At 37.4% G+C, this 55595-nt stretch carries 68 protein-coding genes, 1 tRNA gene, 3 pseudogenes and 1 other annotated feature (2 of these 73 only partly in view); of the genes and pseudogenes, 60 read left to right on the top strand and 12 right to left on the bottom strand.

Annotated elements, in window-relative coordinates:
• From proC to ACESOD_RS01795, 11 genes are all read left to right on the top strand, one after another.
• On the top strand, positions 1-635 hold the 3' portion of the coding sequence (gene proC, locus ACESOD_RS01845) for a pyrroline-5-carboxylate reductase (RefSeq protein WP_373093648.1). Its footprint begins 163 nt before the window's first position; 635 of the gene's 798 nt are visible here — the last part of the coding sequence; its start codon lies beyond the left edge, outside the window; it ends in the stop codon at positions 633-635.
• A gap of 119 nt (positions 636-754) precedes the next feature.
• On the top strand, positions 755-1393 hold the full coding sequence (tmk, locus tag ACESOD_RS01840; RefSeq protein ID WP_373093647.1) for a dTMP kinase: 639 nt from the start codon (positions 755-757) through the stop codon (positions 1391-1393).
• Positions 1390-2286, top strand: a complete 897-nt coding sequence (locus ACESOD_RS01835; protein WP_373093646.1) for a DNA polymerase III subunit delta' — start codon at positions 1390-1392, stop codon at positions 2284-2286. Before tmk ends, ACESOD_RS01835 begins: the two co-directional genes overlap by 4 nt.
• Before the next feature lie 24 nt (positions 2287-2310).
• Positions 2311-2628, top strand: a complete 318-nt coding sequence (gene yabA / locus ACESOD_RS01830; RefSeq protein ID WP_248034887.1) for a DNA replication initiation control protein YabA — start codon at positions 2311-2313, stop codon at positions 2626-2628.
• Between the two features lie 2 nt (positions 2629-2630).
• A complete protein-coding gene (gene rsmI / locus ACESOD_RS01825) occupies positions 2631-3509 on the top strand; it encodes a 16S rRNA (cytidine(1402)-2'-O)-methyltransferase (protein ID WP_373093645.1) in 879 nt (292 codons plus the stop codon).
• A gap of 237 nt (positions 3510-3746) precedes the next feature.
• On the top strand, positions 3747-5081 hold the full coding sequence (gene trmFO / locus ACESOD_RS01820) for a methylenetetrahydrofolate--tRNA-(uracil(54)-C(5))-methyltransferase (FADH(2)-oxidizing) TrmFO (RefSeq protein WP_373093643.1): 1335 nt from the start codon (positions 3747-3749) through the stop codon (positions 5079-5081).
• Positions 5082-5167: 86 nt separating this feature from the next.
• Positions 5168-5902, top strand: a complete 735-nt coding sequence (gene pyrH, locus ACESOD_RS01815) for a UMP kinase (protein ID WP_000433488.1) — start codon at positions 5168-5170, stop codon at positions 5900-5902.
• Between the two features lie 9 nt (positions 5903-5911).
• On the top strand, positions 5912-6469 hold the full coding sequence (gene frr, locus ACESOD_RS01810; protein ID WP_001262232.1) for a ribosome recycling factor: 558 nt from the start codon (positions 5912-5914) through the stop codon (positions 6467-6469).
• Positions 6470-6529: 60 nt separating this feature from the next.
• Positions 6530-7384, top strand: a complete 855-nt coding sequence (gene cvfB / locus ACESOD_RS01805; RefSeq protein ID WP_373093641.1) for an RNA-binding virulence regulatory protein CvfB — start codon at positions 6530-6532, stop codon at positions 7382-7384.
• Between the two features lie 7 nt (positions 7385-7391).
• Positions 7392-7607, top strand: coding sequence for a YozE family protein (locus ACESOD_RS01800; RefSeq protein ID WP_001232087.1), 216 nt, complete (start codon positions 7392-7394; stop codon positions 7605-7607).
• 210 nt (positions 7608-7817) lie between these two features.
• On the top strand, positions 7818-8804 hold the full coding sequence (locus ACESOD_RS01795; protein WP_045763471.1) for a PhoH family protein: 987 nt from the start codon (positions 7818-7820) through the stop codon (positions 8802-8804).
• 58 nt (positions 8805-8862) lie between these two features.
• Here the strand turns inward: ACESOD_RS01795 and ald are convergent, their stop codons facing one another.
• Entirely contained in the window at positions 8863-9975 is a 1113-nt protein-coding gene (ald, locus tag ACESOD_RS01790) for an alanine dehydrogenase (RefSeq protein WP_373093639.1), read from the bottom strand.
• A 168-nt stretch (positions 9976-10143) separates the two neighbouring features.
• On the opposite strand from ald, the gene ACESOD_RS01785 reads away from it, so the two are divergent.
• The 13 genes from ACESOD_RS01785 (at position 10144) to ACESOD_RS01725 (ending at position 21920) form a co-directional block, all read left to right on the top strand.
• Positions 10144-10713, top strand: a complete 570-nt coding sequence (locus tag ACESOD_RS01785; RefSeq protein ID WP_049503606.1) for a GNAT family N-acetyltransferase — start codon at positions 10144-10146, stop codon at positions 10711-10713.
• 65 nt (positions 10714-10778) lie between these two features.
• Entirely contained in the window at positions 10779-11420 is a 642-nt protein-coding gene (locus ACESOD_RS01780) for a helix-hairpin-helix domain-containing protein (RefSeq protein ID WP_049503607.1), read from the top strand.
• Positions 11404-13623: a ComEC/Rec2 family competence protein gene (locus ACESOD_RS01775; protein ID WP_373093636.1), complete on the top strand. Its 2220-nt coding sequence runs from the start codon at positions 11404-11406 to the stop codon at positions 13621-13623. The genes ACESOD_RS01780 and ACESOD_RS01775 overlap by 17 nt, the downstream gene beginning before the upstream one ends.
• A 125-nt stretch (positions 13624-13748) precedes the next feature.
• Entirely contained in the window at positions 13749-15035 is a 1287-nt protein-coding gene (locus tag ACESOD_RS01770; protein ID WP_000169115.1) for a peptidase U32 family protein, read from the top strand.
• 13 nt (positions 15036-15048) lie between these two features.
• Complete coding sequence (locus tag ACESOD_RS01765; RefSeq protein ID WP_000249454.1) at positions 15049-15360, top strand: CHY zinc finger protein; 312 nt, start codon at positions 15049-15051, stop codon at positions 15358-15360.
• Positions 15361-15589: 229 nt separating this feature from the next.
• Positions 15590-15790, top strand: coding sequence for a F0F1 ATP synthase subunit C (locus tag ACESOD_RS01760; RefSeq protein WP_001054551.1), 201 nt, complete (start codon positions 15590-15592; stop codon positions 15788-15790).
• Between the two features lie 32 nt (positions 15791-15822).
• Complete coding sequence (gene atpB, locus ACESOD_RS01755) at positions 15823-16539, top strand: F0F1 ATP synthase subunit A (protein WP_000392935.1); 717 nt, start codon at positions 15823-15825, stop codon at positions 16537-16539.
• Between the two features lie 18 nt (positions 16540-16557).
• Positions 16558-17052 carry a F0F1 ATP synthase subunit B gene (gene atpF / locus ACESOD_RS01750; RefSeq protein ID WP_000366310.1) on the top strand — a complete coding sequence of 165 codons (495 nt, stop codon included), beginning with the start codon at positions 16558-16560 and terminating at the stop codon, positions 17050-17052.
• The gene (locus ACESOD_RS01745) at positions 17052-17588 is read left to right on the top strand and encodes a F0F1 ATP synthase subunit delta (protein WP_000359024.1); all 537 of its coding nucleotides are present in this window, start codon (positions 17052-17054) and stop codon (positions 17586-17588) included. Before atpF ends, ACESOD_RS01745 begins: the two co-directional genes overlap by 1 nt.
• Before the next feature lie 14 nt (positions 17589-17602).
• A complete protein-coding gene (gene atpA, locus ACESOD_RS01740; protein WP_016465716.1) occupies positions 17603-19108 on the top strand; it encodes a F0F1 ATP synthase subunit alpha in 1506 nt (501 codons plus the stop codon).
• A 15-nt stretch (positions 19109-19123) separates the two neighbouring features.
• Positions 19124-20002 carry a F0F1 ATP synthase subunit gamma gene (locus tag ACESOD_RS01735; protein WP_045763457.1) on the top strand — a complete coding sequence of 293 codons (879 nt, stop codon included), beginning with the start codon at positions 19124-19126 and terminating at the stop codon, positions 20000-20002.
• A gap of 81 nt (positions 20003-20083) precedes the next feature.
• Positions 20084-21490 carry a F0F1 ATP synthase subunit beta gene (gene atpD / locus ACESOD_RS01730; protein ID WP_000094353.1) on the top strand — a complete coding sequence of 469 codons (1407 nt, stop codon included), beginning with the start codon at positions 20084-20086 and terminating at the stop codon, positions 21488-21490.
• Positions 21491-21500: 10 nt separating this feature from the next.
• Positions 21501-21920, top strand: a complete 420-nt coding sequence (locus tag ACESOD_RS01725) for a F0F1 ATP synthase subunit epsilon (RefSeq protein WP_049503620.1) — start codon at positions 21501-21503, stop codon at positions 21918-21920.
• Positions 21921-21962: 42 nt separating this feature from the next.
• On the opposite strand, the gene ACESOD_RS01720 is transcribed toward ACESOD_RS01725, so the two are convergent.
• Positions 21963-22970 (bottom strand): lactonase family protein, encoded by a 1008-nt coding sequence (locus ACESOD_RS01720; RefSeq protein ID WP_373093631.1) that lies wholly within the window; start codon positions 22968-22970, stop codon positions 21963-21965.
• A 209-nt stretch (positions 22971-23179) separates the two neighbouring features.
• Between ACESOD_RS01720 and ACESOD_RS01715 the strand changes: the two genes are divergently transcribed.
• The 5 genes from ACESOD_RS01715 to ACESOD_RS01695 all read left to right on the top strand — a co-directional run bounded on the left by ACESOD_RS01715 (position 23180) and on the right by ACESOD_RS01695 (position 27625).
• Positions 23180-24343, top strand: coding sequence for an AI-2E family transporter (locus ACESOD_RS01715; RefSeq protein ID WP_049503623.1), 1164 nt, complete (start codon positions 23180-23182; stop codon positions 24341-24343).
• The gene (locus ACESOD_RS01710; protein ID WP_373093629.1) at positions 24333-25562 is read left to right on the top strand and encodes a tetratricopeptide repeat protein; all 1230 of its coding nucleotides are present in this window, start codon (positions 24333-24335) and stop codon (positions 25560-25562) included. The genes ACESOD_RS01715 and ACESOD_RS01710 overlap by 11 nt, the downstream gene beginning before the upstream one ends.
• A gap of 181 nt (positions 25563-25743) precedes the next feature.
• Positions 25744-26580, top strand: a complete 837-nt coding sequence (locus ACESOD_RS01705) for a DegV family protein (RefSeq protein WP_049528190.1) — start codon at positions 25744-25746, stop codon at positions 26578-26580.
• Between the two features lie 106 nt (positions 26581-26686).
• On the top strand, positions 26687-26962 hold the full coding sequence (locus ACESOD_RS01700) for an HU family DNA-binding protein (RefSeq protein ID WP_001284633.1): 276 nt from the start codon (positions 26687-26689) through the stop codon (positions 26960-26962).
• A gap of 342 nt (positions 26963-27304) precedes the next feature.
• The gene (locus tag ACESOD_RS01695) at positions 27305-27625 is read left to right on the top strand and encodes a heavy metal-binding domain-containing protein (protein ID WP_373093627.1); all 321 of its coding nucleotides are present in this window, start codon (positions 27305-27307) and stop codon (positions 27623-27625) included.
• Positions 27626-27668: 43 nt separating this feature from the next.
• On the opposite strand, the gene ACESOD_RS01690 is transcribed toward ACESOD_RS01695, so the two are convergent.
• On the bottom strand, positions 27669-27911 hold the full coding sequence (locus ACESOD_RS01690) for a type B 50S ribosomal protein L31 (protein ID WP_000710764.1): 243 nt from the start codon (positions 27909-27911) through the stop codon (positions 27669-27671).
• A 96-nt stretch (positions 27912-28007) separates the two neighbouring features.
• Entirely contained in the window at positions 28008-28943 is a 936-nt protein-coding gene (locus tag ACESOD_RS01685; RefSeq protein WP_070461034.1) for a DHH family phosphoesterase, read from the bottom strand.
• A gap of 103 nt (positions 28944-29046) precedes the next feature.
• On the opposite strand from ACESOD_RS01685, the gene ACESOD_RS01680 reads away from it, so the two are divergent.
• The 14 genes from ACESOD_RS01680 to ACESOD_RS01615 all read left to right on the top strand — a co-directional run bounded on the left by ACESOD_RS01680 (position 29047) and on the right by ACESOD_RS01615 (position 37054).
• Positions 29047-29490 carry a flavodoxin gene (locus tag ACESOD_RS01680; protein WP_001162134.1) on the top strand — a complete coding sequence of 148 codons (444 nt, stop codon included), beginning with the start codon at positions 29047-29049 and terminating at the stop codon, positions 29488-29490.
• A gap of 115 nt (positions 29491-29605) precedes the next feature.
• Positions 29606-29872: a chorismate mutase gene (locus tag ACESOD_RS01675; protein WP_373093622.1), complete on the top strand. Its 267-nt coding sequence runs from the start codon at positions 29606-29608 to the stop codon at positions 29870-29872.
• A complete protein-coding gene (gene crcB / locus ACESOD_RS01670; RefSeq protein WP_373093620.1) occupies positions 29869-30243 on the top strand; it encodes a fluoride efflux transporter CrcB in 375 nt (124 codons plus the stop codon). Before ACESOD_RS01675 ends, crcB (ACESOD_RS01670) begins: the two co-directional genes overlap by 4 nt.
• On the top strand, positions 30237-30566 hold the full coding sequence (gene crcB, locus ACESOD_RS01665; RefSeq protein ID WP_045763448.1) for a fluoride efflux transporter CrcB: 330 nt from the start codon (positions 30237-30239) through the stop codon (positions 30564-30566). Before crcB (ACESOD_RS01670) ends, crcB (ACESOD_RS01665) begins: the two co-directional genes overlap by 7 nt.
• A gap of 118 nt (positions 30567-30684) precedes the next feature.
• Positions 30685-31032, top strand: a complete 348-nt coding sequence (rplS, locus tag ACESOD_RS01660) for a 50S ribosomal protein L19 (protein ID WP_001068670.1) — start codon at positions 30685-30687, stop codon at positions 31030-31032.
• A 42-nt stretch (positions 31033-31074) separates the two neighbouring features.
• Positions 31075-31146 (top strand) — tRNA-Arg (locus ACESOD_RS01655).
• 397 nt (positions 31147-31543) lie between these two features.
• On the top strand, positions 31544-31657 hold the full coding sequence (locus ACESOD_RS01650) for a DNA adenine methylase (RefSeq protein WP_223299874.1): 114 nt from the start codon (positions 31544-31546) through the stop codon (positions 31655-31657).
• 148 nt (positions 31658-31805) lie between these two features.
• Entirely contained in the window at positions 31806-32510 is a 705-nt protein-coding gene (locus ACESOD_RS01645) for a lantibiotic protection ABC transporter ATP-binding subunit (protein ID WP_060955840.1), read from the top strand.
• A complete protein-coding gene (locus ACESOD_RS01640; RefSeq protein ID WP_070800577.1) occupies positions 32503-33255 on the top strand; it encodes an ABC transporter permease in 753 nt (250 codons plus the stop codon). The genes ACESOD_RS01645 and ACESOD_RS01640 overlap by 8 nt, the downstream gene beginning before the upstream one ends.
• Position 33256: 1 nt before the next feature.
• A complete protein-coding gene (locus ACESOD_RS01635) occupies positions 33257-33985 on the top strand; it encodes a hypothetical protein (RefSeq protein ID WP_373093617.1) in 729 nt (242 codons plus the stop codon).
• A 1-nt stretch (position 33986) separates the two neighbouring features.
• A complete protein-coding gene (locus ACESOD_RS01630; RefSeq protein ID WP_060955837.1) occupies positions 33987-34655 on the top strand; it encodes a response regulator transcription factor in 669 nt (222 codons plus the stop codon).
• Positions 34634-35971, top strand: a complete 1338-nt coding sequence (locus tag ACESOD_RS01625; RefSeq protein ID WP_373093615.1) for a sensor histidine kinase — start codon at positions 34634-34636, stop codon at positions 35969-35971. Before ACESOD_RS01630 ends, ACESOD_RS01625 begins: the two co-directional genes overlap by 22 nt.
• Positions 35972-36483: 512 nt before the next feature.
• Positions 36484-36762 (top strand): type II toxin-antitoxin system RelB/DinJ family antitoxin, encoded by a 279-nt coding sequence (locus ACESOD_RS01620; protein WP_060955835.1) that lies wholly within the window; start codon positions 36484-36486, stop codon positions 36760-36762.
• Between the two features lie 10 nt (positions 36763-36772).
• A complete protein-coding gene (locus tag ACESOD_RS01615) occupies positions 36773-37054 on the top strand; it encodes a hypothetical protein (RefSeq protein WP_060955834.1) in 282 nt (93 codons plus the stop codon).
• A gap of 20 nt (positions 37055-37074) precedes the next feature.
• Here ACESOD_RS01615 and ACESOD_RS01610 read toward each other — a convergent pair.
• Positions 37075-37251, bottom strand: a pseudogene (locus ACESOD_RS01610) (ImmA/IrrE family metallo-endopeptidase); the annotation flags it as partial.
• 596 nt (positions 37252-37847) lie between these two features.
• The gene (locus ACESOD_RS01605) at positions 37848-38156 is read right to left on the bottom strand and encodes a YciI family protein (RefSeq protein WP_373093613.1); all 309 of its coding nucleotides are present in this window, start codon (positions 38154-38156) and stop codon (positions 37848-37850) included.
• A gap of 87 nt (positions 38157-38243) precedes the next feature.
• On the opposite strand from ACESOD_RS01605, the gene ACESOD_RS01600 reads away from it, so the two are divergent.
• Positions 38244-38561: a winged helix-turn-helix transcriptional regulator gene (locus ACESOD_RS01600; RefSeq protein ID WP_373093611.1), complete on the top strand. Its 318-nt coding sequence runs from the start codon at positions 38244-38246 to the stop codon at positions 38559-38561.
• 122 nt (positions 38562-38683) lie between these two features.
• Positions 38684-38815, top strand: a pseudogene (locus tag ACESOD_RS01595) (ABC transporter ATP-binding protein); the annotation flags it as partial.
• A gap of 274 nt (positions 38816-39089) precedes the next feature.
• Here the strand turns inward: ACESOD_RS01595 and ACESOD_RS01590 are convergent.
• Together ACESOD_RS01590 and ACESOD_RS01585 are read right to left on the bottom strand one after the other, a co-directional pair.
• Complete coding sequence (locus tag ACESOD_RS01590; protein WP_373093609.1) at positions 39090-40454, bottom strand: sensor histidine kinase; 1365 nt, start codon at positions 40452-40454, stop codon at positions 39090-39092.
• Between the two features lie 2 nt (positions 40455-40456).
• Positions 40457-41155: a response regulator transcription factor gene (locus ACESOD_RS01585; RefSeq protein ID WP_006149379.1), complete on the bottom strand. Its 699-nt coding sequence runs from the start codon at positions 41153-41155 to the stop codon at positions 40457-40459.
• Between the two features lie 180 nt (positions 41156-41335).
• Here ACESOD_RS01585 and ACESOD_RS01580 point away from each other — a divergent pair, with 180 nt between their 5' ends.
• The 5 genes and pseudogenes from ACESOD_RS01580 to ACESOD_RS01560 form a co-directional block, all read left to right on the top strand.
• Complete coding sequence (locus tag ACESOD_RS01580; RefSeq protein ID WP_006149380.1) at positions 41336-41476, top strand: type A2 lanthipeptide; 141 nt, start codon at positions 41336-41338, stop codon at positions 41474-41476.
• A gap of 153 nt (positions 41477-41629) precedes the next feature.
• Complete coding sequence (locus ACESOD_RS01575; RefSeq protein ID WP_006149382.1) at positions 41630-42541, top strand: ABC transporter ATP-binding protein; 912 nt, start codon at positions 41630-41632, stop codon at positions 42539-42541.
• 5 nt (positions 42542-42546) lie between these two features.
• Positions 42547-43296: an ABC transporter permease gene (locus ACESOD_RS01570; protein ID WP_029689695.1), complete on the top strand. Its 750-nt coding sequence runs from the start codon at positions 42547-42549 to the stop codon at positions 43294-43296.
• Positions 43293-44021, top strand: a complete 729-nt coding sequence (locus ACESOD_RS01565; RefSeq protein ID WP_006149384.1) for an ABC transporter permease — start codon at positions 43293-43295, stop codon at positions 44019-44021. The genes ACESOD_RS01570 and ACESOD_RS01565 overlap by 4 nt, the downstream gene beginning before the upstream one ends.
• Before the next feature lie 92 nt (positions 44022-44113).
• A pseudogene (locus ACESOD_RS01560) lies at positions 44114-44212 on the top strand (peptidylprolyl isomerase); the annotation flags it as partial.
• Positions 44213-44250: 38 nt separating this feature from the next.
• Here ACESOD_RS01560 and yidA read toward each other — a convergent pair.
• Both yidA and ACESOD_RS01550 read right to left on the bottom strand, forming a co-directional pair.
• Complete coding sequence (gene yidA / locus ACESOD_RS01555; protein ID WP_373093605.1) at positions 44251-45057, bottom strand: sugar-phosphatase; 807 nt, start codon at positions 45055-45057, stop codon at positions 44251-44253.
• 12 nt (positions 45058-45069) lie between these two features.
• Entirely contained in the window at positions 45070-46374 is a 1305-nt protein-coding gene (locus ACESOD_RS01550; protein ID WP_373093603.1) for an HD domain-containing protein, read from the bottom strand.
• 71 nt (positions 46375-46445) lie between these two features.
• On the opposite strand from ACESOD_RS01550, the gene ACESOD_RS01545 reads away from it, so the two are divergent.
• Positions 46446-46823 (top strand): DUF1934 domain-containing protein, encoded by a 378-nt coding sequence (locus tag ACESOD_RS01545; protein WP_373093602.1) that lies wholly within the window; start codon positions 46446-46448, stop codon positions 46821-46823.
• A 115-nt stretch (positions 46824-46938) separates the two neighbouring features.
• On the opposite strand, the gene ACESOD_RS01540 is transcribed toward ACESOD_RS01545, so the two are convergent.
• Positions 46939-48021: a DEAD/DEAH box helicase gene (locus tag ACESOD_RS01540; RefSeq protein ID WP_373093600.1), complete on the bottom strand. Its 1083-nt coding sequence runs from the start codon at positions 48019-48021 to the stop codon at positions 46939-46941.
• Complete coding sequence (locus ACESOD_RS01535) at positions 48018-48995, bottom strand: Gfo/Idh/MocA family protein (protein WP_373093599.1); 978 nt, start codon at positions 48993-48995, stop codon at positions 48018-48020. Before ACESOD_RS01535 ends, ACESOD_RS01540 begins: the two co-directional genes overlap by 4 nt.
• Before the next feature lie 145 nt (positions 48996-49140).
• On the opposite strand from ACESOD_RS01535, the gene ACESOD_RS01530 reads away from it, so the two are divergent.
• The 9 genes from ACESOD_RS01530 to ccdA2 all read left to right on the top strand — a co-directional run.
• Positions 49141-49827 (top strand): YoaK family protein, encoded by a 687-nt coding sequence (locus ACESOD_RS01530; protein ID WP_373093597.1) that lies wholly within the window; start codon positions 49141-49143, stop codon positions 49825-49827.
• 64 nt (positions 49828-49891) lie between these two features.
• Positions 49892-49978: a sequence feature (ribosomal protein L21 leader region), on the top strand.
• A gap of 37 nt (positions 49979-50015) precedes the next feature.
• Positions 50016-50330 (top strand): 50S ribosomal protein L21, encoded by a 315-nt coding sequence (gene rplU, locus ACESOD_RS01525; protein WP_000109141.1) that lies wholly within the window; start codon positions 50016-50018, stop codon positions 50328-50330.
• Between the two features lie 15 nt (positions 50331-50345).
• On the top strand, positions 50346-50690 hold the full coding sequence (locus ACESOD_RS01520; RefSeq protein WP_373093595.1) for a ribosomal-processing cysteine protease Prp: 345 nt from the start codon (positions 50346-50348) through the stop codon (positions 50688-50690).
• Between the two features lie 16 nt (positions 50691-50706).
• The gene (gene rpmA, locus ACESOD_RS01515) at positions 50707-51000 is read left to right on the top strand and encodes a 50S ribosomal protein L27 (protein WP_000916509.1); all 294 of its coding nucleotides are present in this window, start codon (positions 50707-50709) and stop codon (positions 50998-51000) included.
• A gap of 420 nt (positions 51001-51420) precedes the next feature.
• Positions 51421-52680 carry a UDP-N-acetylglucosamine 1-carboxyvinyltransferase gene (locus tag ACESOD_RS01510; RefSeq protein WP_045763439.1) on the top strand — a complete coding sequence of 420 codons (1260 nt, stop codon included), beginning with the start codon at positions 51421-51423 and terminating at the stop codon, positions 52678-52680.
• A 16-nt stretch (positions 52681-52696) separates the two neighbouring features.
• On the top strand, positions 52697-53248 hold the full coding sequence (locus ACESOD_RS01505; RefSeq protein ID WP_049525843.1) for a GNAT family N-acetyltransferase: 552 nt from the start codon (positions 52697-52699) through the stop codon (positions 53246-53248).
• Entirely contained in the window at positions 53241-54518 is a 1278-nt protein-coding gene (spxR, locus tag ACESOD_RS01500) for a CBS-HotDog domain-containing transcription factor SpxR (protein ID WP_000033785.1), read from the top strand. Before ACESOD_RS01505 ends, spxR begins: the two co-directional genes overlap by 8 nt.
• A 14-nt stretch (positions 54519-54532) precedes the next feature.
• On the top strand, positions 54533-55393 hold the full coding sequence (locus ACESOD_RS01495) for a methionyl aminopeptidase (protein ID WP_045763436.1): 861 nt from the start codon (positions 54533-54535) through the stop codon (positions 55391-55393).
• Between the two features lie 126 nt (positions 55394-55519).
• A protein-coding gene (ccdA2, locus tag ACESOD_RS01490) for a thiol-disulfide oxidoreductase-associated membrane protein CcdA2 (protein ID WP_373093592.1) crosses the window boundary here: on the top strand, positions 55520-55595 show its beginning. 632 nt of this gene lie beyond the right edge of the window; the window shows 76 of its 708 coding nt (coding positions 1-76); it begins with the start codon at positions 55520-55522; its stop codon lies beyond the right edge, outside the window.

The following is a 55595-nucleotide window of genomic DNA, read 5'->3' as shown; positions in this document are numbered from 1 at the left end:
TCTTTGCAGAAGCAGATGTGATTTTTCTAGGAGTAAAGCCAGCTCAATTCTCAGAACTGCTTACTCAATATCAGTCAATCCTTGAGAAACGAGAAAGTCTTCTTTTGATTTCCATGGCAGCTGGTTTGACCTTGGAAAAACTTGCTAGTCTTCTTCCAAGTCACCATAGGATTATTCGCATTATGCCTAATACCCCTGTTGCTATTGGGCAAGGAGTGATTAGTTATGCCTTGTCTGCAAATTGTCATCCAGAAGACAGTGAACTTTTCTGTCAACTTTTAGCCAGTGCAGGGCAGTTGGTTGAAATAAGTGATAGTTTAATAGATGCGGCAACAGGGCTTGCCGGTTGTGGTCCTGCCTTTGTCTATCTTTTCATCGAAGCCTTGGCGGATGCAGGTGTTCAGACAGGATTGCCACGAGAAATGGCTCTGAAAATGGCGGCTCAAACAGTAGTTGGTGCAGGTCAAATGGTCCTAGAAAGTCAGCAACATCCTGGAGTCTTGAAAGACCAAGTTTGCAGTCCAGGTGGTTCAACCATTGCTGGTGTAGCAAGTCTAGAAGAACATGCTTTTAGAGGAACCGTTATGGATGCTGTCAACCAAGCCTATAAAAAAACTCAAGAATTAGGCAAATAAGAGGTGAGCGTTAAAACTCACACTCTTTTTTTCTTACAAAGAAGGAAATGAAAAAAGCTTTTCACAAATCCCCATTTTTTTGATAGAATAGAAGAGAGAAAAATAGAAATGAGTCAGACATGTCAAAAGGATTTTTAGTCTCTCTTGAGGGACCAGAGGGAGCAGGAAAAACAAGCGTTCTTGAAGCCCTAATCCCTGTATTAGAGGATAGGGGAGTAGAAGTTTTAACAACGCGCGAACCAGGTGGGGTCTTAATTGGAGAAAAAATTCGCGAAGTTATACTAGATCCTAGTCATACTGAAATGGATCCTAAGACTGAGCTTCTCCTCTATATTGCTAGTCGTCGACAACACTTGGTGGAAAAGGTCTTACCAGCACTTGCAGCTGGAAAACTGGTTATCATGGATCGCTTTATCGATAGTTCTGTTGCTTATCAGGGCTTTGGGCGTGGTTTAGATATCGATGCCATTGATTGGCTTAATCAGTTTGCAACAGATGGACTGAAACCTGATTTGACTCTTTATTTTGATATTGAGGTCGAAGAGGGACTGGCACGTATTGCTGCCAACAGTAATCGGGAAGTCAATCGTTTGGACATGGAAGGTCTGGATCTACACCGAAAAGTTCGTCAAGGTTACCTTTCTCTTCTTGAAAGAGAAGGAAATCGCATCGAAAAAATCGATGCTAGCCTACCACTTGATCAAGTGATTGAAAATACGCAACAGCTACTTTTTGATAGGATGGGATTAAGGAGATGAAGCAAGAGCAATTAAGAGCTTGTCAACCTCTACAATTTGAACGTTTTGTCCATATCTTGGAGCAAGGGCAGCTCAATCACGCCTATCTCTTTTCAGGTAATTTTGGAAGTTTAGAGATGGCCCTTTTTTTGTCTAAAAGTCTCTTTTGTAGTGAGAAAACTGGTATTTTTCCTTGTGAAAAATGTCGGAATTGTAAATTGATTGAGCAGGAAGAGTTTCCTGATGTGACCATAATTAAACCTCTGAATCAAGTCATTAAGACGGAGCGTATTAGAGAATTAGTTGGTCAATTTTCCCAGTCTGGTATTGAAAATCAACGTCAGATCTTTATTATCGAGCAAGCGGAAAAAATGCATGTGAATGCTGCAAATTCACTCTTGAAGGTTATTGAAGAGCCACAAAGTGAGATTTATATTTTCTTTTTGACCGATGATGAGGAACAGATGTTACCAACGATTCGAAGTCGGACACAGATTTTCCAATTTAAGAAACAAGTCTCTACTTTAATGTCACAGCTTGAAGAGGCTGGTTTAGTAAAAAATAAAGCTAAATTATTGGCTCAGTTTAGTCAATCGCAGGCAGAGGCTGATAAGCTTGTCCATCAAGCAGGATTTTGGACACTAGTAGATGAAAGTGAACGTTTCTTTTCGTGGCTTTTAGCCCATAAAAAAGAATCCTATTTGCAAGTTGCAAAATTAACGAGTTTGGCTGATGATAAAGAAAAGCAAGATCAAGTGCTCAGGATTTTAGAGGTACTAGCTGGTCAAGAGATTCTCAATGTTTCAGCTCGAAATATTTTGCAAAATCTCGTCCAAACTCGTAAAATGTGGCGGGCCAATGTTAGCTTTCAAAACGCTTTGGAATACCTGGTTTTACAAAAAAATTTAAAGTAATGATGGATTAAAGAAAGGGCTGTAATGAATAAAAAAGAATTATTTGATGCTTTAGATGACTTTTCACAGCAATTGTTGGTAACCTTGGCAGACGTTGAAGCCATCAAAAAAAATCTCAAGAGTCTGGTAGAGGAAAATACAGCTCTTCGTTTAGAAAATGATAAACTGAGAGAACGATTGGGAGAAGTTGAGGAGACAGCTCCATCCAAAACTAAACATGTGAGGGAAAATGTTCGTCGCATTTATGAGGACGGTTTTCATGTTTGCCGTGACTTTTATGGCCAACGTCGAGAGCAGGATGCAGAATGTATGTTCTGTGATGAACTGTTGTTTAGGGAGTAAGTATGCAGATTCAAAAGAGTTTTAAGGGACAATCTCCCTATGGCAAGCTTTATCTAGTCGCAACGCCGATTGGTAATCTAGATGATATGACTTTTCGCGCCATTCAGACCTTGAAAGAGGTCGACTGGATTGCGGCAGAAGATACTCGTAATACGGGACTTTTGCTCAAGCATTTTGAAATCTCAACCAAGCAAATCAGTTTTCACGAGCATAATGCCAAGGAAAAAATTCCTGATTTGATTGAGTTGTTGAAGCAAGGTCAAAATCTTGCCCAAGTATCTGATGCGGGGCTGCCTAGTATTTCTGACCCAGGGCATGATTTGGTCAAGGCTGCCATAGAAGAAGACATCGCTGTTGTCACAGTTCCAGGAGCTAGTGCTGGGATTTCTGCCTTAATTGCCAGTGGTTTGGCACCCCAACCTCACATTTTTTATGGTTTCTTACCACGAAAATCAGGCCAGCAAAAGCAGTTTTTCGAAGCGAAAAAAGCTTATCCTGAGACCCAGATTTTCTATGAATCACCTCACCGTGTGGCGGATACGCTAGAAAATATGCTAGCAGTTTATGGTGATCGTTCAGTGGTTCTGGTTCGAGAATTGACTAAAATATTTGAAGAATACCAACGTGGAAGTATTACTGAATTATTAGAAAATATTTTTCAAACGCCACTCAAGGGTGAATGCCTTCTCATCGTTGAAGGTGCCAGTCAGGATGTGGAGGAAAAGGACGAGGAGGACTTGTTTTCAGAAATCCAAGAACGTATCCAACGAGGAATCAAGAAAAATCAGGCCATTAAGGAAGTTGCGAAGATTTATCAGTGGAATAAAAGCCAGCTATACGCCGCCTACCACGAATGGGAAGAACATCAGGAAAACAAATAAACGGGGAAGTTTGCCTTCTTCCCTTTTTTTGTTATACTAGAAGAAGAAAAAAATAGAAAGATTTGTGGGAGTGAAAAAGTTTGGGGGACTTTTTCAGCCTGAGCCTGAAAACTCGAAAGCGAAGTAAGTCCTTTGGACTTTTTCAGCCTGAACCTGAAAACTCGAAAGCGAAGTAAGTTCGTTGAACTTTTTTTACCCGATTCAGGAAATTCACACTCCCAAAGAGGTATTAGTGTCGTGTCTCAATCTTATATCAATGTTATCGGTGCGGGCTTGGCGGGTTCTGAAGCAGCCTACCAAATCGCAGAGCGTGGTATTCCAGTTAAACTTTATGAAATGCGTGGTGTCAAGTCAACACCGCAACACAAAACTGACAAGTTTGCAGAATTAGTGTGTTCTAATTCCTTGCGTGGAGATGCTCTTACAAATGCTGTCGGTCTCCTCAAAGAAGAAATGCGTCGCTTGGGTTCTCTTATCTTGGAATCTGCTGAAGCAACTCGTGTTCCTGCTGGTGGTGCCCTTGCGGTGGACCGCGATGGTTTCTCTCAAATGGTTACTGAAAAGATTGCCAACCATCCCTTGATTGAGGTCGTTCGTGACGAAATTACAGAATTGCCAACGGATGCTATTACAGTTGTAGCGACTGGACCTTTGACTAGTGATACCCTTGCTGAGAAAATTCACGCTCTTAATGGGGGTGACGGTTTTTATTTCTACGATGCTGCAGCGCCTATTGTGGATGTTAATACGATTGATATGAACAAGGTTTATCTCAAATCTCGTTATGATAAGGGAGAAGCAGCCTATCTCAATGCTCCTATGACCAAACAAGAGTTTATGGATTTCCATGAAGCCTTGGTTAATGCAGAAGAAGCTCCACTGAATTCATTTGAAAAAGAAAAATATTTTGAAGGATGTATGCCAATCGAAGTCATGGCTAAACGGGGTATCAAAACCATGCTCTATGGTCCTATGAAACCAGTTGGTTTGGAGTATCCAGACGATTACACAGGTCCTCGTGATGGAGACTTTAAAACTCCTTATGCGGTCGTTCAGCTTCGTCAGGACAATGCTGCAGGTAGTCTTTATAACATCGTTGGTTTCCAAACTCATCTTAAATGGGGAGAGCAGAAGCGTGTCTTCCAAATGATTCCAGGTCTTGAAAATGCTGAATTTGTTCGCTATGGTGTTATGCACCGTAATTCTTATATGGATTCACCAAATCTTCTTGAGCAGACCTATCGTTCTAAGAAACAGCCAAATCTATTCTTTGCTGGTCAGATGACGGGTGTGGAAGGCTATGTTGAGTCAGCGGCATCAGGTCTAGTAGCTGGTATTAACGCAGCTCGTCTTTTCAAGGGCGAAAGCGAGGCTATTTTCCCAGAGACAACAGCAATTGGCAGTCTAGCTCATTACATCACCCATGCGGACAGCAAACACTTCCAACCAATGAACGTCAATTTCGGAATTATCAAGGAATTGGAAGGCGACCGCATTCGTGATAAGAAGGCTCGTTATGAAAAAATTGCAGAGCGTGCTTTGGCTGATTTGGAAAACTTTTTATCCGTTTAAAATTTTCAAAAGAATAACTCATGAGACTATAAAATTCTCAAAAAATGTGATAAAATAGTTTGAATAAAATAAAGGAGCGAAGTCAGGTGGAACCCAAATATAAACGTATTTTGATTAAGTTATCAGGTGAGGCACTTGCTGGCGAACGTGGTGTCGGAATTGATATCAAAACAGTTCAAGCAATGGCTCAAGAAATTCAAGAAGTACATAACTTAGGTATTGAGATTGCCCTCGTTATTGGTGGAGGAAATCTCTGGCGTGGAGAACCTGCTGCAGAAGCTGGAATGGATCGTGTACAAGCAGACTATACAGGAATGCTTGGAACCGTTATGAATGCTCTTGTGATGGCAGATTCATTGCAACAAGTTGGTGTGGATACACGTGTTCAAACAGCCATTGCCATGCAACAAGTAGCAGAACCTTACGTTCGTGGTCGTGCCCTTCGTCATCTTGAAAAAGGACGCATAGTTATCTTTGGTGCGGGAATTGGTTCACCATACTTCTCAACAGATACAACAGCAGCCCTTCGTGCAGCTGAGATTGAAGCGGACGCTATCTTGATGGCTAAGAATGGGGTTGATGGTGTCTACAATGCTGATCCTAAAAAGGATAAGACAGCTGTTAAATTTGAAGAGTTGACTCACCGTGACGTGATCAATAAAGGTCTCCGTATCATGGACTCAACAGCTTCAACACTTTCAATGGACAATGATATTGACTTGGTTGTTTTCAACATGAACCAACCAGGAAATATTAAACGTGTTGTATTTGGTGAAAATATCGGAACTACAGTTTCAAATAATATCGAAGAAAAGGAATAAGAAATCATTATGGCAAACGCAATCGTAGAAAAAGCAAAAGAGAGAATGACCCAATCTCACCACTCACTTGCTCGTGAGTTTGGAAGTATTCGTGCTGGCCGTGCTAATGCTAGCTTGCTTGACCGCATCCACGTTGAGTACTATGGTGTTGAAACACCACTTAACCAAATTGCTTCTATCACAATCCCAGAAGCGCGTGTCTTGTTGGTAACACCATTTGACAAATCATCTTTGAAAGATATCGAACGTGCTTTGAATGCTTCAGACCTAGGTATTACACCAGCTAACGATGGTTCTGTTATTCGCTTGGTAATCCCAGCTCTTACAGAAGAAACTCGTCGCGACCTTGCTAAAGAAGTGAAAAAAGTCGGTGAAAATGCTAAAGTTGCTATCCGTAATATCCGTCGTGATGCTATGGACGAGGCTAAGAAACAAGAAAAAGCAAAAGAAATCACTGAAGACGAATTGAAGACTCTTGAAAAAGATATTCAAAAAGCAACAGACGATGCTGTTAAACACATCGACGAAATGACTGCCAACAAAGAAAAAGAAATCTTGGAAGTCTAAGAAATAAACAGAAAAACTCAGTTGGCATTGCTGGCTGAGTTTTATTCGAAAGAAGGAAATATGAATACAAATCTTGCAAGTTTTATCGTTGGACTCATCATCGATGAAAATGACCGTTTTTACTTTGTTCAAAAGGATGGTCAAACATATGCCCTAGCTAAAGAAGAAGGTCAGCATACAGTTGGTGATACGGTCAAAGGTTTTGCTTACACAGATATGAAGCAAAAATTGCGCCTCACTACTACAGAAGTGACTGCAACTCAGGAACAATTTGGTTGGGGAACTGTAACAGAGGTTCGTAAGGACCTTGGGGTTTTTGTTGATACAGGATTACCAGACAAGGAAATCGTTGTGTCACTAGATATTCTCCCTGAACTTAAAGAACTCTGGCCAAAGAAAGGTGATCGACTTTATATTCGTCTAGAAGTGGATAAGAAGGACCGTATCTGGGGAATCTTAGCTTATCAGGAAGATTTCCAACGATTGGCACGTCCTGCCTACAATAACATGCAGAATCAAAATTGGCCTGCCATTGTTTACCGTCTCAAATTATCAGGAACTTTTGTCTATCTACCAGAGAACAACATGCTTGGATTTATCCATCCAAGTGAGCGCTATGCAGAACCACGTTTGGGGCAAGTGCTAGATGCGCGTGTCATTGGTTTCCGTGAGGTTGACCAAACGCTTAATCTCTCTTTAAAACCACGCTCTTTTGAGATGTTGAAAAATGATGCGCAGATGATCTTGACTTATTTGGAAAGCAATGGTGGCTTCATGACTTTGAATGATAAGTCATCACCAGAAGATATCAAGGCTACTTTCGGTATTTCAAAAGGTCAATTTAAAAAGGCACTCGGTGGTTTGATGAAGGCTGGCAAAATCAAGCAAGATCAGTTCGGCACAGAGTTGATTTAGGAGGCTTATGAGAAAATCATTTTATACTTGGCTGATGACCGAGCGCAACCCTAAAAGCAATAGTCCCAAAGCAATTTTAGCGGATCTGGCTTTTGAGGAGTCCGCCTTTCCGAAACATACAGATGATTTCGATCAAGTGAGTCGTTTTTTAGAGGAACATGCTAGCTTTTCCTTTAATATGGGAGACTTCGATCGTATCTGGCAGGAATATTTAGAACATTAAGGCTACTAGATGAGGTTTGGGATAGTAATTTCTCAGCCTCTTTGCTATAATATAGTCATTCAGTTTATCTTTTATGAGGATTTTCCTTATTTTGACAAGTTTCGTTTACCATTACGAATTGTCAGAGTGATAGGATTTTTGAAAGTTATTTCATACTTAAAAGAAAACAAAATGATAAAACGAAATAAGAGAATTAGAGAGGTTCTTTGTTTGAAGGAACATTCAATAGATATTCAACTGAGTCATCCAGATGACCTATTTCATCTTTTTGGGTCCAATGAGCGCCACCTTCGATTGATGGAGGATGAATTAGATGTCATCATCCATGCCCGTACAGAAATTGTACAAGTCTTGGGAGAGGAGTCAGCTTGTGAGGAAGCCCGCCAAGTTATCCAAGCCTTAATGGTCTTGGTCAATCGTGGAATGACTGTTGGAACTCCGGATGTGGTGACAGCCATTACCATGGTTAAGAATAATGAAATCGATAAGTTTGTCGCCCTCTATGAAGAAGAGATTATTAAGGATAATACTGGGAAACCTATCCGCGTCAAAACCTTAGGTCAAAAGCTTTATGTGGATAGTGTCAAGCAACACGATGTGACCTTTGGGATTGGGCCGGCAGGAACAGGTAAGACCTTCTTAGCAGTGACTTTGGCCGTAACAGCCCTCAAGCGTGGACAAGTCAAGCGAATCATATTGACACGTCCAGCAGTGGAAGCAGGAGAGAGCCTTGGATTTCTTCCAGGTGATCTCAAGGAAAAGGTCGATCCTTATTTACGACCAGTTTATGACGCCTTGTACCAGATTCTTGGGAAAGATCAAACAACCCGTCTTATGGAACGTGAAATTATTGAAATTGCACCTTTGGCCTATATGCGTGGACGTACCTTGGATGATGCCTTTGTCATTTTGGATGAAGCGCAAAATACAACTATCATGCAGATGAAAATGTTCTTGACTCGTCTTGGATTTAACTCGAAAATGATTGTCAATGGGGATATTAGTCAGATTGACCTACCTCGGAATGTCAAGTCAGGTTTGATTGATGCTCAAGAAAAACTCAAGAATATTCATCAGATTGACTTTGTTCATTTCTCAGCCAAGGATGTGGTTCGCCACCCAGTTGTAGCTCAAATTATCAGAGCCTATGAACCTCTACCTGTCAAAGCTGAAGAAAACCAAGAAGAAACAGAATAGTAAAAAAGAGCAGTTGAAAAGCTGCTCTTATTTTTGTAGTTTTAAATTATAAATCATTTTAGACAAGTTCACTGATTGAAGTGAAGTCACGTTCCAAACCTTCGGCAACTGGCTGGCTGGTGAGGTATCCTTGATAGGTTGTCACACCTTCAAGCAAGCCTGCGTCTTCTAGGATAGCTTTCTTAAATCCTTTTCCTGCCAAGGCTTCGATATATGGAAGAGTCACATTAGTAAGGGCAATCGTAGATGTGCGAGCAACTGCTCCAGGAATGTTAGCAACGGCATAGTGAAGAACACCGTGTTTTTCATAGACTGGTTCATCGTGAGTTGTCACACGGTCAGCTGTCGCTATAACACCACCTTGGTCAACAGCAACGTCAACAATGACAGAACCAGGACGCATTTGTTGTACCATTTCATCTGTCACCAATTTAGGAGCTTTGGCACCAGGAATCAAGACAGCACCGATAACAACGTCTGCTTCACGCACACTTGCTTCGATATTAAATGGATTAGACATGAGTGTTTGGATTTGGTGACCAAAGACATCTTCTAGGATAGAGAGGCGTTTAGCGCTGATATCAAGAATGGTTACTTGAGCTCCCAAACCTAGCGCAATGCGAGCTGCGTGTGTACCAACGACACCACCACCGATAATGGTTACTTTTCCTTTAGGAACACCAGGAACACCACCGAGTAGAACTCCTGAACCGCCAGCTTGTTTCGTCAAGAAGTGGGCTCCGATTTGGACTGCCATACGACCAGCAACCTCACTCATTGGAACGAGAAGAGGAAGTTGTCCTTGAATATCACGGACTGTCTCATAAGCAACCCCAGTTGTTTTAGCTGCAAGCATAGCATCTGCCAATTCTGGAGCAGCTGCCATGTGTAAGTAGGTGAAAAGAAGTAAATCCTCACGCAAGAACTGGTACTCACTAGCAAGGGGTTCCTTCACTTTAACAACTAATTCTGCAGCCCAGGCTTCAGCAGCAGTTGCGACAATTTCAGCTCCTTGCTTTTCATAGTCAGCATCAGCAAAACCAGAACCAAGTCCAGCATTTGTTTCGATGAGGACACGGTGGCCACGACCAATGAGACTTTGTACACCAGCAGGTGTCAAAGCAACACGATTTTCATTATTTTTAATTTCCTTTGGAATTCCAATTAACATAGGATAACTCACTTTCTATTAAGCTGTTTCAATTTATGTATCACATCATTCGTCAGAGTTTTTGTGATGACTTTATTGTATATGAAACCGTTTTAAATTGCAAGAAAAACTTGTAAACCTATTTCTTTTATGTTATTCTTTTAGCAACCTATTTTGGGAGGTGAAATCATGGAATCACTATTTATCAAACTAGCCAAGCATCAAATTATCGAAACAGAACGCTTAGTGCTTAGACCTGTGACACTTGATGATGCAGAAGCCATGTTTGAATATGCTTCAAACCAGGAAAATACGCGCTATACTTTTCCAACCAATCAAAGTTTAGAGGAAACTAAGAATAATATTGCCCAGTTTTATCTAGCCAATCCCTTGGGTCGATGGGGCATTGAACTAAAAAGTACTGGAGAGTTTATCGGAACTATTGACTTGCACAAGATCGATACTGTTCTTAAGAAGGCAGCCATTGGTTACATTATCCATCAAAAATATTGGAATCAAGGTTTGACAACTGAAGCCAATCGTACCGTGATTGAACTAGCTTTTGAAAAGATTGGAATGAATAAGTTGACCGCTCTTCACGATAAGGATAATCCTGCTTCAGGAAAGGTCATGGAGAAATCAGGCATGCGCTTTTCTCACGAAGAACCTTATGCTAGGATGGATAAAAAAGAACCAGGTCGAATCGTAACAAGAGTGCATTATGTCTTGACCAAGGAAGATTATTTTGCAAATAAGTAAGCAGTTGAAAAGATTTTTCAGCTCTTTTTTCTTTCTCTTACGAATAAGCTAAGAGAGGAGAAAATATGGAAGAACTTATTGAGAAAATCAAAGAATATAAAATCATTATTATCTGTGCTGGTTTGGGCTTGGTCTTAGGCGGATTTTTCCTCCTAAAGCCAGTCGCTCAAGCACCTGCTAAGGAAACAAAGGTGCAGACTGAAGTTGCAGCTGTTCCAAAGGATTCGACGGATGAAAAGGAAGATGGAAATCAGAAGGAAGAAGCGGTGGAGCAAGATCTAATTACTGTCGATGTCAAAGGTGCTGTCAAATCACCTGGAATCTATGACTTGCCAGTTGGAAGTCGTATCAATGATGCTGTCCAGAAAGCTGGTGGCTTAACAGATAATGCTGATAGCAAGTCTATCAATCTTGCCCAGAGAATTAGTGACGAAGCACTAGTCTATGTTCCGACTAAGGAAGAAGCTACTAGTCAAGAAATGACATCAAGTACTTCCAACAGCAAGGAAAATAAGAAAGTCAATCTCAATAAAGCTAGTTTAGAGGAACTGAAACAAGTTAAAGGCTTAGGTGCTAAACGTGCTCAAGACATTATTGACCATCGTGAATCCAATGGTAAATTTAAGTCAGTAGATGAGCTCAAAAAGGTTTCTGGTATTGGTGCAAAAACGATAGAAAAGCTAAAAGAATATGTCACAGTGGATTAGTCGCTTTCCAATTCCAAAAATCTATCTCAGTTTTCTTTTCCTATGGCTTTACTATGCAATCTTTTCAGCAAGTGTATTAGCACTTTTGGGCTTTGTCTTTTTACTGGTCTGCCTCTTTTTCCAATTTCCATGGAAAACTGTGACCAAGGTCCTCTTGATTTGTGGACTTTTCGGGAGTTGGTTTATATTTCAAAAATGGCAGCAAGAAGAAGCCAGTCGGAATCTTGTAGACACGGTTGATACAGTGCGAATATTACCGGATACCATCAAGGTAAATGGAGATAGCTTATCTTTTCGTGGCAAGGCTGAGGGCAGACTCTTTCAGGTCTATTATAAACTCCAGTCAGAAGCTGAAAAAGAAAAATTTCAGCAGTTGTCTGATCTGTATGAAATGGTTGTGAAAGGCAAGTTAGCTAGTCCTCAAGGAGCCAGTAATTTTGCGGGTTTTGATTATCGAAACTATCTCAAAACGCAAGGAATTTATCAGACCTTAACCATATCCGAAATTGTGGAATTAAAGCAAATTTCCAGTTGGGATATTGGAGAAAATCTATCAAGTTTGCGGAGAAAAGCAGTTGTCTGGATAAAAAGGAATTTTCCCGATCCCATGCGCAATTATATGACAGGTCTTTTATTGGGGCATTTGGACACAGATTTTGAGGAAATGAATGAACTTTATTCCAGCCTAGGGATTATTCATCTTTTTGCTTTGTCTGGAATGCAGGTCGGATTTTTCATGAATGCTTTTAAAAAGTCACTCTTGCGATTGGGCTTGACACAAGAGAAGTTCAAATGGCTAGCTTATCCCTTTTCTTTGTTTTATGCAGGCTTGACAGGATTTTCAGCTTCAGTTATTCGTAGTCTTCTACAAAAGTTATTGGCTCAGCATGGCTTTAAGTCACTGGATAATTTTGCTTTGACGATTCTTATTCTATTTTTAATCATGCCGAACTTTTTCTTAACTGCTGGAGGGGTTCTTTCCTGTGCTTATGCCTTTATCCTGACAATGACTGCTGAGGAAGTAGCAGGGATAAAAGGTCTGGTTAGGGAGAGTTGTATTATTTCCTTGGGAATTCTTCCGATTTTATCATTTTATTTTTCAGAATTTCAACCGTGGTCCATTCTCTTGACATTTGTCTTTTCATTCTTGTTTGACATGATCCTATTGCCACTTTTATCGATTCTCTTCTGTCTGTCATTTATATATCCCATCACCCAGTTCAACTTTCTCTTTGAATGGCTAGAAAATATCATACGCTATATTTCTCAGCTATCTACGAGGACTCTTGTTTTTGGTCAGCCGAGTCTTTGGATTTTAATCCTTCTTTTGATTACTTTAGCTCTCATCTACGACTATCGAAATAATGTGAAAAAACTATCTATGCTTGTCATAGTTGCCATCTCATTCTTTTTAGTAACCAAGCATCCACTAGAAAATGAAATCACAGTCCTAGATATGGAACAGGGGCGAAGCATTTTCCTAAGAGACATGTCAGGGAAGACCATACTACTGGATGTTGGTGAAAAGCTAGCAGTTGAAAAGAAAGAAGTCTGGCAGGAGAAAGCTATTACCAGCAATGCCAAACGTAGTTTAATTCCTTATCTGAAAAGTCGAGGAGTGGCTAAGATTGATCAGCTTGTTTTAACGAAAAGTGAACTTAAGCAACTAGATCATGTGTTAGAAATTAGTAAAGCCTTCAATATTGGAGAGATTCTAGTAACTGAAGAAACTTTATCTAAGAGAGAATTTATGGATAAGCTGAAGGAGAGCAAAGTCAACCTACGTTCAATTAAAAAAGGAGACAGCTTATTTGTTTTTGGGAGTAGTTTGGAAGTAATCGAAACTCAAAATAAGGATAAAAACGATTCAATTACAATGTATGGAAAGTTACTAAACCAAACCTTTCTAGTTACTGGAAAAATAGAGGAGAAGTTTTTAACGAGTCATTATCCAAAAATCCAAGCAGATGTAGTGATAAGTCATCTGCAAGCATCGAAGAAAAAGACAGATATCGAAATCTTCAAAAATGTACACCCTAAAATCACCGTTATTTCGGTAGACAAGAAAAAATCATTTAAAGATAAAAATGCTGAGAATAACCAAGAAGATAAAGAACTTGAGAATTTGGTATTAAAAACTGACCAAAAGGGTGCCATTCGTTTCAAGGGTTGGACTACTTGGAATGTTGAAACTGTTCAATAAGGTTTTCAGAGAAAACTAAACATTAAAATTGTCTAAACAATCATTCAAGGCTTGATTTTGAACCCTGTTTACTATAAAATAGTTAAGATTGGTGTCAAACTTTTATATTGCAAATAGGAGAAAAAATGACAAAAACTTTGAAACGTCCTGAGGTTCTGTCACCTGCAGGAACTCTTGAAAAACTAAAAGTAGCTGTTCAATACGGAGCAGATGCTGTCTTTATCGGTGGTCAGGCCTATGGTCTACGTAGCCGTGCTGGTAACTTCACTTTCGAACAAATGGAAGAAGGAGTTCAGTTCGCGGCTAAGTATGGAGCTAAGGTATATGTGGCTGCTAATATGGTTATGCACGAAGGAAATGAAGAAGGTGCCGGAGAATGGTTTCGTAAGTTGCGTGATATTGGTATTGCAGCGGTTATTGTTTCTGACCCTGCCTTAATCATGATTGCAGCAACAGAAGCACCAGGACTTGAAATCCACCTTTCAACACAAGCTAGTGCGACCAACTATGAAACTCTTGAATTCTGGAAAGAACTTGGATTGACGCGTGTCGTTTTGGCGCGTGAGGTTTCTATGGAAGAGTTAGCAGAAATTCGCAAACGTACAGATGTAGAAATTGAAGCCTTCGTACATGGAGCTATGTGTATTTCCTACTCTGGTCGTTGTACCCTTTCTAACCATATGAGTATGCGTGACGCCAACCGTGGTGGATGTTCACAATCTTGCCGTTGGAAATATGACCTTTACGATATGCCATTTGGTAAAGAACGTAAGAGTCTCAAGGGAGAAATTCCTGAAGAATTTTCAATGTCAGCTGTTGATATGTCTATGATTGACCATATCCCAGATATGATTGAAAATGGTGTGGATAGTTTGAAGATTGAAGGTCGTATGAAGTCTATTCACTATGTTTCAACAGTGACAAACTGCTACAAGGCTGCCGTTGATGCCTACCTTGAAAGTCCTGAAAAGTTTGAAGCTATTAAACAAGACTTGATTGATGAAATGTGGAAGGTTGCCCAACGTGAATTGGCTACAGGTTTCTACTACGGAACACCATCCGAAAACGAACAACTATTCGGAGCACGCCGTAAGATTCCAGAATACAAGTTTGTTGCTGAAGTAGTAGCTTATGATGATGCGACACAAACAGCAACTATTCGCCAACGTAACGTTATCAACGAAGGTGACCAAGTTGAGTTTTACGGTCCAGGTTTCCGTCATTTTGAAACTTATATCGAAGACCTTCATGATGCTAAAGGAAATAAAATTGACCGTGCACCAAACCCAATGGAACTTTTAACCATCAAGGTTCCACAACCAGTACAAGCAGGTGATATGGTCCGTGCTTTGAAAGAAGGCTTGATCAATCTTTACAAAGAAGATGGAACCAGCGTCACAGTTCGTGCATAGATAAGGAAAGTCAATGGTTCAAGCTCATGGATTACTAGTAGATAATGAAAGCAGATGTGTTCATTACCATAGTGATAAAGATATCGTAGCGCTCCAGTGTTATGAGTGTCAGAAATACTATGCCTGTTATCAGTGTCACAATGAACTAGAGTCGCACACATTTTCTCCTTATCCTTTAAATCTAAAAGAGGATAAACCTATCTTATGTGGTTCCTGTAAGAAGAACCTAACTTATGAGGAGTATAGAGAAAAGGGGAGCTGTCCTTATTGTGCAGCACTCTTTAATCTAGCTTGCCAGAGCCACCATTCCTATTATTTTAAATAAGAAACGATAAATCCAGGTTTTGAAACTTGGATTTTTCTTTTCAGAAAAATAGGAAAGATAAGAAAAATAACCTGAAAAGACATTAAAATTTTCTATATAATTGTCTTGAAAATCATAAAAATAGAAATAAATGATTAGAAACGCTTTCAATGCTAGTAAAGAGTTGACAAAAGCAAATTTTAGGACTAAACTAGGGAAGTAAATTTAATTTAAAAAAGGAGAATTCGTCATGAATTTAACATTTTTCGGTCTATGTCTTGCCTGTATGGGTGTATCTCTTGCAGAAGGATTTTTGATGAACGGTTTGTTCAAATCTGCAGCACGCCAACCAGATATCATCCCTCAATTGCGTAGTTTGATGATCATGGGGATTGCCTTTATCGAAGGAACTTTCTTTGTAACCTTGGCGATGTCATTCGTTATCAAATAGACAACTCTATTTAGAAATGGAGGTGTCAAACCATGGAAGAAAGTTTGAATCCAACCGTTAATATTGGACCAATATCCTTTGATTTGACCCTGCTTGCCATGTCTCTTGTAACTGTTTTGATGGTTTTTGCCTTTGTCTACTGGGCAAGTCGTAAAATGGCCATCCGTCCAAAGGGCAAACAGAATGCTCTTGAGATGATTTATGACTTTGTGATTGGTTTTACAAAACCAAACATTGGAGATTCATATATCAAGGATTATTCCTTGTTCTTGTTCTCTCTATTTCTGTTTATCTTGGTTGCCAACAATATTGGCTTAATGGCAAAAGTACAAACAACAAACGGTTATAACTTGTGGACTTCCCCAACAGCCAACCTTGGATACGATTTATCCCTCTCCTTATTGATCACTTTGATCGCCCATGTAGAAGGAATTCGTCGTAGAGGCGTTAAAGAATATTTGAGAGCATTTGTTACTCCTGGCTTTATGACTCCGATGAACGTTTTAGAAGAGTTCACCAATTTTGCCTCCTTGGCGATTCGGATTTACGGAAATATTTTCGCCGGTGAGGTCTTGGCAGGATTGTTATTAGCCTTGTCACAATATGCCTTTTATTGGTATCCTTTTGCCTTTATTGCAAACATGTTATGGACAGCCTTTTCAATTTTCATTTCATGTATTCAAGCGTATGTATTTACCATGTTGTCTTCTATGTACATTGGTAAAAAGGTAAATGGTGAGGAAGAGTAAGTAGAGGAGGATTAGAAGATGGATTTAACTATTAGTACCATTATCGGTGACTTTATTCTTATCGCTGGTTCCTTCCTTTTATTAATTTTTTTAGTTAAGAAATATGCTTGGGGAAATATTACCAGTATTTTGGATCAACGTGCTGAAAAGATTTCTTCAGATATTGATGGTGCTGAGGAAGCTCGTAAAAAGGCTGAGGAACTAGCAAGTAAGCGAGAGGCTGAGCTAGCAGGTAGCCGTACCGAAGCTAAAACGATTATCGAGAATGCAAAGGAAACAGCTGAAAAGAGCAAATCAGATATTCTGGCTGAAGCTAAGCTAGAAGCTGGTCGCTTGAAAGAAAAAGCTAACCAAGAAATTGCGCAAAATAAAGCTGAGGCTTTACAAAGCGTTAAAGGTGAGGTAGCAGATTTGACAGTTAGTCTAGCTGGAAAAATCATCTCACAAAACCTTGACGGTCATGCCCATAAAGAACTCATTGATCAGTATATTGATCAGCTAGGAGAAGCTTAATGGACAAAAAGACAGTAAAGGTAATTGAAAAATACAGCATGCCTTTTGTCCAATTGGTGATTGAAAAAGGAGAAGAAGATTCTATCTTCTCAGACTTGACCCAGATTAAGCAAGTCGCTGAAGAAACAGACTTGCCTTCTTTTTTGGCTCAGGTAGATGTTGATGAGTCTGACAAGGAAAAAACAGTCAGTTATTTCCAAGATTCTGCATCGCCATTATTACAAAACTTCATTCAAGTTCTGTTGTACAATCATCGTTCAAATCTTTTTTATGATGTGATTGTAGATTGTTTAAACCGTCTTGAGAGAGAAACGAATCGTTTTGAAGTAACGATTGTGTCTGCTCATCCTCTAACGGATGAACAAAAAGAACGTTTGCTTCCAATTATAGAGAAAAAGATGTCTTTAAAAGTGCGTAGCATTAAAGAAGAAATCGACGATAGTTTAATCGGTGGTTTTGTTATTATCGCCAATCACAAGACAATTGATGTTAGTATTAAACAACAACTTAAAGTTGTTAAGGAAAATTTGAAATAGAAAGTGGTGTTCTTTTGGCAATTAACGCACAAGAAATCAGCGCTTTAATTAAGCAACAAATTGAAAATTTCAAACCCAATTTTGATGTGACTGAAACTGGTGTTGTAACCTACATCGGGGACGGAATTGCGCGTGCTCATGGCCTAGAAAATGCCATGAGTGGAGAGTTGTTGATTTTTGAAAACGGCTCTTATGGTATGGCGCAAAACTTAGAATCAACTGATGTTGGTATTATTATCCTTGGAGACTTTACAGATATCCGCGAAGGCGATACTATTCGTCGTACAGGAAAAATCATGGAAGTTCCAGTTGGTGATAGCTTGATTGGACGTGTCGTGGATCCACTTGGTCGTCCAGTAGATGGACTTGGTCCAATCGACACAAACAAAACTCGTCCAGTTGAAGCACCAGCTCCTGGTGTTATGCAACGTAAATCAGTATCAGAACCATTGCAAACTGGTTTGAAAGCTATTGATGCCCTTGTTCCAATCGGTCGTGGTCAACGTGAGTTGATTATCGGTGACCGTCAAACAGGGAAAACAACCATCGCTATCGATGCAATCTTGAACCAAAAAGGTCAAGATATGATCTGTATCTATGTAGCGATTGGTCAAAAAGAATCAACAGTTCGTACACAAGTAGAAACACTTCGCCAGTACGGAGCCTTGGATTACACAATCGTCGTGACAGCGTCAGCTTCACAACCTTCACCATTGCTTTTCCTTGCACCTTATGCAGGGGTTGCTATGGCCGAAGAATTTATGTACCAAGGTAAGCATGTCTTGATCGTTTATGATGACTTATCTAAACAAGCGGTAGCTTATCGTGAACTTTCTCTCTTGCTCCGTCGTCCACCAGGTCGTGAAGCCTTCCCAGGGGATGTATTCTACCTTCATAGCCGTCTACTTGAACGTTCAGCTAAAGTTTCGGATGAATTGGGTGGAGGATCTATCACAGCCCTTCCGTTTATCGAGACACAAGCCGGTGATATCTCAGCCTATATCGCTACAAACGTAATCTCTATTACGGATGGACAAATCTTCCTAAGTGATAGTCTCTTTAATGCAGGTATCCGTCCAGCTATTGATGCAGGTTCTTCCGTATCTCGTGTTGGTGGTTCTGCACAGATTAAGGCCATGAAGAAAGTTGCTGGTACACTCCGTATCGACCTTGCTTCATACCGTGAGTTGGAAGCCTTCACTAAATTTGGTTCTGACTTGGATGCGGCTACTCAGGCTAAATTGAACCGTGGTCGTCGTACTGTAGAAGTATTGAAACAACCTGTTCACAAACCATTACCTGTTGAGAAACAAGTTACTATTCTCTATGCTTTGACCCATGGTTTCTTGGATACAATTCCTGTAGACGATATCGTTCGTTTCGAAGAAGAGTTCCATATGTTCTTTGATGCTCAACATCCTGAAATTTTGGAAACCATTCGTGAAACAAAAGACTTGCCAGATGAAGCAGTCTTGGATGCTGCGATTACTGAGTTTCTCAATCAATCAAGCTTCCAATAAGAATAGAGGTGTCAGATGGCAGTATCTCTAAATGATATTAAAACAAAAATCGCCTCAACAAAAAATACTAGTCAAATTACTAACGCTATGCAGATGGTTTCTGCAGCTAAGTTAGGTCGTTCTGAAGAAGCAGCTCGTAACTTCCAAGTGTATGCACAAAAAGTGCGTAAACTAGTTACAGACATCCTCCACGGAGATGGTGCAGGCGGATCAACTAACCCTATGTTGATCAGTCGCCCCGTCAAAAAAACAGGCTATATTGTCATTACATCTGACCGTGGTCTTGTTGGAGGATATAATTCTTCAATCTTAAAAGCTGTCATGGAAATTCAGCAAGAATACCATCCTTCAGGTGATGATTTTGAAGTCATCTGTATTGGTGGTATGGGAGCCGATTTCTTCAAATCACGTGGTATTCAACCTATCTATGAATTGCGTGGACTTGCAAGCCAACCAAGTTTTGATGAAGTTCGTAAGATTATCACAAAAACGATTGAAATGTATCAAAACGAACTTTTCGATGAGCTCTACGTTTGCTACAACCATCATGTCAATACTCTCACAAGTCAAATGCGTGTAGAACAGATGCTTCCAATCGTGGACTTGGATCCAAATGAAGCAGATGATAACTATAGCTTGACCTTTGACCTTGAAACAAGTCGAGAAGAAATCTTGGATCAATTGCTGCCACAGTTTGCAGAAAGTATGATTTATGGTGCTATTATTGATGCCAAGACAGCTGAAAATGCTGCCGGTATGACAGCTATGCAAACAGCGACTGATAATGCAAAAAAAGTGATTAATGATTTGACCATTCAGTATAACCGTGCCAGACAGGCGGCGATTACACAAGAAATCACAGAAATCGTGGCAGGAGCTAGCGCTTTAGAATAAAGCCATCCTGCTCATATCAATGAACTTAGGACCTAGCAAAACTAGGAACCGACAGTATCTTATATAGAATAGGAGAAGGAGATGAGTTCAGGTAAAATTGCTCAGGTTATCGGACCCGTTGTAGACGTTTTGTTTGCAGCAGGGGAAAAACTTCCTGAGATTAACAATGCACTTGTCGTCTACAAAAATGACGAAAAGAAAACAAAAATCGTCCTTGAAGTAGCCTTAGAGTTGGGGGATGGTATGATTCGTACCATCGCCATGGAATCAACAGATGGTTTGACTCGTGGAATGGAAGTATTGGACACAGGTCGTCCAATCTCTGTACCAGTAGGTAAAGAAACCTTGGGACGTGTCTTCAACGTTTTGGGAGATACTATTGACTTGGAAGCTCCTTTTGGAGAAGACGCAGAGCGCCAGCCAATTCATAAAAAAGCACCTACTTTTGATGAGTTGTCTACCTCTTCAGAAATCCTCGAAACAGGGATTAAGGTTATCGACCTTCTTGCCCCTTATCTTAAAGGTGGTAAGGTCGGACTCTTCGGTGGTGCCGGAGTTGGTAAGACTGTCTTAATCCAAGAATTGATTCACAACATTGCCCAAGAACACGGTGGTATTTCAGTATTTACTGGTGTTGGGGAACGTACTCGTGAAGGGAACGACCTCTACTGGGAAATGAAAGAATCAGGAGTTATCGAAAAAACAGCCATGGTATTTGGTCAGATGAATGAACCACCAGGAGCACGTATGCGTGTTGCCCTTACTGGTTTGACAATCGCTGAATACTTCCGTGATGTAGAAGGCCAAGACGTTCTTCTCTTCATTGACAATATTTTCCGTTTCACACAAGCTGGTTCAGAAGTATCTGCCCTTTTGGGTCGTATGCCATCAGCCGTTGGTTACCAACCAACACTCGCAACAGAAATGGGTCAATTGCAAGAACGTATCACTTCAACTAAGAAAGGTTCTGTAACCTCTATCCAGGCTATCTACGTGCCAGCGGATGACTATACTGACCCAGCGCCAGCAACAGCCTTCGCTCACTTGGATTCAACTACCAACTTGGAACGTAAATTGGTTCAATTGGGTATCTACCCAGCCGTTGATCCACTTGCTTCAAGCTCTCGTGCTTTGGCACCTGAAATTGTTGGAGAAGAGCACTACGCAGTTGCGGCTGAGGTTAAACGTGTTCTTCAACGTTACCATGAGTTGCAAGATATCATCGCCATCCTTGGTATGGATGAACTTTCTGATGAAGAAAAAACTTTGGTTGCTCGTGCCCGTCGTATCCAGTTCTTCCTTTCACAAAACTTCAACGTTGCGGAACAATTTACTGGTCAACCAGGTTCTTATGTTCCAGTAGCTGAAACAGTTCGTGGATTTAAGGAAATTCTTGACGGTAAACACGATCATCTCCCAGAAGATGCCTTCCGTGGAGTAGGTTCAATCGAAGATGTTATCGCTAAGGCTGAAAAAATGGGATTTTAAGAGGTGATCTATGGCTCAGTTAACTGTCCAGATCGTGACACCAGATGGCCTCGTCTATGATCACCATGCCAGCTTTGTATCGGTTCGAACTCTGGATGGTGAGATGGGGATCTTGCCACGACATCAAAATATGATTGCGGTATTAGCAGTTGATGAAGTTAAAGTCAAACGTATTGATGATGATTCTCATGTCAACTGGATAGCAGTAAACGGAGGAATCATTGAGATTGCTAATGATGTCATTACCATTATTGCAGACTCAGCTGAGCGTGCTCGTGATATCGATATTAGCCGTGCAGAACGTGCCAAACTTCGTGCAGAACGTGAAATCGAAGAAGCACAAGACAAACACTTGATTGACCAAGAGCGTCGTGCTAAGATTGCATTACAACGTGCTATTAACCGAATCAATGTCGGAAATAAATTATAAAAAAATGAACTTGATTTGAGAATCAAGTTCATTTTTTTATGTTTAAAATGTAACGCAAACCGCTTCGGGAACGTGGAAATCATTGGAAAGTTCTGCAAGACGACCAGTCTCTGGATTACGTTTAAAGACAGTTGCATTATCAGAATCCTGGTGAACTGCGATGAGGAATTCTTGGTCTGGTGAGAGAATAAAGTCACGAGGAGTTTTCCCGTTTGTAGGAACGAATTCCAACAATTCTAAACTACCATCAGCGAGAATAGTGTAAACTACAATAGAATCGTGACCACGGTTTGATGCGTACAGGTATTTTCCATCTTGTGAGAGACGAATAGCAGCAGTTCCATTAAAGTCATTAAATCCTTCAGGAAGAGTAGAAATAACTTGCATTTTTTCAAATGCACCAACACCATCATAAATCAATACTTCAATTGTACTATTGAGTTCACAGATGAGATAGGCAATCTTGTAGTGGTTGTGAAAAACAAGGTGACGTGCACCAGCACCAGGACTACAATTGTAGGTAGTTAGCTTATTTAGTTTTCCTTCTGGATTGACATCATAAGTAGTAACCTCATCAGTACCTAAGTCGCAAGTGACTAAATACTGATCTGGTGTTAAATCTGTAAAGTGTACATGTGGAGAAGCTTGATTTTCATGGGGACCATGACCGCTATGCTGAACTGTATCAGCCAATTCTAAACTACCATCTTCTTTACGTTTATAGACCAAAACTTGTCCCTTGTGATAGTTTGCACCATATACTAGGCCACGTTTCTCATCAACTGCAACATAACAGTGAGGAGCGCCTTCTGTCACAACATGGTTTAGCAAAGTACCATCAGTTTGATAGGCAGCAATTCCACCTTGACCATCTTTGCTACCGACAGTGTAGAGGTGATTTTCTTGATCAAATGCAAGATAGGTAGGACTTGGCTCAGCTGCAAATAGTTTCAGATTGGATAGTTTCCCAGTTTCTGTATCAAAATCAGCTTGATAAATCCCTTGGGATAAACGACGTGTGTAAGTTCCGAAATAAATTGTTTCAATCATAGCTATACCTCTAAATAAAGATGTTTCTATTATATCATAAATTGGGAGACCTGAAGAAAATAGTGAAAAAAGTATGAAACATCTAAGTATAAAATTAGTAAAAAGCAAGGTCGCTTTGTTAAAGTTCTCAATCGTCACCTCAACACTTTAAAAACAGTTTATTCCCTATAAAAATGGTATAATGAAAGGACAAAGGAAAGGAAGTAGATATGGAACAAAAAGAGAAACATTTTAATTTATCTTGGTTTTTTAAATGGTTTTTAGATAATAAGGCTGTTACAGTTTTTTTGGTAGCCTTGTTACTAGGTTTGAATATTTTTATTTTAAGTAAGATTAGTTTTTTATTTATCCCTGTCGTTGATTTTTTATCAGTGGTTATGTTGCCTGTTATTTTATCAGGATTACTTTTTTATCTCTTAAATCCACTGGTGGATTTGATGGAGAAGTATAAGATAAATCGTGTCTTAGCCATTAGTATTATTTTTGTCATTATTGCCATACTCTTGATTATTGGTCTGGCTGTTGCGATTCCAAATCTTCAACGTCAAGTAGTTATTTTTGCGCAAAATGTACCAAATTATCTCGAAGATGCTGACAGAGTTATTGATGATCTTGTAACTAAGCGTTTGCCAGATGACTTTAGACCTCAACTGGAACAGGTTCTGGCTCAGTTTTCAACACAAGCAACTGCTTGGGCAAGTAATATATCTTCTAAGGCTGTGAACTGGGTGAGTGCTCTTATCAGTGGAACGTCTCAAGTCATTGTCGCTCTAATTATCATGCCGTTTATGCTCTTTTATCTCCTTAGAGATGGAAAAGGTTTGAGAGATCATATCACTCAATTCTTACCAAATAAATTGAGAGAACCAGTAGGTAAGGTTCTAACGGATGTGAACCAACAACTTTCTAACTATGTTAGAGGACAAATTACTGTTGCTATTATCGTGGCAATTATGTTTATCATCTTCTTTAAAATTATTGGTTTGAGATATGCGGTGACTCTTGGTATTACTGCTGGGGTCTTAAATCTTATCCCTTATCTTGGAAGTTTCCTTGCTATGATACCAGCTCTGGTCTTAGGGTTAATTGCTGGACCAGTTATGCTCTTGAAAGTTATTATCGTTTTTATCGTAGAGCAGACAATTGAAGGTCGTTTTGTGTCTCCATTGATTTTAGGTAGTCAACTAAACATCCATCCAATCACTATTCTATTCGTTTTGTTGACGTCTGGTTCTATGTTTGGTGTTTGGGGAGTCCTATTGGGAATTCCTGTTTATGCTTCAGCCAAAGTTGTTATTTCAGCTATTTTTGAATGGTATAAAAAAGTTAGTGGTCTGTATGAGTTAGAAGAGGAGGTTGAAGGTGAGCAATAGTCAAGAAATGCTTGAAGCTTTGGATCAGCAAGATTTAACAAGAGCTGATTACTATTTTCAAAAAGCATTGGTAGAAGACTCTGATGATCTTCTTCTGGAACTGGCTTATTATCTAGAAAGTATTGGTTTTTATCCACAAGCTCGTCAAATCTATGAAAAACTAGCTCCAATATTTCCAGAAGTAAATCTCAATCTAGCTAGTATCGCAAGTGAAGACGGACAAATTGAAGAAGCATTTGCCTATCTAGAAGAAATTCAACCCAATAGCGATTCTTATGTATCTGCTCTTGTTTTAAAGGCTGATTTCTATCAAATGGAAGGATTGACGGATGTAGCTCGCGACAAGCTATTAGAAGCTCTTAATTACTCTGATGATCCTTTATTGATTTTTGGGATAGCAGAGTTAGATAGTGAACTTGGAAATGATTTAGAAGCGATTAAGGGCTATGCTCAACTGGATAATCGTGAAATATATGAGCAGACAGGGATTTCGACCTATCAACGAATTGGAACTGCCTATGCTCGACTTGGAAAGTTTGAATCAGCCATAGAGTTTTTAGAAAAAGCTTTAGAGTTAGATTATGAAGATCAGACTGCATTTGAATTAGCAAGTCTTTACTTTGATCAAGAGGAATATCACAAGGCAGTTTTATATTTTAAACAGCTGGATACTATTTCTCCAGATTTTGAAGGGTATGAGTATGGTTATAGTCAGGCTCTACATAAGGAACACCAGACTGAGCAAGCCTTACTGATAGCTCAACAAGGTTTGGAAAAAAATCCATTCGAAACACGTTTACTACTCCTTGCTTCACAATTATCTTACGAATTGCATCAACCCGAGCAGGCGGAAGCTTATCTTCTTCAAGCTCAAGAAGATGCGGAAGACCAAGAAGAAATCCTCTTGCGACTAGCAACCATGTATCAGGAGCAAGAACGGTATGAGGATATTCTAGCCTTAGAAGTATATGAGCCAGAAAATCTCTTGACTAAGTGGATGATTGCACGGAGTTACCAAGAAACTGAAGATTTGGATGTTGCCTATGAATCTTATCAGGCATTGGTTTCAGAACTCAAGGAAAATCCTGAGTTTTTAGAGCAATACATTCATCTATTACGCGAACTTGGAAGATTTGAAGAAGCAAAAGAACAGATCCAACACTATCTCAAGTTGGTTCCTGATGACATACAGATGCAAGATTTGTATGAACGTTTATGATGATACCAAAATAGTCGTCTTAGCAGGCGACTATTTTTATAAAATGAAAGATTTAAAAATCTATAAATTCAATCATAAAAATGAATAGATACAGTATGAATTTTTAGCATTTTTTTGATATAATTGTTATAGTTAAATTGAAAAACTCACTCAAAAAGTGAAACATAGAAAGATTTGAATTATGACACAAGTAAAAATCGTAACAGATTCTTCTGTTACCATTGAACCAGAAGTGGTCAAAGAATTAAATATTACCGTCGTTCCGCTCTCTGTAATGATTGATAGTGTTCTTTATTCGGATGCTGATCTTGAAGAAGGGGAATTTCTTCGCTTGATGAAAGAGAGTAAAAATCTGCCTAAAACAAGTCAACCTCCAGTTGGACTCTTTGCTGAGATTTTTGATGAGTTAAGTAAAGACGGTAGTCAAATTTTAGCCATTCATATGTCTCATGCCTTATCAGGAACTGTCGAAGCAGCTCGTCAGGGTGCAAGTTTGTCAACGGCAAATGTGACCGTATTGGATAGTTCCTTTACAGACCAAGCCTTAAAATTTCAAGTGGTTGAAGCAGCTAAGTTAGCTCAAGAAGGACAAAACATAGAAACAATTGTGGCTCATGTTGAAGAAGTCAAGAAAAATACAGAGCTCTACATCGGTGTTTCTACCTTAGAAAACCTTGTTAAAGGTGGCCGTATTGGCCGAGTGACAGGTCTTTTAAGCTCTCTATTAAATATCCGAGTTGTCATGCAGATGAAGGATGACGAATTACAACCAATCGTGAAAGGACGTGGAGCAAAAACCTTTAAGAAATGGTTGGATGAACTAGTTTCAAAACTGTCAGAGCGTTCTGTTTCTGAGATTGGTATTTCCTATTCTGGAACTAGGGACTGGGCGGAAGAGATGAAAGAAATCCTACAACCATTCGTTGAAAAACCAATCTCTGTACTTGAAACAGGTTCGATTATTCAGACACATACAGGTGAAAATGCTTGGGCTATTTTAGTCAGATATGAGTCCTAAAAAAATAAAGAAAATAGCAAGAAATAGCGTTTTTGACTTGACCTACAAGAGAATTTAGGATATGATTGTAATTGTTAATTAGAAAATATTTGGAGGAATTATTAACATGGCAAACAAACAAGATTTGATCGCTAAAGTAGCAGAAGCTACAGAATTGACAAAGAAAGACTCAGCAGCAGCAGTTGATGCTGTATTTGCAGCAGTAGCTGATTACCTTGCAGCTGGTGAAAAAGTTCAATTGATTGGTTTTGGTAATTTCGAAGTTCGTGAGCGTGCAGCACGTAAAGGTCGCAACCCACAAACTGGTAAAGAAATCACTATCGCAGCTTCAAAAGTTCCAGCATTCAAAGCTGGTAAAGCTCTTAAAGACGCTGTTAAATAATGAATTTAGAAAAAGCCTATTGTATCAAGCTTCCTAGCTTGATCGATAGGCTTTTTTTGTATTTTTGGGGCAAAAAGGGGGCAGGAGAGAACAGTATCTTCTAAACCAATCATAGATTCTAAGATCTACTATTGGTAAGAACGGTGAAGCCGATAAGGCTATCTCAAGTTAGGCTTGCAAAGAAAAGATTTGGGCCACCATCCATACAATTGGCACTAAATGGATAGCAAAAAAGGATGGTGAGAAGAGTTTCCTTTCAAGTATTGAGCCCCTTATAGTATTTCTTGACAGAGTTAGTGAAAGGGTTTACAATTATATAAAAGAAGTTAGGAGGAAAGGAAGATGATTATTTCAACTACGGGAATTGAAGGGAAAAAAATCCTAGCCTACAAAGGAATTGTCTTTGGTGAAGTAGTTGCTGGAGTTAATATGTTCAAAGATATGGCTGCTGGCTTCCGTAATGTTTTTGGAGGTCGAGCGAGTAGTTATGAAGGTGAATTGACTCAAGCAAGAGAAGAAGCTATAGCAGAAATGATGGAGAGTGCAAGTGAACGTGGAGCAAATGCTATTATAGGTATAAAAATGGACTATGAAACTTTAGGTGCTGAAAATGGTATGCTGATGGTCACTTGTAGTGGAACAGCAGTAGTCGTTGACTCCTGATTTGACGAAACAAAAAAGAACAGTCGAAACTGTTCTTTTATGATTATTTGAGACCGTATTTTTTGTTGAAACGATCCACGCGTCCATCTGCTTGAGTGAACTTTTGACGTCCAGTGTAGAATGGGTGTGAGTCTGATGAAATTTCCACACGGATCAATGGGTAAGTTTCGCCTTCGAACTCAACAGTTTCGTTAGAGCGTTTTGTTGAACCGCTAAGGAATTGGTAACCAGTAGTTGTGTCCATGAAGACAACTGGGCGATATTCTGGATGGATATCTTTTTTCATTTTGCAATATTTCCTTTCTGCCATGGTCTCTTTGCGAGCCATAGATTGTTACCATACTAGTCTAACAGATTATGCTAAGTTTGGCAAGCTTTTTATCTATTTTTTCAGTAAGTTTTTTAATTTTTGGTAGATGACTTCATTTTCCTCTAGGCTATAGGAGTTAGCACCACTTGCAAGTGGGTGACCACCACCATCATGTTCTTTTGCAACACCATTGATTGGAACGAATTTACTGCGAAGTCGAACGCGATAGTGGCCATCTGCTTGTTCCACAAATATTCCCCAAAGGTTAACAGTATCAATACGACCTGGAGCACCAACAATGGCTGCTGTTTCTGCGTCTGTTACTTGATATGTTTTTAGAATTTCTTGAGTCAGAATGACACGCGCAACACCGTTTTCATCAACTTCTAAGTGATCATAGACATAACCTTGAAGTTTAGCAATTTTAAAGCTCATGGTGTCCATTTTACGTGCTAATTCAGCATAGTCAAAGTTATGTTCTCTTAGTTTACTAGCAATTCGAAGGGTACGAGCAGAAGTGGACGGATAAAGGAAACGGCCTGTGTCACCAATAATTCCAGCACAGAGCATTTTAGCTGCATAGTCAGATAATTCAAGATTAGTTGCTTCAGCAAAGAGAGCAATCATCTCACTGGCACTGCTTGAGTTGGTATCTACCCAAACAAGATCTCCGTAGACTTCGTCATTTGGATGGTGGTCAATTTTAATAATGGTTTCAGCATTGATATAACGTTTATCATCGATACGAGCAGTATTTGCTGTATCACAAATGATAGCAAGCGCCCCTTGATAATCTTTGTCTTCTACCTGATCCATCTTTGTAAGCCATGTTAGGGTAGGTTCATCATAACCGACTACCTTGATTTTTTTTTCTGGGAAATGATGTTCCAGAAGTGCTTTGAGTCCAACCTGACTTCCTAAGGCATCAGGATCGGGTTTCATGTGACGGTGAATGATAATGGTATCGTATGCTTTAATTTTTTCTAAAATTTGATGGCAAATTTCCATAAGTAACCTCAATTCTTTCTTATTTCATTGTAGCACAAGAGTTTTTATTTTTAAAATGAAAAAGATGTGATATAATGGAGGAAGATAAATTGAGGAGGACGATATGGCATTAGCAAAAATTGTATTTGCCAGTATGACCGGTAATACCGAAGAAATTGCAGATATTGTAGCAGATAAATTGCGTGAGTTGGGCTTAGAGGTAGATGTTGATGAGTGTACAACTGTTGACGCATCTGACTTTCTTGAAGCAGATATCGCAATCGTTGCAACCTACACTTATGGTGATGGAGAGTTACCAGATGAGATGATGGACTTCTACGAAGATCTAGCAGATCTTAATTTGAGTGGCAAGATCTACGGTGTGGTAGGATCAGGCGATACTTTCTACGATGAGTTCTGTAAAGCTGTTGATGACTTTGATCGTGTATTTGTGGCAACAGGAGCTGAAAAGGGATCAGAGTGCGTCAAAGTGGATCTCTCTGCAGAAGAAGAAGATATCGAACGCTTGGAACAATTTGCAGAAGAATTGGCTGCTAAAGTAGGATAAGCATGAAGTTGCACTGATGAAAGTTGTCAGTGCAGTTTTTGTTAGTTGTTCCTAAAAATGTACCATTCCATCTAGAAGATTTTTGCTAAAATCATTCAAATAAAAAGGAGACTCTATGGATTTAGATATTATTAGACAAGAAATCGATCAAATTGATGATCAAATCGTGAAGCTCTTGGAAGAAAGAATGCATCTTGTGGAAGGCGTAGTTGCTTATAAAAAGGCTTCAGGAAAACCGATTTTGGACACCAAAAGAGAAGAAGCTATCTTTGAAAAAGTCAGAAGTCGTGTCAGCAATAAAAAATACGCAGAGACAATTGTCGCGACTTTTTCAGACATTCTCAAACGTTCGCGCGATTATCAGGATAAAAACATCAAATGAAAAAAGAACAATTTTACCCACTAGGAATCTTTCTAGCTGCCATGCTAGGAGGTCTTGTCCGTTATTTGATTTCCAAATGGTTGCCAACCAGTCCAGCTTTTCCATGGGGAACACTAGTCGTCAACTATCTAGGAATTTTCTGTTTAGTCTATCTAGTCAAAGGTTATTTGGTTTATAAGGGGAGCAGTAAGGGTCTGATTTTAGCACTTGGTACTGGCTTTTGTGGCGGTTTGACCACTTTTTCTAGCCTCGTGTTAGATGCCATAAAATTGCTGGATACAGGTTCTTATCCAAGTCTGATAATTTATCTAGTTCTGAGCATTGGTGGAGGGCTTTTATTGGCTTATTGTTTAGGGAGGAAGAAATGGTAATCATGTATTTAGCACTTGCTTGTGGCGTTGGAGCGCTTGTTCGTTATTTCCTTTCTACCCTCAATCAAGAGAGAGTTTTACCATTAGGAACACTTCTAGCAAATCTTTTAGGTTGTTTTTTAATTGGTTTATTTTACAATTATGTAGAAGATAAAGAGCTCTATGCTATCCTTGCTACAGGCTTCTGTGGAGGTCTAACCACTTTTTCAACCTTGAATGATGAACTCCAAAAACTCTTAACTGATAAGAAGATCTTTTACAGATATTTTCTCTTAACCTACTTAGGTGGTTTAGTAGCAATTTTTTTAGGAATTTTACTGTAAATTTCTTTACTTTTTCTAAGAAATTTGGTAAACTGTATCTTGTGTGTAATGGACGCACAAAAATACAGTTTATCCGCTGAGGAAGCTTCCTCATGATTGACAAAGATAGGAGAATAAAATGAATCCATTAATCCAAAGCTTGACTGAAGGTCAACTTCGTACTGATATCCCATCATTCCGTCCTGGTGACACTGTTCGTGTACACGCGAAAGTTGTCGAAGGTAACCGTGAACGTGTTCAGATCTTTGAAGGTGTTGTTATTGCACGTAAAGGTGCTGGCATCTCAGAAAACTACACAGTTCGTAAAATCTCTAATGGTGTAGGCGTTGAACGTATCTTCCCAATCCACACTCCACGTGTTGAAAAGATCGAAGTTGTTCGTTACGGTAAAGTACGTCGTGCGAAATTGTACTACTTGCGTGCTCTTCAAGGTAAAGCAGCTCGTATCAAAGAAATCCGTCGTTAATTCGACCAAAAAACTCTGCTCATTCGGCAGAGTTTTTCTCTAGCTCCCTTAGTTCAATGGATATAACAACTCCCTCCTAAGGAGTAGTTGCAGGTTCGATTCCTGCAGGGGGCATTATAAGAAGCGTAAAGAAGCATAAAGAATATTTAAAGGTTTTATTTATAGGCAATCATCACAAATTATTTTTTAAAAATAGGATAGTATATTTATATTTTTTGACCAAAACTTGACCAAAATTTGACCAAATTTTGACCAAAAATTAGATTTAAGTTAATGGATATAGAATAAAGTAGATCAGGAAGCTGGTCTATTTTGTTTTGTATTTTTTACTTTGATTTTTTTAGTATTTGTGAATATACTGAATGAAAGTTCTAGTTTAAATATGATATAATTACAAGATAATGAAGTTATATAAAAAATGAAAAAAATAGACTTGTTGCCCCTGTTCTTAAATGGGTAGGGGGAAAAAGACAGTTAATTTCGGACATTGAACCTTTAATACCAAAAAAGGATTTCTACTTATGTAGAGCCTTTTATTGGTGGTAGTGCAATATTATTTCATCTTCAACCAAATAAGGCGATTATCAATGACTATAATCAAGAATTGCTGAAGGATTTTAGATAAAAGTATGGGGGAGTAAGTGAACAGAAGAGTTGCTTACTCCTTTTTAAAATTTATATATGCTTTTTGTTTTACAAAAAAAATAGAGTAATTATAATTTGGTTATTTTTTAGTATTAGAATTGATTACATAAGAAACGGAGGAACAATATATGGAAATTATGCTTGAAACAAGAAATTTAACAAAGAAAATCAAAGAACAAATGGTACTTGAAAATATATCAATTAAAGCAGAAAAAGGAAAGATATATGGACTATTAGGACCGAATGGTGCTGGGAAATCAACGCTATTAAAAATAATTACTAAAGTTATGAATTGTACATCAGGGGATATTTTTTTTGAAGGAAAAAGCATGTGTACACAAGACTTAAAAAAAGTTGGAGCTATCATAGAGCATCCTGCCATCTATCCAAATTTAACAGCATACGAAAACTTAGAAGTTTTAACAGTATTATTAAATATTGATAAAAGAAGAATTGATTATGTGTTAAAAACAGTTGGGTTAGAAAACACAAATAAAAAATTGGTAAAAAATTTTTCATTGGGGATGAAACAAAGACTTGGAATTGCAATGACACTAATAAATAATCCAGAATTATTGATACTTGATGAACCAACTAATGGACTAGATCCTTTGGGAATTCAAGAGTTAAGAGAAATGATAAAAGAGTTTTCTAAAAAAGGGATTACAGTCATTATTTCAAGTCATATTTTGAGTGAGATTCAACAGATAGCAGATAGGATAGGGATTATTAATAATGGGCATCTCATTTATGAAGCTAATAATTCTGATGAGATGGATTTGGAAAAATTGTTTTTAGAAATGATAAAAAAGGATGTGAAAAATAATGATTAGTTATATTAAAACAGAGTTAATGAAAGAAAAAAGATCTGCTAACTTAAAGTTAGGAATTATTGTGCCGATAATTTTTGTTTTATTTAATATAGCTATGATTAGTTTGATGGGGGAAAGCCCAGAAGGAAAAAGTTACATATTGGCAACTTCTTTTAATTGGTATCCACTTTTAATTCTCCCAATAGTTTTGAGCTTACTAGTTGTGAATATAAATGGTAAAGAAAAGAGCGAGCATATTGTTTTACAAAAAAGCAAAAATCTAAGTTTTACAAAAATAGAATTGGCAAAAAATATTATTATTGTAGCTGAATTATTTATTATTCTACTAATATCAACAATATTAATATTTACTGTTGCGACATTTTTTCTAGGTGAAAAAATATCTCTAAGTCAATTAATTATAGCTACTATTTGTCTTTTTATTGGAAGTTTACCGATTGTTGCTTTATCTTTTTTGATATATGGACTTACAAAAAAGAAAGCTGTTCTTATATTGTTGAATTTTGTGTTGACATTCCCATCGGCTGTGATTGCAGTAACAAAAAATTGGATTTTATTTCCATGGTCATATAACTTGCGAATGCTTAGTCCAGTTGTTGGAGTACATCCAAATGGTACTTTTCTTGAGACTGGCTCTACACTAATGAATATGGATGCAACATACTTAGGATTGATTTTAAGTATTGCGGTCTATGTAGTCGTATTAACATTAAGTCTTCTAATTAACAACAAAAGGAGTAAATGAAGTGTATAATATGATATCATCATACTGGCTTAGAAGTAGAAGGACACCAGTAAGACTAATGACTTTTTTATGCCCAATCCTATTTTCTTTGATTTATGGTATTTATTCGATTAATTCAAAAGGATTAATAGGGAAAGAAATGGGAGTGTTCTTTTGCACATATATAATTTTAGCAAATTTTTCAATGTGTTTTTATATACCAATGATATATGAGGTTGATAAGGTAGCTGGGAATTTTGCAAATGATTTAAGGACTGGGATTAGTAGGAATAAAATATTCTTTTCTAAATCTATTTATATCTCTATATTACTATTTATAATTGAATTTATATCTATCTTGGTAATGATATTAATAGGGTTTGGAAAAGTTGAGTTTGATTATATAAGTACAGTTTTATGCTTTTTGATTGGTACAATTATGCTGATGCCAATGATTCCTGTTTATCAATTTTTAAGTTTGAAATTAGGTTTTTCTGGTAGTATACTAATCGGAATTTTTTTAACATTATCAGGTATTTTGTTAGGTACCACAGAATTAGGCGGTAATATTTGGTATTTATTACCTTTTGTTTGGCCGATAAAACTTATTTTTGCTTATACAAGTCATGAAGTTACAAGTCATGTTATTTTGATGTTTTTAGCATTATCAGTAATTATTACTGTATTGTTTATAGGCGTATTTAATATTTGGTATAATAGATGGGATGGTATTAATAAAATGGAGGAGTAGAATGAATTTATTAATCATAGATGATGATAAAGATTTATTACGACTTTTAGAGTTGACTTTTAAAAAAGAATATAATGTCGACCTTTGTGATTCAGCTGAAAAAATTGTTCCTGAACAGCTGGTTAAATATAATTTGATTATTCTTGATGTCATGATGGATAAAATGGATGGATTTGAGTTTTTATCACGATATAGAGAATTGATAGATGCACCGATTATCTTGTTGACGGCTAAAAGTTTTGAAAAGGACAAGATAGAGGGATTTGCCTTAGGCGCAGATGATTATGTTACAAAGCCATTTTCTGTATCTGAAATAAGGGCGAGGGTTGCAGCACATATTAGAAGAGAAAATAGAGATAAGCATAGTAGAATAATTGATTATCCAATTTCTTGTGACTTATTGTCTAAAAAAATATATTTCAAGGAAGATGAAATTACTCTTACCAAAAGTGAATATGAAATATGCGAATTACTTTTAAAAAATAGAAACCAGGTTTTTACTAAAGAAAAGATTTATACAACAATTTATGGATATGATGCTGAAGGTGATAGTTCAACTTCTATTACAGAAAGAATAAAAAAAATAAGAGAAAAATTTGCTGGATTTCATATAGATCCAGTTAAAACTATTTGGGGAGTAGGTTATCAATGGGAACTAAAAAAAGTTTAACCTATTTAATTAGTAAATTTGCAATTTTAGAATTGTTTTTTGTACTATTTATGAGTTTATTTTCCTATATGCCTCTAAACGTCTTAATTAACACTGGGGTAGTATATCCTGCAAATTATGCTGAAAGACATTCTGATACAGTAAAATATGAGTTTCAAAAAGAGGATTGGGAAATTGATAAAATACCATTTTTTTATGAATATCAATTAAGAGATAATGGAGAAATTATAGAAAATACGATTGATGAACGCTATAATCAAAAAATAAGTGAGGCATTGCAAGAAGGAAAATCTTCAAAGGAACACATAATAGGTTCAGATGTATTTAAGGCTTTTAAAAATGGTAATAAAGATTTGATCATAAAATATAAAATTAGTGCTATACCTACCAATCCAAATGTATACAAAATAATTGGAAATTTTGAATTGGTGTATTTTACAAGCATGTTTTGTCTGTGGCTAATTGGATTTATTTATTTAATAAGTAATTTGACAAGGAAATTAAGGAGTGAAATTAGAAAGATATCCAAGGCTAATGAAAATATTGAAAAATTACAATTAGAATTTGAAAGAGAGTATTCTGATTATACAGAAATTTCAGGAGTGTTAGATTCTATAGATAGTATGGCAAGGAGCTTAAAGGCATCATTAGAAAAACAATGGAATATGCAGATGACACAAAAAGAAATGATTCAATCGATTACTCATGATGTGAGGACTCCGATTACTCTAATTAAGGGGAGTATAGAATTATTAAAAGAAGATCAAGAAAATGTTCTTGAAAGAGCAGAAGATGCTTTAAATGGAGTGGAGAGATTGGAATCTTTTCTAAAAAAACTAAATGATTTTTCTGATTTGATGGAAGCTCCAAAGGAAGTTGTATCAAAAGAAGTTTTAGACGATTGGATAAAAATTGTGACTAGTATTTGTAAACTTAAGGGTTTTAGCTTGTCAATTCTTTCACATGATGCAAGTAATATTAAATTAGATAAAAATTCAATTTCTATTGCGTTACAAAATTTAGTAAATAATGCAATTGAGAATTCTTCAGTGGGTTCAACTATATTTATCGGTTTTTATGATGATATAGATGATTATACTATTGTTGTCAGGGATCAAGGCGATGGATTTAATGATGATATTCTTTATGATTTAAGGGAAAAATATGTATCAACAAAAATGTATGATAATAATATACATGGTTTGGGACTTTCAATTGTTACGAAAATACTTGAAACTAACAAGGGACAATTGTTACTAAATAATTACGATGATCAAGGTAATGGTGCTGAAGTTAAAATGGTATTTAAAAAGTAAGCATATTTTAAAAAATTAATAAATCTGGTTACCAAGAGGGATAAATTTTCACTATTAAAGTGTAGAGGGAAATTTATCCTTTTTGCTTTTGAGGTATAAGAAAAATCTATTCCGTTATTAAGCAAAAAATCCTACATAGCAGAAAGCTAATTGATTTTTGACAACTGAATAGACCAAGGTGGGACGTTATCCATTTGTGGAGAATTATGATCTACTCCAAGACTTTTTTGCTTAGAAATTGGTTTAAATGAATACTGATAAGTGCCAAGAATAAAAGAAAAAGAGCGATAAATAGGAATACATAAAGAATAAAAGTATATTTTTTAATAGTTAATAATATACTTTTTAAACCAATAAATTGTTAGTTTCTGTTTAAATATTTGTTTAGTAAATATAGAATAAAGTAGATCAGTAAGTTGGTCTATTTTATTTTGTGTTTAATAGGTACTAAAACTCGAATTGTATATCTAAAAGTGATACAATAGATATACAAGAGTAAAAGGAGAATTGATATGTCACAAATTGCTGTTAGAGTAGATGATGATTTAAAAAAAGAAGCAACTGCGATTTTTAATGAATTAGGTTTGGATATGTCAACTGCTGTAAAATTATTTTTAAAACAAAGTGTTTTAACAAAAAGTATTCCCTTTAAACTTGCTTTAGATGAATATTCAAAAGATGAAGTAGAGCAAGCAAAGAAAGATATTCAAAGGTTAGTAAATGAAAAATCAGAAGTTGTAAAACTTGATTTTAAAAGAAAAGAAGATGTTGATGTATTTTTTAATGATTAGGAGATAGAAAATGGAAATAAAAAATGTGAGTTATTATAATTCTGTACCTCAATTTCTAAAACCAAAATTGAATTATTTTTTAAGAGATTTTTTAAATGATTATTCAGATCAATTAGATGAATTGGAAGCTGGTTCAGAATTTGATTCTGAAATTGAATATGAAGGAGATTTAGAAATATATTTTGTTAAATTTGTATTTAATAAAAAAGGTGGGGGAATTTTTGGTAATTCTGAAAGTGAGTTAGATATTTATTGCAATAATGAGCTCTGTTTAACTGCTAAATTGGGATAAAATGAAAAAAAACACTATCATTAGATAGTGTTATTTTTTTTGTTTTCATTATAAAATTGTGTTGCTATTTCTTTAACGTAGTTTTCATATTTTGAAGGAATATCAGCATTTTTGAGATAGTCCTGATAATTGAAGCTATCATCTATTGGATATTCGTTGTTAACTAAACTCATAAAATCAAGGATTCGTCCTTCTTTTTCGGCATTTTAAGAAAAGTAAAGAAAGACAAAGAAAATTCAAAATGCTTAATTGAAGGCAATTATCACAAGTTCATTTTTAAAAATAATTTAGTATTTTTAATTTTTTTGACCAAATCATGACCAAATTTTGACCAAAAATTATATTTTGTAAATGGCTAGAGAATAAAATGGATCATGAAAATGTCTTTGATTTATAGTAGTGTTAAAAAAGGACTTCCTTTATTGGAATGTCCTTATTTTTATTATGGAATTGACAAATGAGGTTAAGGTTCAGATCTATGAACTCAGAAAGCAAGTATAAAGATTCAAACAAGTTTCAAAAAATTTTGTGTTGATTTTTCTAGACTTAAGTACACGACAAAATCAATTGATCGTTATGGAATATAGAGCTTTAAAAATTCGAAGAATCGATACTATTCCACTGGGACAGGCAAAGGCAGTGGCTGTTTGAAATCGTTGTAATTTTGGTTTGAACGGTGTATTCATATTAGTAGTGTAACAAAAGAGCCTCTAGATAGCAACCGATACACTAATGAGGCTGGGTCACACTTTTTCAATGGCTCTACGCAGTATTGAGTAGACCTTGAGTTTCTTTATCTAATTTTATCCACTGGATTGTTCAGGACGGTTTTCAATTCAGGACAATATTTACTTACCTCAAATTCAATAATCTCATATTGAGCAATCTCATTTTGATAGAATGGATCGTGTGTAATGATTTCTTGAACGGCTTCTTTATTTTTAGCTCTCATGAGAATGATACCGCCGGTTCTTGGATTTTTTCTTCCAGATGCGATAAAAAGACCTTTTGTATAATACTGATTTAAAAAATCTATGTGTTTTTCTAAGTGTTTTTCAACTTCATCAAGGGATTTGATATAGGTAAGATTTACAATAAACATAAGTTACTCCTTTAAAATAAATGATAAAAAGATTATAATACTTTATAAACAAGTTGTATAGTAGGCACATTTTTGTAAGGAGAAAAAATGTTAACAAATAAAAATTGGAACTGTAGTATGTCTCGAGTCTTAGATGTGGTTGGTGGGAAATGGAGGATGAATATATTATGGGTTATAAACAAGCATAAGAAAGTTCGTTTCAATCAATTGAGAAGAGAAGTTGAAGGGATTACAACTATCAGTTTGACACGTGGATTAGATGTTTTAATAGAGAACCAATTGGTTGAGAAATATGATTATGAGTCTTTGCCTCTTCATACAGAATATGAGTTGACAGAAAAAGGTAAATCACTGATGCCGATTTTAAAGGACTTGAATCAATGGGGAAAAGAATGGTTGCATTAAATTTTCTTCTTTTTGTCACTTTCATCTTGCCACTTAGGTTCTCATTTTGACCGCTTATCCCAAAAGTCCGTTTTTTAAACGGCTTTTTTGCTAGACTGATACTGTCAAAAAGGAGAGAGAACATGATATTACAAGCTAAAAACATCAGTAAACGGTATGGAAATCATCTAGTGGTTGAACATATTCACCTACAGTTTGAAACGGGAAAGTTTAATGTGATTCTAGGATCAAATGGGGCGGGGAAATCAACGACTGAGAAATAAGGTTATTGACTCACTATTTATGGAAGTAGTTATTTAAGAGAGAAAGATGAGTTACCAAAAAGTTACTAAAATTTGAAAAATGAGTCTATTTTGCAAGATTCAGAAGTCCTAAAACCCTATTAAATCAGGGTTATAAGATTTAAAAAATGTATTCATAGAACTCTAAATCTTGCTTTGCTTGTCTTGGCGGGGTGGACAGGGTATAAGTGGAAGATAAGATGAATAAAATGGAGAAGACTCTAATGGTTCTTCTCCATTTTTTTATCTAATTAGTAATGTTGAAAATCGGAAGTGAAATGATACTTTCAAAGAATTCATTTTGGACACTAGCAAACGAAATAGAGCCCTGATGCAAATCAACAATTTGTTTTGAAATTTTTAGCCCAATTCCAGTCGTTCTAATTTTAGAAATATCAATATTTTTAAAAGATAATTCATTAAGTTCAGCAATTTTTTCTGGTGAAGCTCCCTGTCCATTATCTTTGATTTCGACAATTACATTTGTATCTTTTTTGTATAAGTGGATTCTTATTGTGCAACCCTTTTCGTTATGTAAAACAGAGTTGTAGATGATATTATGGATAACTCTTGTGATTAAAAACTGCTCAATCATGATAGATTGATTAACAAGTGAATAATCGTAATCAAATTCAAATTCAAAATCATTCCAGATTTCTTGATTTAAAATATGGATGAGAATGTCTTTGAAGAAGGGGATAATTTTTGTTTCAGTCTGATTTAATTGAAGATGACCGGATGAAAGGCGAGCTACTATATTTAAGTCATTTAAAACATTTTGGATGTAATAGGATTCCGTCAATATTGGACGAATATGTTTTTTAAACTGTGTATCTAGTTCAGAATCATTTAACAAGGACGCGTTAGAAATGATGACAGAAAGAGGTGTTTTGATATCGTGTGCAATACCTGAAATCCATTGCTCTTTAAAGACTTCATTCTCTTTGAGTAGAGTATCGGTTTGATTAATTGCAGTTGTAAGATATTCTAGTTCTGATATAGAATTTATTGGATTTTTTAAACCATATGGGAGATTCTGAATAGCAGTTACAAGAGGCACAATTTTACGATTGATATGCGTCACGCCATAGTAGTAAAGAAAAGCGAAATAAAGGCAGTTGAAAAGCAATACTCCAAATGCTACTAGTGGAAACAGGCGGAGACTATCTATATCTAAGTAATTAAAACTATAACGAGCAATTTTATCTTTTGGAAAACCAACAACAATGATGTATCCACCTTTTATCTGACTAAAAACAGGATAATCTGAAAGATAATAGCGAGAAAACTGTAAAATGTCCCCGTAGTCAAATTGCGAAGGAACTTCTGTAGGTTTATACTGTTCGTACACTTGTTTTCCAGTCTGCTTATCCAATACCATGAGCCATAACTTTTGTTCTTTTAGACTAGAAATATCATTTTCAGGTATGTGGACGTTATTATTTGTGATGGTAATGTGTTCAGAAATTATTTTCACAGTCTCAGTAGCAGTTTGCTTTTTACTAATGTAGAAAACAAAACTGGCAATTAGAATAATATTGGTAATAAAGATAATGATGGAAGAAAAGATAAATTTCTTTAGTGAATACCTTAAAATTTTGGTTTGATTCATAATCATGATAACAATTTATATCCTAGCCCTTTAGCTGTCTTTAAATATTGAGGTTTTGAAGGATTTTCTTCTATTTTTTCTCGAATTTTCCGAATATGTACAGTCAAAGAGTTTTCATAACCAAAGCTATCCACTCCCCAAATCGTATCACAGAGAGATTCGGTTGAAACGATGTAATTTTTATTATCGTAAAGTTTTTTCAAAATCTGAATTTCAATTGGCGTAATAGAAATTTCTGCTCCATTTTTTTGTACTGTTGCATTCCGAAAACTCACCAAAGTCTGTCCAATCTGTATTGTTTCCTGTTCTGATTTATAACTTCTACGGAGCAGAGCCATAATACGATAGATAAGATTTTTTGGAATGAAGGGTTTCATGATATAATCATCACCACCAGCATTGAAACCAGCTATCTCATCTTCAGGATTATTTTTGGCAGTCAGAAAGAGGATAGGAGTATCGCCTTTTTTTCGGATATGTTTTGCTAATGTGTAGCCATCCCCATCGGGTAGCATAATGTCCAAAAGGAAAAGGTCGAACTGCTCTATTTCAATCATGTCCAAACTAGATTCTATATCATAGGCTGATGTTAGATTGGAAAATCCGTAGGCAGTGAGAATATCTCTTATGGAAGAGTTTAAAATTTTGTCGTCATCAATGATAAGGATGTGCTTATTCAGGAGTTGTTGTTCGAAACTCATAATCTTACCTCGCTTATTTAAATTATACCATTTAAAAGAGTGAAAAAAAGAAAAATACTGTAATCTTAATGTAAAATTAAGGTTAGCTTAGTTTAAAATTAATCTTGCATGTCTATAATAAAGACATAACCTAGATAGAGATACTTCTCAAATTAATTTTAATCAGTGAGGTATTTCCAAATGGTTAAACAACAAATGAATCTCGTTGAGATTGAAGCAATGAATTCTCTTCAAGAATTGACTCTTGAAGAACTTGATAACGTTCTTGGTGCTGGTGGTGGAGTAATCCAAATCCATTTTATTCAGACAAAACAATGGTAATAGTGACTCACCAATTAGATATTGTGAATTATGTTGATTCTATCATTTTTGTTGATAAGAGTAGTAGAGATGTTATCAAAGATACTCATGATAATTTGATTCATGGAAATCAAAATTATAGAAAATTTTTTAGTTTAATGGAGGAAGTTCATAATGATTAGTAATGTTTTACAGATAAAAAACTTACAAAAGGAATTTAAGGACACTCAGGTAGTTAACCTTAGTTCCTTATCAGTTCAACAAGGTGAGATTTATGGTTTTCTAGGTCCAAATGGAGCTGGGAAAACAACCACCATGAAGATGATTTTGTCTTTGATTTCTCGTACAGCTGGGGATATTGAAGTGTTCGGTCAATCCATAGGTACGGACAAGCAGTATCTTAATCAGATTGGCTCTATGATTGAAGAACCGTCTTATTATCCTAATTTGACAGGCTATGAAAATCTCTTGGTTTTCCAAAAAATCCTTGGATTTGATAAGAAAAATATTCAGGAAACCTTGAAAATTGTTGGGTTAGATCAACCTAAAAACAAGAAAAAATTGGTTAAAGATTATTCTCTGGGTATGAAACAGCGTTTGGCTTTAGCCTTTGCCTTAGTCAAGAAACCGCGTTTGTTGATACTGGATGAACCAACTAACGGGCTAGACCCAGCAGGGATTCATGAAATTCGGGAACTGATTATCAAGTTGGCAAAAGAACAGGGCATTACTGTCTTCATCTCTACCCATATCCTTTCTGAAGTAGAGCATATCGCTGACCGTGTAGGGATTATCAATCATGGTCAACTCGTTTACGAGGGAGAAATTCGTAAAATTCAGTCCAATAAATGGCTGGAAGTGCGTGGGGATTTTAGAGGTCGACGTGAAGCCATTAGCCAAGTGTTATTTGGTTATCCGTGCAAGATGTTAGAAATACATGAGGATAAACTCAAGCTGACTAACCTTGCCGACCAGCAGATTTCTAGTTTGTTACGAGATTTAATAGTCGAGGAAGTTCCAATTTATGAAGTGAAGCAAGAACAAGAAACCTTGGAATCTATCTTCCTCAACTTAACCAAGGAGTGAGTCTTATGTTGAATAATTTGTCTATTGAATTGCTCAAGGCAAAACGAACCAAATCCTTCTTCATTATCATACTAGTTATGGGAGTCGGATTTGCTTGGGCAATTGCAGCCGCTACACGTTACCTAAGTAATCCAGACATGCACCAGATTAACCTAATTTTCTATATGATAAAAGAAGTAAATGGCTTGATTCTCCCTATCGTGATTGCTCTCTTTGTATCCCGGATTGTCAAGAACGAGAAGGAGGGCAACACTTTCAAACTGCTTTTGGCAAATGGTGAAAATGTACGGCATATCTTTCTGAGTAAGCTTGGCCTGACTATGTTCGTTTTGACCTTTCTCGCTATTTTGGAGGGAGTAGTAGTCCAGTTGATTGCAAACTTTTCTGGTCTAGAAATGCCTGTTAGCCTAATCCTCTGGCAAATCGTCATTTTCTTGCTAGCATCTTTTGTCTTAACCTGTCTGTTTTTGACTTTGCAGTTTTTACTGAAAAAGCAGGCATTGATAATGGCATTAGGGATTTTCGGAGGATTTCTTGGAGTTGGATTTGGTCATGCAACAGCTTTTCTACAGCTGATTTTCCCATTTGGTGGTATAGCATATCTGTCTCTGGTGGATTACCAGAAAGTCGCCAGTCAAGTGAGTTATGTTTTGGCGACAAACCTAGGATTTAAACTCTTTACATATTTGCCAATAGCCCTAATCTATCTCTTCTTATCTCTCTATCTAGTTGAAAAGAAAGGAGGCAAGCTATGATGTCTTATCTATCAGTAGAATGGCGGAAAACCCAAAAATTTTCCATGTTGATGATTGGTATTTTCTTCTTAGCTTTTTGTAGCCTGATTGGTCTTGGTATTTACTTAGGTGCAGCTTATTCTATGGTTGCAGAAAGTGAAAAAGTGCCTGTTTTATGGGGACAATTGACCTTCTATTATAGCCAGCTTTTCTTTCCGATTTTGGTCAGCATTTATGTAGCCATGATGTTAGGAAAAGAGTTTGATAGGAAAAATATTGAATTTCTCAGAGCTAATAATGTCAGTCTTGGGAAATTATTGTTGGCAAAAGAAATAGTAATTATCTTGTTTATTGCTGTTTTACAGTTGTTCTTGTTTGGTATTTTTTATGTCAGTGCTCACCTAATTCATTTAGAAATTTCTAATTTGTTCACCTACCTTAAGTGGGATTTATTGGGGATTTTTGGAACAATTAGTATGATGGCAGTACAGTTTTTTGTGACAGCTAAAACTCGTGTTTTTAGTAAATCTGTGGGAATTGGTTCTATTGGTACTTTCGTAGGATTCATGATGATTTTTGTATCTGATAAATTATCTTTAATCTATCCCTACTCCCAAGCTATGGTGGCAATGCGGTCACGGAATTTGATAGACTTTAATTTAGTGGAAATATTGCTGTTTATCATTGTAAATATTCTTCTGTGGGGGATTTTTCATACATTGAGTAATAAAGAATTGCATAAGTAATGCGAAGACTCTTCGGAGTCTTTTTCTTGTGATAAAAGCTCCAAGCTTTATCTGGTATGCTTGACCTAGTTTTTATAGAAAGAAGGTCTAAGATGTTAAATAAAGTCAAAACTAAATCCTTAATTAGTGTTGGAGCAGTGGCTGCAACTAGCTTTATTCTCTGCAATCTTGGCAGTAATCAGACATCAAAAACCGCTCTGCTGAGCGGTTTTTGATGTATCCATTTCTTCTACAACACCCAAGTTCGAATGGCATGAGCAACGCCTGATTCGTCATTAGATTTAGTGATGTATTTGGCGATTTTTTTGAGTTCTGGATTTCCGTTTTCCATAACAACGGGGTTACCAACAACTTCAAGCATGGCACGGTCATTTTCCTCGTCACCGATAGCCATAGTTTCATCCTTGTTCAAACCAAGTTTCTCAGCTAAGTGAGTGATAGCTGAACCCTTGTCTACACCCTTTTTGAGAAGTTCGAGGTAGAAAGGAGCAGATTTGTTGATAGAGTAGCGGTCGTAAAATTCTGCTGGAATCTTTTCAATCGCAGCATCAAGAATTTCCGGTTCATCGATAAACATACACTTGACGATTTCCTTATCAGCCATTTCTTCAGGTGTACGATAGAAGATGGGCATGCTGACGAGGGTTGATTCGTGAACAGTGTATTTTCCGATATTGCGATTGGCTGTGTAGATGCCATCCTTGGTAATAGCATGCATATGGACACCGAGCTTACGACTGATGAATTCCATATCTAGATAATCCTCGTAAGTCAAGGATTCGCTGATAATTTCATGACCTGTAGCGGTTTCTTGGACAAGGGCACCGTTGAAGGTCACTACATAGTCACCCTCATCTCTTAATTTCAAGTCGTCTAGAAGTTTGGCAACTCCTGCGATAGGGCGACCAGTTGCAATCATAACTTTGACACCAGCTGCTTTGGCATCTTGGATGGCAGAAAAGACTTGAGGAGTGATTTCCTTTTGGCTGTTGACAAGGGTTCCATCGATATCGACGGCGATTAGTTTAATACTCATATAGTTCCTCTTTTAGTTTTTATTTGGTTTAAAATGATCGTTTTCAATCAAGTGTAAAAATTGCTGGGTGGTGCTTGCAAAGATACTGTTTTGATCCAACATTTCTTTTGGGAAGTAGAAACGATTATCTCCGTGGCGACTGCCAGCAAGGGATTGAACGATAGGAGAAAGGCTAGAGAGTTCGGCTAGTTCTCCATTTTTTTGTATAATCTCAATCTGCGTTCGTGGGTTTTCAGATTCAGGGCGATAGATATCATAAGGAAGGTCAAAGTTCTTATGAATAGCTGTGTAATAGTCTGGCTCAAAGCCGATATCTTCTACCAGTTTTCTCATAGATGCAAGCTGTTCTTGATCTTCTTGTGAAAAGGTGATTGATTTAAAGACCTTGCGATTGACAAAGCGTTGTGACAGGTCAGCTAAAATCTTGTCAGAACTGGTCATCCATAGTTGGAAATAGGTATTCATAACTCCGTCATCCAAAGATAGATAGTCAGCTAAGCTAACATTTTTTTCAAAAAATGGCAGTAGATGTGGGGATGTCAGTGTAAAGAAGTCCTTGTTTCCTGGATAAAGTTCTTTAGCACGTTTCAAAAGATTCTGCAGAAGTACTTCCATAGCACGTGTTGCTGGATGGAAATATACCTGCATATACATTTGATAGCGACTAAGAACGTAGTCTTCGATGGCATGCATCCCGTTTCGTTGGAAAGCAATTCCGTTTTCGATAGGGCGAATAACTCGTAGGATACGTGTCAGGTCGAATTCTCCATAGGAAGCACCTGTAAAGTAGGAGTCTCGCAAGAGATAGTCCATGCGATCTGCATCGATTTGACTCGAAATCAATTGAACCACCTGCTTATTTGGATAAGTATGGTCTATAACACTAGCTACCTTTTCAGGGAAATCTGGAGCTACCTGTAAAAGAACCTGGTGAATCTCTGTTTCAGGGCTTTGGATAATTTCCTGCGTAATCGCCTCATGATCGGTATCAAAGAGATTTTCAAAGGTATGCGAGTAAGCACCATGTCCTAAGTCATGAAGGAGGGCTGCAGTCATGGTTAGGAGGGACTCCGAGGAATCCCATTCTTTAGGATACTTTTCCTCAAAAATCTCGGTAATGCGTCGTGAAATCTCGTAAACACCCAGACAGTGAGAGAAACGACTATGTTCTCCACCATGAAAGGTATAACTGGATGTTCCGAGCTGCTTGATACGACGAAGCCGTTGAAATTCTTTGGTATTGATTAAGTCATAGATAATCTGATTATCAACATGGATATAGTTGTGAACAGGGTCACGAAATACTTTTTCATTCATAAAACCATTATAGCAAAAAGCCACAGTTTTTGGTAAAATAGTAGGATAAGAGTGAAGAAAGAGGACTTGAAGTGAAGATTCGAATGAGAAATACCATCCAATTTGATGAACAATTGGAAGTGATCGACCAACTTTATGACGTTGAGTTACGTGAGAAAGGTGATTTTTCCTATCTCCTTTTTTACAATGAAGAGAAGGAAAAAGTGGTACTCAAGTTTAATGATACAGAGTTGGTGATGTCTCGATTTTCCAACCCTAAGACCATCATGCGTTTTCTGAAGGAAAATGATAGTTTAGCCTATATTCCTACACCAATGGGGATACAGGAGTTTATCATCCAAACAAGTCATTATCAAGTTGAACAACAAAAGATTGAGCTAGCCTATCAACTACAAAACAAAGAAGGAAATCCATTTGCGGACTATCGCTTAGAAATTACCTGGGGATAAAAAGTCGTTGGAGGAGAAATCGATAGACAAAGTCTCGATTTCCTAGTTCCAAATCAGCTAGCAGGCAAAATATTTTTACTAATAAAAAATGAGGTTGGGATTTTTATCCCAGCCTCTATTTGATATATAGTTCTTGATTTTTCAAAACAATTTCACGTACACTTGCAAATTTCTTAAGTTTTTTAAGATCTTCTGGATGTGTAACGAGGGTAATAACATATCCCTCTTTACCCATGCGTCCTGTCCGACCCGCACGGTGAGTGTAAGTTTCCGTGTCTCTAGGGACATCAAAATTAATCACGCATTCCAGGCTATCAATGTCGATACCACGAGCTAGAAGGTCTGTCGCAAGAAGTAGTGTTAGCTGATTATCTTTGAATTTTTCTAAGATAACTTTTCTAAATTTGACGTTGACATCGCTAGCTAGTGAAACAGCTAAAACATCACGATACTGCAATTTTTCCTCAGCACTTCCAAGATCTGACAAGTTATTGAAGAATACCAGTCCACGGAAGTCTTCGACATGTGCCAGTTTTCTAAGCATATCTACTCGATGACGTTGATCTACTTGCATGTAGAAGTGTTGAATGTTGTCCAACTTTTGATCAGAGAGATCGATGGTGCGCGTGTTAGGCGCAATCTTATCTTGATCAAACTTGGTAGTGGCACTCATATAGATGAGTTGGTGGTCGCGAGGTGCGTAGTGAGTAATCTTTTCTACAAAGTGGATTTGAGAGTCATCTAGCAACTGGTCAAACTCATCAAGTATAATAGTCTCCACATTCATCATCTTGATTTTTTTCAATTTGATCAGTTCAAAGATACGCCCAGGAGTTCCAATAAGGATTTCTGGGCCTTTTTTAAGTCGTTCGATTTGACGTTTCTGACTCGAACCAGAAAGGAATAGTTGAGCAGTCAAGCCAATTGCTTCACCCCAGGTTTTAGTTACCTCAAAAATCTGACCAGCCAGTTCAGTATTTGGTGCTAAAATCAATAGTTGCTGCGCTTTTTTCTTTTGGAGACGGAGAAGACTTGGCAGGAGATAAGCTAAAGTTTTTCCTGTACCAGTTGGACTGACTCCAAGGAGGGTTTGACCGTCTAAAATCGGATCAAAAAGCTGAGTTTGAATGGGGGTGAATTCTTGAAAGCCGAGTTGTTCGGTTAGCTCTAGCCATTCTGTAGGTAGTTTGGTTTTCATTTTTCTGCCTCAAATCTAATGCCAGCAGTCTGGCGCATGGTGTAAAGTAGCTTATGGACGTGTGTTGCATCATCCAACCAAGCTTGGTAAAGTTCTAGGTTTGGCTGCTTGATCATGTTAGCAAAAGCAGCGACCTCCTCAGTCATGGTGTGAGGTGCTTGCTGAATAGGTAGATGTGTTTCATTACCTTGATGATCAGTGAAAATAGCTGATCGAACGTGTTCGATAGTGTTGAGCGTCAGAGTTCCATCTGTTGTGTATATTTCACAAGGTAGATTAGAAGTAATATTTTTACCAGCCTTGATATGGACTTGATAACCGGGATAAGATAAGATACCATCTCCATTTAAATCAATGGTGTTGTCAAGTTGTTGAGCTTGATAGGACGCATCAAGTGCCTTTCCAAACAAGCGAACCGCAGCATAGATCGGATAAATTCCTAAGTCCATGAGAGCCCCACCAGCAAAACGGTCTGAAAAGACATTCGGAGTGTTTCCGGAAAGAAGGGCTGGCATCTTAGAAGAATACTTGGCATAGTTGAGGTCTGCACCTAAAACTTGCTTGTCTGCTAAAAAGTTTTTAATAACGGTGAAGGCTTCCTCATGATAGTTTCTTGCTGCTTCAAAGATAAAACGGTGATTTTCTTGAGCTATTTCAACTAAATCCTGCCATTCTTGTGGTTGAGTCACCGCTGGTTTTTCAAGGATAACATGTTTACCAGCAGATAAGGCCGTTTTAGACTGACTATAATGCAGAGAATTTGGACTTGCGATATAGACAACATCAAATTCAGACTGGAAGAAATCCTCTAAATTATCAAATAGACTAACATCTGTATAGGAACTAGCAAATTGCTGAGCAGTCGTGAGCTTTCTTGAATAAACAGCCACTAACTGGAATTCCTGACTAGTATGAGCAGCATCTATAAAGTGGTGACTGATTGCACCAGTACCGATAATACCGAGTTTAAGCATGAAATCTCCTTTTCTACAAGTAATGACTGCTTTCATTATATCACAGATAGACTAAACTAGCCAAAGGGAGACAATTCTTTTATTTGACACTTCGAATTTTCCTCAAAAAATGGTACAATAGATTCGGAAAAAATAGGAGTGTAGTATGAGATTATTACCTATGAGAAAAATTTCTCGTCATTCAAAAAGATTGGCGCTTTTTTTGACTTTTTGTGCGGGTTATGTAGATGCCTATACCTTTATCATACGTGGGAATACTCTAGTTGCAGGCCAAACGGGGAATGTCGTTTTCCTTTCCGTTGGTCTCATTCAAGACAATGTTTCAGATGCCAGTGCAAAGGTAATGACCTTGATTTCCTTTATGGTAGGTGTTTTCCTCTTGACAGTTTATAAAGAAAAGTTGAGGATTGTAAGAAAACCAATTCTATCCCTTATTCCACTAGCAATTTTATCTTTGATAATAGGATTTGTTCCCTTGACGGTTGATAATATATACATAGTACCACCGTTAGCATTTTGTATGGGACTTGTAACAACAGCATTCGGAGAAGTTTCAGGAATTGCATACAACAATGCTTTTATGACTGGTAATATCAAACGAACCATGTTAGCATTTGGGGAATATGTTCGCACAAAACATACTCCTTTTTTACGAGAAGGTCTTATCTTTGTCAGCCTACTATCTAGCTTTGTTCTCGGAGTTGTTGTATCAGCTTATCTGAGTATTTCTTATAAAGAAAAAACAATTTTAGGGATTCCAATCATGATGAGTGTTTTTTATCTAAGTATGCTTTTTGCATCTTGGAGGAAAAAAGTTGGAGAAAAAGTTTAAATTCGATGATAAATACTTGTCAAAAACTAGGAATCATGCTATACTTGAAGAGTTGACTATGCACGATCCTGTGCAACCGCACGAACATCGTTGCTTGATTTTCAAGTGTAAGTGGTTCGTCCCACGATGCTAGGCGAGTCTTCACAAAAAATACGGGGGGAACCCCAAAAAATCATAGGAGGTGCATAATGAGCACATACGCAATTATCAAAACTGGCGGAAAACAAGTTAAAGTTGAAGTTGGTCAAGCAGTTTACGTTGAAAAATTGAACGTTGAAGCTGGTCAAGAAGTTACTTTTAACGAAGTTGTTCTTGTTGGTGGTGAAAACACTGTTGTCGGAACTCCACTTGTTGCTGGAGCTACTGTAGTTGGAACTGTTGAAAAACAAGGAAAACAAAAGAAAGTTGTTACTTACAAGTACAAACCTAAAAAAGGTAGTCACCGTAAACAAGGTCACCGTCAACCATATACAAAAGTTGTCATCAACGCAATCAACGCTTAATTTTAAGGAGAACACATGATACAAGCAGTCTTTGAGAGAGCCGAAGATGGCGAGCTGAGGAGTGCGGAAATTACTGGACACGCCGAGAGTGGCGAATACGGCTTTGATGTCGTGTGTGCATCGGTTTCTACGCTTGCCATTAACTTTATCAATTCCATTGAGAAATTTGCAGGCTATGAACCAATCTTAGAATTAAACGAAGATGAAGGTGGCTATCTGATGGTTGAAATTCCTAGAGACCTTCCTTCACACCAGAGAGAAATGACGCAGTTATTTTTTGAATCATTTTTCTTGGGTATGGCAACCTTATCGGAGAACTCTTCTGAGTTCGTCCAAACCAGAGTTATCACAGAAAACTAACACGGAGGAAAACATTATGTTAAAAATGACTCTTAACAACTTGCAACTTTTCGCCCACAAAAAAGGTGGAGGTTCTACATCAAACGGACGCGATTCACAAGCTAAACGTCTTGGAGCTAAAGCAGCTGACGGACAAACTGTAACTGGTGGATCAATCCTTTACCGTCAACGTGGTACACACATCTATCCAGGTGTAAACGTTGGACGTGGTGGAGACGATACTTTGTTCGCTAAAGTTGAAGGCGTAGTACGCTTTGAACGTAAAGGTCGCGATAAAAAACAAGTTTCTGTTTACCCAATCGCTAAATAATCGCTCTAAGTAGCATTAAATAAGGCTTTCCGAGTTTTCGGAGAGCCTATTTTTTTGTTTTGATACCCATTTTGGTACCCAAAATGATTTTTATGTAAAATTTTTGTACAATATCATCGGTTTTATTTCTTATTTTTAAAAGTTGAATACTATTGAATATACTTAATAAGCCTGTCTTTCTTTACCCAATCGCAAACAAAAAATGTACAGTAAAAATTTTGTTGCAAGCCTTAAAATTACAGGCTAGGAAGATTTTTACTAGCTTTGATAAGTATGATAATTCTAACTGATATAACCACAGTTCTCGTCTTTAATATCAAGATAGTTCTGGGCCTAATTTTTTTATAGGATTGGCTATTAGTAAGAAATATGGTATAATATAGGGTGAGACCTTCTTAATAAATAGTGAAAGAGTATAAAATGAAAAAAATTGTCATTAACGGTGGGAGACCATTGAAAGGTGAAATTACGATTAGTGGCGCTAAAAATAGTGTCGTTGCCTTGATTCCTGCCATTATTTTATCAGATGATGTTGTGATTTTGGATTGTGTTCCGGACATCTCTGATGTAGCTAGTCTTATTGAGATTATGGAAATCATGGGAGCTAGTGTCAAGCGTTATGACGATGTTCTTGAGATTGATCCTCGTGGTGTTCAAAATAAACCAATGCCTTATGGTAAAATTAATAGCTTGCGTGCGTCTTATTATTTCTATGGTAGTCTTTTAGGACGTTTTGGTGAAGCAACTGTAGGTTTGCCTGGAGGGTGTGATCTAGGACCACGTCCAATTGATTTGCACTTAAAAGCATTTGAAGCTATGGGAGCTAAGACAACCTACGAGGGAGATAATATGAATCTCTCAACCCAAGGATCAAGTCTACATGGTGCGCATATCTATATGGATACTGTTAGTGTTGGTGCAACAATCAATACGATGCTAGCAGCAGTAAAGGCTAAAGGTCGAACAGTTATTGAAAATGCTGCTCGCGAACCTGAAATCATTGATGTGGCTACATTATTAAACAATATGGGAGCTCACATTCGTGGAGCAGGTACAGATATGATTACAATTGATGGTGTGGATAGCTTGCACGGAACACGCCACCAAGTCATCCCTGACCGTATTGAAGCAGGTACTTATATTTCAATGGCAGCTGCAGTAGGTCATGGGATTCGAATTAATAATGTACTTTATGAGCATTTAGAAGGATTTATTGCTAAACTTGAAGAAATGGGTGTTCACATGACTGTTTCTGAAGACAGTATTTTCGTCGAAGAGCAAACAAATCTAAAGGCTGTTAATATCAAGACAGCTCCTTATCCAGGTTTCGCAACAGATCTTCAACAGCCTATTACTCCCTTGCTATTAAAAGCAGAAGGTCGTGGCACATTGATTGATACAATCTATGAAAAACGTGTCAACCATGTTTTTGAATTAGCCAAAATGAATGCAGATATTTCAACAACAAACGACCACATCCTTTATAAGGGTGGAAATCCTTTGCAGGGTGCAAAAGTTAAGGCAACAGATCTACGTGCTGGAGCTGCCTTAGTTATTGCTGGCTTGATGGCTGAAGGAAAAACAGAGATTACCAATGTTGAATTCATCCTTCGAGGCTACTCGAATATTATCGAAAAATTGCGTAATCTTGGAGCAGATATTGAGCTAATCGAAGATTAGCAATTTGAGGATTGCAATGAATATCTGGACTAAATTAGCAAAATTTTCTTTCTATGAGACGGAACGTTTATATTTCCGTCCCTTCTTTTTTACAGATGTAGATGATTTTCATCAACTTGCATCAGATCCTGAAAATCTTCAATTTATCTTTCCTGCACAAGCAAGTATTGAAGAAAGTCAGTATGCTCTTGCCAATTATTTTATGAAATCACCTTTGGGAATTTGGGCTATTTGTGATAAAAAAGAGCAAAGAATGATTGGAGCTATCAAGTTTGAAAAACTTGATGAAATTAAGAAAGAAGCAGAAATTGGCTATTTTTTAAAGAAAGACTATTGGTCTCAGGGTTATATGACTGAAGCAGTTACTAAATTACGAGATTTATCCATGAACGAGTTTGCATTGAAGCAACTTTCGATTGTGACACATCTAGAAAATGTTGCTAGTCAGAAAGTAGCAGAAAAATCAGATTTTGTTCTTTATCGTCGTTTTAAAGGTAGCGATCGTTATACCCGAAAGATGCGGGATTATCTAGAATTCCGTTATACAAAAGGAAATCTAAATGAGTAAACACCAAGAAATATTAGCCTACTTGGAAGAATTGCCAGTCGGGAAGCGTGTCAGTGTTCGTAGTATTTCAAATCGACTGGGAGTAAGTGATGGTACGGCATATCGGGCTATCAAAGAAGCTGAAAATAGGGGACTTGTTGAAACACGTCCTCGAAGTGGAACAGTACGTGTAAAGTCAAAAAAAGTAGCTATTGAGAAATTAACGTTCGCAGAAATTGCAGAGGTTACAGGCTCGGAAGTTTTAGCTGGTCAAGCTGGATTGGATAGAGAATTTAGTAAATTCTCCATTGGAGCGATGACTGAAAAGAATATTCTTTCTTATCTTCATGATGGCGGCTTACTTATCGTAGGAGATCGAACACGTATTCAGTTATTGGCACTTGAAAATGAAAATGCTGTCTTGGTAACAGGTGGATTTGAAGTTCATGAAGATGTTTTGAACCATGCTAATAAAAAAAATATTCCAGTATTGCGCAGTAAGCATGATACATTTACAATTGCGACTATGATCAACAGAGCTTTGTCTAACGTTCAGATCAAGACAGATATTTTGACGGTTGAAAAAATCTATCGTACTAGTCATGAATATGGATTTCTACAGGAAACGGATACTGTCAAAGATTATCTAGACTTGGTTCGTAAGAATAGAACGAGCCGTTTCCCTGTCATCAATCAGCATCAGGTCGTTGTTGGTGTAGTTACTATGCGTGATGCTGGAGATAAATCACCTGGTACAACGATAGATAAGGTCATGACAAGGACAGTCTACATGACTGGTTTAGCGACGAATATCGCTAATGTTAGCCAGAGAATGATTGCTGAAGACTTTGAAATGGTGCCTGTTGTGAGAAGTAATCAAACTTTACTTGGTGTTATTACTAGACGGGATGTCATGGAAAAGATGAGTCGCTCTCAAGTTTCAGCATTGCCAACGTTTTCAGAACAGGTTGGTCAGAAGTTATCTTACCACCATGATGAAGTTGTCATTACGGTTGAACCATTTATGTTGGAAAAAAATGGAGTCCTTGCAAATGGAGTTCTTTCAGAAATTTTGACCCATATGACGCAGGATCTGGTCGTGAATAGCGGACGTAATCTCATCATCGAACAGATGTTGATTTACTTTTTACAGGCTGTTCAGATTGATGATATCTTGCGAATTCAGGCTAGAATTATTCATCATACGAGAAGGTCAGCCATTATCGACTATGATATTTATATCAATCATCAAATCGTATCAAAAGCAAATGTTACTGTAAAAATTAATTAAAACTAGGAGAAAACATGATTACATTAAAATCAGCTAGAGAAATCGAAGCAATGGATAAGGCTGGCGATTTTCTTGCCAGTATTCACATCGGTTTGCGTGACATCATCAAACCAGGTGTAGATATGTGGGAAGTAGAAGAATATGTGCGTCGTCGTTGTAAAGAAGAAAATTTCCTCCCCCTTCAAATTGGTGTTGATGGGGCAATGATGGATTATCCATACGCAACTTGTTGTTCGCTTAATGACGAAGTAGCCCATGCTTTTCCACGCCACTATATTTTGAAGGAAGGCGATTTACTGAAGGTAGATATGGTTCTTGGTGGGCCAATCGCGAAGTCTGACCTCAATGTTTCTAAACTCAATTTTAACAACGTTGAGCAGATGAAAAAATATACTCAAAACTTTACGGGTGGCTTGGCAGATTCTTGTTGGGCTTACGCTGTTGGAAAACCGTCAGAAGAAGTTAAAAACTTGATGGATGTTACCAAAGAAGCTATGTATAAGGGAATTGAGCAGGCTGTTGTAGGAAATCGTATTGGAGATATTGGAGCTGCTATTCAGGAATATGCTGAAAGTCGTGGTTACGGAGTTGTTCGTGATCTTGTAGGACACGGTGTTGGTCCAACTATGCATGAAGAACCAATGGTGCCTAACTATGGTATCGCAGGTCGTGGTCTCCGCCTTCGTGAAGGTATGGTTTTGACAATCGAACCTATGATCAATACTGGTGATTGGGAAATCGATACAGATATGAAAACAGGCTGGGCACATAAAACAATCGATGGTGGACTATCATGCCAGTACGAGCATCAGTTTGTTATTACAAAAGATGGGCCTGTAATCTTGACAAGTCAAGGTGAAGAGGGAACTTATTAATCAAAAAAGGAGCTGAGCTCCTTTTTTGATTCTTTCAAGTTGAAAATAAATTTGCGTAGCGGATTTCTTACAAACGTTTTCTTTTATAGTAAAATAAAAGATAACTATATGAAAGAAGGTTCTTAATTGGAAAGTATTTTATTTTTTATTTCTGTCTTTATAGCTGGGGTTTTGTCATTCTTTTCTCCCTGTATCTTTCCCT

The organism is Streptococcus oralis (assembly GCF_964238205.1).
GTDB classification, from domain to species: Bacteria; Bacillota; Bacilli; order Lactobacillales; family Streptococcaceae; genus Streptococcus; species Streptococcus oralis_CZ.
The sequence above is the reverse complement of the archived record's forward strand: the minus strand, read 5'-3'. Positions and strand labels throughout refer to the sequence as shown.

Coding starts and splice junctions, on each gene's coding strand:
- tmk (WP_373093647.1), top strand. CDS start 755: ATGTCAAAAGGATTTTTAGTCTCTCTTGAGGGACCAGAGGGAGCAGGA.
- ACESOD_RS01835 (WP_373093646.1), top strand. CDS start 1,390: ATGAAGCAAGAGCAATTAAGAGCTTGTCAACCTCTACAATTTGAACGT.
- yabA (WP_248034887.1), top strand. CDS start 2,311: ATGAATAAAAAAGAATTATTTGATGCTTTAGATGACTTTTCACAGCAA.
- rsmI (WP_373093645.1), top strand. CDS start 2,631: ATGCAGATTCAAAAGAGTTTTAAGGGACAATCTCCCTATGGCAAGCTT.
- frr (WP_001262232.1), top strand. CDS start 5,912: ATGGCAAACGCAATCGTAGAAAAAGCAAAAGAGAGAATGACCCAATCT.
- cvfB (WP_373093641.1), top strand. CDS start 6,530: ATGAATACAAATCTTGCAAGTTTTATCGTTGGACTCATCATCGATGAA.
- ACESOD_RS01800 (WP_001232087.1), top strand. CDS start 7,392: ATGAGAAAATCATTTTATACTTGGCTGATGACCGAGCGCAACCCTAAA.
- ald (WP_373093639.1), bottom strand. CDS start 9,975: ATGTTAATTGGAATTCCAAAGGAAATTAAAAATAATGAAAATCGTGTT.
- ACESOD_RS01785 (WP_049503606.1), top strand. CDS start 10,144: ATGGAATCACTATTTATCAAACTAGCCAAGCATCAAATTATCGAAACA.
- ACESOD_RS01780 (WP_049503607.1), top strand. CDS start 10,779: ATGGAAGAACTTATTGAGAAAATCAAAGAATATAAAATCATTATTATC.
- ACESOD_RS01775 (WP_373093636.1), top strand. CDS start 11,404: ATGTCACAGTGGATTAGTCGCTTTCCAATTCCAAAAATCTATCTCAGT.
- ACESOD_RS01770 (WP_000169115.1), top strand. CDS start 13,749: ATGACAAAAACTTTGAAACGTCCTGAGGTTCTGTCACCTGCAGGAACT.
- ACESOD_RS01765 (WP_000249454.1), top strand. CDS start 15,049: ATGGTTCAAGCTCATGGATTACTAGTAGATAATGAAAGCAGATGTGTT.
- ACESOD_RS01760 (WP_001054551.1), top strand. CDS start 15,590: ATGAATTTAACATTTTTCGGTCTATGTCTTGCCTGTATGGGTGTATCT.
- atpB (WP_000392935.1), top strand. CDS start 15,823: ATGGAAGAAAGTTTGAATCCAACCGTTAATATTGGACCAATATCCTTT.
- atpF (WP_000366310.1), top strand. CDS start 16,558: ATGGATTTAACTATTAGTACCATTATCGGTGACTTTATTCTTATCGCT.
- ACESOD_RS01745 (WP_000359024.1), top strand. CDS start 17,052: ATGGACAAAAAGACAGTAAAGGTAATTGAAAAATACAGCATGCCTTTT.
- ACESOD_RS01735 (WP_045763457.1), top strand. CDS start 19,124: ATGGCAGTATCTCTAAATGATATTAAAACAAAAATCGCCTCAACAAAA.
- atpD (WP_000094353.1), top strand. CDS start 20,084: ATGAGTTCAGGTAAAATTGCTCAGGTTATCGGACCCGTTGTAGACGTT.
- ACESOD_RS01725 (WP_049503620.1), top strand. CDS start 21,501: ATGGCTCAGTTAACTGTCCAGATCGTGACACCAGATGGCCTCGTCTAT.
- ACESOD_RS01720 (WP_373093631.1), bottom strand. CDS start 22,970: ATGATTGAAACAATTTATTTCGGAACTTACACACGTCGTTTATCCCAA.
- ACESOD_RS01715 (WP_049503623.1), top strand. CDS start 23,180: ATGGAACAAAAAGAGAAACATTTTAATTTATCTTGGTTTTTTAAATGG.
- ACESOD_RS01705 (WP_049528190.1), top strand. CDS start 25,744: ATGACACAAGTAAAAATCGTAACAGATTCTTCTGTTACCATTGAACCA.
- ACESOD_RS01700 (WP_001284633.1), top strand. CDS start 26,687: ATGGCAAACAAACAAGATTTGATCGCTAAAGTAGCAGAAGCTACAGAA.
- ACESOD_RS01695 (WP_373093627.1), top strand. CDS start 27,305: ATGATTATTTCAACTACGGGAATTGAAGGGAAAAAAATCCTAGCCTAC.
- ACESOD_RS01690 (WP_000710764.1), bottom strand. CDS start 27,911: ATGAAAAAAGATATCCATCCAGAATATCGCCCAGTTGTCTTCATGGAC.
- ACESOD_RS01685 (WP_070461034.1), bottom strand. CDS start 28,943: ATGGAAATTTGCCATCAAATTTTAGAAAAAATTAAAGCATACGATACC.
- ACESOD_RS01680 (WP_001162134.1), top strand. CDS start 29,047: ATGGCATTAGCAAAAATTGTATTTGCCAGTATGACCGGTAATACCGAA.
- ACESOD_RS01675 (WP_373093622.1), top strand. CDS start 29,606: ATGGATTTAGATATTATTAGACAAGAAATCGATCAAATTGATGATCAA.
- crcB (WP_373093620.1), top strand. CDS start 29,869: ATGAAAAAAGAACAATTTTACCCACTAGGAATCTTTCTAGCTGCCATG.
- crcB (WP_045763448.1), top strand. CDS start 30,237: ATGGTAATCATGTATTTAGCACTTGCTTGTGGCGTTGGAGCGCTTGTT.
- rplS (WP_001068670.1), top strand. CDS start 30,685: ATGAATCCATTAATCCAAAGCTTGACTGAAGGTCAACTTCGTACTGAT.
- ACESOD_RS01645 (WP_060955840.1), top strand. CDS start 31,806: ATGGAAATTATGCTTGAAACAAGAAATTTAACAAAGAAAATCAAAGAA.
- ACESOD_RS01640 (WP_070800577.1), top strand. CDS start 32,503: ATGATTAGTTATATTAAAACAGAGTTAATGAAAGAAAAAAGATCTGCT.
- ACESOD_RS01630 (WP_060955837.1), top strand. CDS start 33,987: ATGAATTTATTAATCATAGATGATGATAAAGATTTATTACGACTTTTA.
- ACESOD_RS01625 (WP_373093615.1), top strand. CDS start 34,634: ATGGGAACTAAAAAAAGTTTAACCTATTTAATTAGTAAATTTGCAATT.
- ACESOD_RS01620 (WP_060955835.1), top strand. CDS start 36,484: ATGTCACAAATTGCTGTTAGAGTAGATGATGATTTAAAAAAAGAAGCA.
- ACESOD_RS01615 (WP_060955834.1), top strand. CDS start 36,773: ATGGAAATAAAAAATGTGAGTTATTATAATTCTGTACCTCAATTTCTA.
- ACESOD_RS01605 (WP_373093613.1), bottom strand. CDS start 38,156: ATGTTTATTGTAAATCTTACCTATATCAAATCCCTTGATGAAGTTGAA.
- ACESOD_RS01600 (WP_373093611.1), top strand. CDS start 38,244: ATGTTAACAAATAAAAATTGGAACTGTAGTATGTCTCGAGTCTTAGAT.
- ACESOD_RS01590 (WP_373093609.1), bottom strand. CDS start 40,454: ATGAATCAAACCAAAATTTTAAGGTATTCACTAAAGAAATTTATCTTT.
- ACESOD_RS01585 (WP_006149379.1), bottom strand. CDS start 41,155: ATGAGTTTCGAACAACAACTCCTGAATAAGCACATCCTTATCATTGAT.
- ACESOD_RS01580 (WP_006149380.1), top strand. CDS start 41,336: ATGGTTAAACAACAAATGAATCTCGTTGAGATTGAAGCAATGAATTCT.
- ACESOD_RS01575 (WP_006149382.1), top strand. CDS start 41,630: ATGATTAGTAATGTTTTACAGATAAAAAACTTACAAAAGGAATTTAAG.
- ACESOD_RS01570 (WP_029689695.1), top strand. CDS start 42,547: ATGTTGAATAATTTGTCTATTGAATTGCTCAAGGCAAAACGAACCAAA.
- ACESOD_RS01565 (WP_006149384.1), top strand. CDS start 43,293: ATGATGTCTTATCTATCAGTAGAATGGCGGAAAACCCAAAAATTTTCC.
- yidA (WP_373093605.1), bottom strand. CDS start 45,057: ATGAGTATTAAACTAATCGCCGTCGATATCGATGGAACCCTTGTCAAC.
- ACESOD_RS01550 (WP_373093603.1), bottom strand. CDS start 46,374: ATGAATGAAAAAGTATTTCGTGACCCTGTTCACAACTATATCCATGTT.
- ACESOD_RS01540 (WP_373093600.1), bottom strand. CDS start 48,021: ATGAAAACCAAACTACCTACAGAATGGCTAGAGCTAACCGAACAACTC.
- ACESOD_RS01535 (WP_373093599.1), bottom strand. CDS start 48,995: ATGCTTAAACTCGGTATTATCGGTACTGGTGCAATCAGTCACCACTTT.
- ACESOD_RS01530 (WP_373093597.1), top strand. CDS start 49,141: ATGAGATTATTACCTATGAGAAAAATTTCTCGTCATTCAAAAAGATTG.
- rplU (WP_000109141.1), top strand. CDS start 50,016: ATGAGCACATACGCAATTATCAAAACTGGCGGAAAACAAGTTAAAGTT.
- ACESOD_RS01520 (WP_373093595.1), top strand. CDS start 50,346: ATGATACAAGCAGTCTTTGAGAGAGCCGAAGATGGCGAGCTGAGGAGT.
- rpmA (WP_000916509.1), top strand. CDS start 50,707: ATGTTAAAAATGACTCTTAACAACTTGCAACTTTTCGCCCACAAAAAA.
- ACESOD_RS01510 (WP_045763439.1), top strand. CDS start 51,421: ATGAAAAAAATTGTCATTAACGGTGGGAGACCATTGAAAGGTGAAATT.
- ACESOD_RS01505 (WP_049525843.1), top strand. CDS start 52,697: ATGAATATCTGGACTAAATTAGCAAAATTTTCTTTCTATGAGACGGAA.
- spxR (WP_000033785.1), top strand. CDS start 53,241: ATGAGTAAACACCAAGAAATATTAGCCTACTTGGAAGAATTGCCAGTC.
- ACESOD_RS01495 (WP_045763436.1), top strand. CDS start 54,533: ATGATTACATTAAAATCAGCTAGAGAAATCGAAGCAATGGATAAGGCT.